The organism is Pseudomonas sp. FG86, from assembly GCF_057808775.1.
Window position 1 is genome coordinate 113,914 of record NZ_JBMDIS010000006.1, and the last position, 57,671, is coordinate 171,584.

Consider the following 57,671-nt stretch of genomic DNA (forward strand, 5'->3'; position numbering starts at 1 on the left):
CGCCCTTGAGCAAGCGTTCAAGCAGGTGCGCATCGTCCGCTGCCGCCATCGTCTACCTCGATTCCACCGTGGAAAACCCGATTCCTGTGTGAGCTGGCTTGCCTGCGATGCTGGCACCGCAGTGATGCAATCGCAGGCAAGCCAGCTCCCACATTGGATCGTGACCGACCGGTAGATCAGCGTTTGCGCAGGATCACGCTACCAATGGAGTACCCGGCGCCGAACGAGCTGAGCACCGCCACGGCGCCCTTGGGCAAGTCGTCCTGGTAGGTGTGGAACGCAATCACCGAACCTGCCGAACTGGTATTGGCGTAAGTGTCGAGGATCACCGGTGCTTCTTCCACCGTGGCTTCGCGGCCCAGCAGTTTCTTCACGATCAGGTGGTTCATGCTCAGGTTGGCCTGGTGCAGCCAGAAGCGCTTCACATCGGCCACATTCAGCTGGTTCTCTTCCAGGTGCACACCGATCAGCTCGGCGACCATCGGGCAGACATCGCGGAAGACTTTGCGGCCTTCCTGCACGAACAGCTTGTCGGGGGCCCCGATGCCCTCTTCCGCCGCACGGTTGAGGAAGCCGAAGTTGTTGCGGATGTTATTGGAGAACTTGGTCAACAGCTTGGTGCTCACCACGTCGAACTGGTGCTCGGAAGTTGCCAGGTCGGCGCGCTCCAGGATCACGGCCGTGGCGGCGTCACCGAAGATGAAATGGCTGTCGCGGTCACGGAAGTTCAAGTGGCCGGTGCAAACTTCGGGGTTGACCATCAGGATCGCCCGGGCCTGGCCCAGCTGGATGCTGTTGGCGGCATTCTGGATGCCGAAGGTGGCCGAGGAACACGCCACGTTCATATCGAAACCAAACCCCTCGATGCCCAGGGCTTCCTGGACTTCAATGGCGATGGCGGGGTACGCACGCTGCAGGTTGGAACAGGCAACGATCACGCCGTCGATATCGGCGGCGGTCTTGCCGGCGCGCTGCAGGGCTTGCTCGGCGGCACCAATAGCCATCTGGCACAGTACCGACCATTCATCGTTGCTGCGCTCGGGCAGGCGCGGGGCCATGCGTTGCGGGTCGAGAATGCCGTCCTTGTCCATGACAAAGCGGCTTTTGATACCGGAGGCCTTCTCGATAAAGGCTGCGCTGGACTCGGTCAGCGCCTGCACCTCGCCGCGCTCGATGGCAGCGGCGTTGTCGCTGTTGAACTGCTGCACGTAGGTATTGAAAGACTGCACCAGCTCTTCGTTGGAGATGCTGTTGGCCGGGGTGTACAAGCCAGTGCCGCTGATGACGACGTTATGCACGGTCGTTCCTCTAAATCTGTCAGGCAGAAGATATTGGTACCGTCGTACCAAACTGTAAGTAGTCCGATTCCCCACCGCGGGCACCAAACTGGCAACGCTTTATTCCATCGCGCCGCGGCTGCGCACCAGCCCATCACGACGATCCCGGCATTTATAACCGCGAAGTTTGCCACAAACCCAGGGATTTGGCGCCATATGCCACTGTTCAAAGCGCACCGATTTCTAATGTGGGAGGGGGCTTGCCCCCGATAGCGGTGTATCAGTCACAGAATCTTTGCCTGACACACCGCTATCGGGGGCAAGCCCCCTCCCACATTTGGACCTGCCCAGTCCTGGAGGCAGGGAGAGGCTTCAGGGTTCTACCTGGCTCCACTGCTTGCTCAGGCGCTTGTCGGAAATCGGTACCTTGGTGCCCAACTGCTGGGCAAACAACGACACGCGATACTCCTCCAACCACCAGCGATAGAGTTCCAACTGAGGGTCGCGCTTGCCTTCCTGGGCATGTTTGTTCAGGCGGTTCTGGTACTGCGCCCAAAGGCCGCCCAGCTCGGTGCTCCACACCCGGTCCTTTTGCACCTGGCTCGGCAGCTTCTCCAGGCGCAGCTCGATGGCCTTGAGGAAACGCGGCAGCTCCTTGAACCATTGCGCCGGGGTTTCCCGCACAAAACCGGGATAGACCAGGTTGCTCAACTGTTGCTTGATATCGTTCAAGGCCACCGCCTGGGCCAGGTCGATCTTGCCTTTGAAGCGCTTTTGCAGGCCGTGCCAGAGCTTCAGCACCTCCAGGGTCAAGCGCGCCAGGCGTTCGGCGTGCTCGGTCCAACTGCCACGCTTACGTTCGGCCAAGGCCGCCAGGCCGGCACCGTCGCGCGGCAGGCTGGCTTCGCCGTCCAGCACGCAACTGTCGAGGCTGGCCAGCAGGATGTCTTCCACCAAGGCATCGATACGCCCCAGTTCGCGGTACATCAGGCCCAATTCGGTCAGGCCGGGCAACTTGCCGCGCAGGAATTTCGCCGGTTCAGCCAGTTGCTGCATCAGCAAGCGTTGCAACGCGCGGCGGTGCTGGAATTCAGCCTCCGCGGCCGTTGAGAAACGCCCCTCCTTGACCGTGCCGCCCTCCTCCACCAGCGCCGGGTACACCGTCATCGACAGCCCGGCGATCTTCTGCTGGGTCTTCTCGGCCACCGCCGCGAACGCCTTGGCTTGCACCGGTTGCTGGCTTTTCGCGGTCTGCGGCACGGCCAATGCGGCCTGGCTGGCTTCGGCAAAGCGCGCGGTCAGCTCGGCCAGGTCGCGGCCTTCGCCGAGGAACTTGCCCTGGCCGTCGACCACTTCCAGGTTCATCCTCAAGTGGCTGTCGACTTGCTGCGCGGCCTCGGCCCAGGCTTCATCACTGACCCGCGCGCCGGTCATGCGCAGCAGTTCGCGGCCCAATGCCTGGGGCAGCGAGCCCTGGCCAAATTCGATGCGTTGCAGCGCGGCCTTGACGAAATCCGGCACCGGCACGAAGTTCTTGCGCAGTGCCTTGGGCAGGTTACGCACCAGCGCGATGCACTTGGCTTCGATCACCCCCGGCACCAGCCATTCGAGGCGCTCCAGCGGCAAGGCCGGCAGCAGCGGCGCCGGTACCCGCAGGGTCACGCCGTCGCGCGGATGGTTGGGCTCGAAGTGGTAACTCAGGGCCAGTTCCAGGTCGCCCAGGTGCAGGGTGTCGGGGTAATGTGCGGCAGTGACTTCGCTGGCTTCGCGGGCCAGCACGTCTTCTTCGCGCATGATCAGCAATTGCGGGTCTTTCTGGCTGTTGACCTTGTACCAGCTGTCGAAGGTGGCGGTCTGGTGGATCTCCGCCGGCAAGCGCGCATCGTAGAAGGCGTAGAGGGTTTCTTCGTCCGCCAGGATGTCGCGACGGCGCGCCTTGGCTTCCAGTTCATCGAGCTGCTCCAGCAGTTGCTGGTTGGCCGCCAGGCACTTGGCGCGGGACTGAATCTCGCCGCGCACCAGGCCCTCGCGGATAAACAGCTCGCGAGACACCACCGGGTCGATGGGCCCGTAATGCACCGGCCGCCGACCGACCACAATCAGCCCGAACAAGGTGATCTGCTCGAACGCCACGACTTGGCCGCGCTTCTTCTCCCAATGGGGCTCGAAGTGGTTTTTCTTGATCAGGTGCCCGGCCAATGGCTCGATCCAGTCGGCATCGATCTTGGCCACCATGCGCGCATACAACTTGGTGGTTTCCACCAGTTCGGCGGTCATCAACCATTGCGGGCGCTTCTTGCCGATGCCCGACGACGGATGAATCCAGAAGCGCCGCTGACGCGCGCCGAGGTAATCGCCGTCTTCGGTCTTCTGGCCGATCTGGCTGAGCAGGCCAGACAGCACCGCCTTGTGCAGTTTCGGGAAGTCCGCCGGTTCCTTATTGACCGTCAACTGCATGTCGCGACAGATCAAGCTCAACTGACGATGGGAGTCTCGCCACTCGCGCAGGCGCAAATAGTTGAGGAAGTTCTTGCGGCACCAGTTGCGCAGCGGGCTGGCGGTCAGTTCCTGGCGTTGTTCTTCAAAGCCGCGCCAGAGGTTGACCAACCCGGCGAAGTCCGAATCCGGGTCCTTCCATTGTGCGTGGGCCTGGTCGGCGGCCTGCTGGCGCTCCGGTGGGCGCTCGCGTGGGTCCTGGATCGACATGGCGCTGGCCACGATGAGTACTTCCTGCAAGCTGCCGAGCTTGGCGGCTTCCAGCAGCATGCGGCCCATGCGCGGGTCCACCGGCAGGCGCGCCAATTGGCGCCCCAGCGGCGTCAGCTGACTGTTGCGGTCGACGGCCGAGAGCTCCTGCAACAGGTTGAAACCGTCGCTGATCGCCTTGCCATCCGGCGGCTCGATAAACGGGAAGTCGGTGATTTCACCCAGGCGCAGGTGCAGCATCTGCAGGATCACGGCAGCCAGGTTGGTGCGCAGGATTTCCGGGTCGGTAAATTCCGGGCGCCCGATAAAGTCTTCTTCGCTGTACAAGCGAATGCAGATCCCCGGTTCAACCCGCCCGCAACGGCCTTTACGCTGGTTGGCGCTGGCTTGGGAAATCGCCTCGATCGGCAGGCGCTGCACCTTGGCGCGATAGCTGTAGCGGCTGATGCGTGCGGTGCCGCTGTCGATCACATAGCGGATGCCCGGCACGGTCAGCGAGGTTTCGGCGACGTTGGTCGCCAGCACCACACGTCGTCCGGGATGGGACTGGAAGATACGCTGCTGTTCGGCCGGCGACAGGCGCGCGTACAGCGGCAGAATTTCAGTGTGCTTGAGCTGCGCCTTGCGCAGCATGTCGGCGGCGTCACGAATCTCGCGCTCGCCGGGCAAAAACACCAGCACATCGCCGGGGCTGCGCCGCTCGCTGCGCTCATAGGCGGCGATTTCATCGAGGGTGGCGAGGATGGCCTGGTCGACGGTCAAGTCATCTTCGACACGATTGCCCTCTTCGTCCTGTTCCAGGGTCAGTGGACGGTACCAGGTGTCCACCGGAAAGGTGCGGCCCGAAACCTCGACAATCGGCGCATCGTCGAAGTGCTTGGAGAAACGCTCCAGGTCGATGGTTGCCGAGGTGATGATCACCTTCAGGTCCGGACGACGCGGCAGCAGGGTCTTCAGGTAGCCGAGCAGGAAGTCGATGTTCAGGCTGCGTTCGTGGGCTTCGTCGACGATGATCGTGTCGTAGCGTTCGAGGTAGCGATCGTTCTGGGTTTCGGCCAGCAGGATGCCATCGGTCATCAGCTTGATCAGGGTGTTGGAGTCGCTTTGGTCTTCAAAGCGCACCTGATAGCCGACCAGCGCGCCCAGCGGCGTGGCCAACTCGTCGGCGACGCGACTGGCGACGCTGCGCGCGGCAATCCGGCGCGGCTGGGTATGACCGATCAGGCCGTGTTGGCCGCGGCCGATTTCCAGGCAGATTTTCGGCAGTTGGGTGGTTTTACCCGAGCCAGTTTCGCCCGCAATGATCAGCACCTGATGCTTGAGCAATGCTTCCTTGATCTCATCGCGCTTGGCGGCAATCGGCAGGCTGTCGTCGTAGCGAATCACCGGCAGGCTGGCACGCCGCGCCGTGACCTGGGCACAGGACGCCTGCATGCGCGTGACCCACTGCGCCAGCTTCTCCTCATCGGGCTTCTTGCGCAGCTCGAGCAACTGCCGCCGCAAGCGGTGGCGGTCGGCGAGCATGGCGTGGTCGAGGTTTTTCAGCAGTTGGTCGATAGCAGGCGCTTGGTCAGTCATCAGGTGCGTTTGGGTCGTCTATTTATGCAGGGGGCGGATTGTCGCAGAAAACCGCCGCCGCGCGCGCCCCTCATTCGTTATCGCGGTCCTTGCGCCGGTAAGGGAACACATCGATGACCTTGCCGGCCCGAATCGCGTCTTGCAAGCTTTTCCAGTAGTCGGCGTTATACAGCTCGCCGTGCAGTTCATTGAACAGCTTGCGCTGGCCAGCGTCGGCAAACAGGAACGGCGGGAATTCTTCGGGGAACACATCCAGCGGGCCGATGGAGTACCAGGGCTCGGAGGCCATTTCATCCTCGGGGGTGCGGGGTGCGGGGATGTGGCGGAAATTGGCCTCGGTCAGGAAGCAGATTTCGTCATAGTCGTAGAACACCACACGGCCGTGGCGGGTGACGCCGAAGTTCTTCAGCAACATGTCACCGGGAAAGATATTCGCCGCCGCCAATTGCTTGATGGCCAGGCCGTAGTCTTCCAGGGCTTCGCGCACTTGAGCGTCGTTGGCGTTGTCGAGGTAGAGGTTGAGGGGGGTCATGCGCCGTTCGGTCCAGCAGTGGCGGATCAGCACGGTGTCGCCCTCCACTTCGACGGTGCCGGCGGCCACATCGAGCAATTCGGCCAGGCACTCGGGCTCGAACTTGCTCAAGGGGAAGCGAAAGTCGGCGAACTCCTGGGTATCGGCCATGCGCCCGACGCGGTCGACGCTTTTGACCAGGCGGTATTTCTCGATCACCGTGGCGCGGTTGACGTTTTTCGACGGCGAGAAGCGGTCCTTGATGATCTTGAACACGGTGTTGAAGCCCGGCAGCGTGAACACGCTCATGACCATGCCGCGCACGCCGGGGGCCATGATGAACTGGTCATCGGTGGTCGCCAGGTGGTTGATCAGCGCGCGGTAGAACTCCGACTTGCCGTGCTTGTAGAACCCGATGGAGGTGTACAGCTCGGCGATGTGCTTGCCCGGCAGGATGCGCTTGAGAAAGCCGATGAATTCCGCCGGTACCGGCACGTCGACCATGAAGTAAGAACGGGTGAACGAGAAGATGATCGACACATCGGCTTCATCGGTGATCAGCGCGTCGATCTGGATGCCGCGCCCTTCGCGGTGCAGCAGCGGGATGACCAGGGGCCACTGTTCTTCATGGGTGTAGATGCGTCCTACGAGGTAGGCGCCCTTGTTGCGGTAGAGCACCGAGGAAAACAGCTCGACCTTGAGCTCCGGGTCCTTGCAGACCCAATCCGGCAGGTTCTCGCGCAGTTGTGCTTCGAGGCGACGCAGGTCGGCCGGCAAATCGGCATAGGGTTCGCTGAAGCGGTAGTCGGCGAAGATCTGCGCGAGCATATCGGTGATTTTGCCGGCCGGCGTGTAGATGCGGGTCTGCGCCGCTCGCGCCCGACGCAGGCTCGGCCGGGTCGTGTGGATGAACATGCAGCCGTCGCTGATCAGGTCATGGCTGAACAGGCCGCAGAAAATCGAGTTGTACCAAGTCTCGGACAGCTCATCGTCAAAGCGCAGGTCAATCAGGCCTATATAGGCGCTTTTCACCAGCGGCCAAACGTCGATATCCAGCAGCGTGGCCTCGTCGAAGGCAGCCTGCAGGCGCTCGGTCACTTCACTGACCTTCTCTTCATACAGGTTGATACGCGCCGCCGAGGCTGCCTGCCCCAGTTGCCACTGGGCTTTTTCGAAACGTTCGCGGGCGCCGTCGGTGATCTGGCGAAAGTGCTCGCGGTAATCGTCGAAGCCTTCAAGGATCATCCGCGCAATAGCGAGGGCGGGCGTGGATTGCGACATGCGGGAAACCTCGAACGGGCATCTGGAAGCCCTGAGCTTAGCCAGTGAAGAGTGACAGGAGAAGGATGATTTTTTCCGACGGGTTGTACAACTTCGCGAAGATCGTACATTTATTTTCAGTTTTTTTAATTCGACCATACGGTCAATAAACACCCCCTAAAGTCGCGTTTCGCACGTTAAACGTTTCATCTGAAAGCCTGTAACCACGTGGCCTGGCCGCCGCAGCCCAGGCAAACCCGCACGGCGACTGGTTTTCAGCATGTGTAAGCATTTCGATACAGCCTAAGGGAAACCCTGATTACCGCAGTGATGGCACTTTGATATATACCGCGCCCTCTCCCACCCTAACAAGGTCAGAAGACCGATCCGGGAACTGGTTTTAATCGCCCGAGGAGCACTGAGATGTCATTGAGGAACATGAGGATCGGGCTGCGCGCCAGTCTGAGTTTTGGGGTGTTGGCCAGCCTGCTGGTGATTGTCGGCCTGTTTGGCCTGGGTCAGATGGCCAAGCTGCGTGAAAGCGCCCTGGTGATCGAGGGGTCGTGGATGCCGAGCATCGAGAATATCCATGACAGCGCGGCCTACGTGGCCAGCATCCGTCTGGAAGCGTTGCGCCTGGTAACCACCGACGAGTCGCGCGTGCGTGACAACAGCAAAGGCCTGATCAGCCGCCAGCGTACGGAATTGCAAACCCTGCTGGACCATCACGAAACCCTGCTCAGCAGCGACCAGGAGCGCGAACTGCTCAAGCAGGTCAAAGCCAACGTAAACACTTACCTCACCATCGTCGGGCAGATGATCGCCCTGGTGGATAAGGACCAGCAGCAGGACGCTATCGACCTGCTCAACAACCGCCTGGCGCCACAGGGTGGAATCCTCACCAAGAGCCTGGAGGACATGATCACCTTCAACCAGAACGGCGTGGAAGCCGCAACCGATGCAGCGGCACAGGTGTATACGCGCGCGCAGTGGATTGTCGGCCTGATCATCAGCGTTGCGCTGGTCGCCACCTTGCTGCTGGCCTGGCTGTTGACCCGCAGCATCACCGCGCCACTGGGCCAGGCCCTGAGCGTTGCGCGCACGATTGCCGCCGGAGACTTGAGCCAGCCCGTCGTGGTGCAGGGCCATGACGAACCGGCACAACTGCTGACAGCACTGGCAACCATGCAGGCGCAACTGCAAACCACCATCCGTGGCATCAGCGAATCGGCGCAGCAACTGGCATCGGCGGCTGAAGAAATGAGTTCGGTGATGGAACAGAGCACACGTGGCCTGCAAGCGCAGAACGACGAGATCGAACAGGCCGCGACCGCCGTGACCGAGATGAGCGCGGCGGTGGATGAAGTGGCGGGCAATGCGGTATCCAGCGCCGAAGCGTCCCAGGCGTCCGACGAAGACAGCAAGCACGGCCACTACCAGATCAGCGAAACCATCAGCTCGATCCAGAACCTGGTGGACGAAGTGCTCGGCGCTTCGAACAAAGCCGAGGGCCTGGCGATGCAGGCCCAGGACATCAGCAAGGTGCTGGAAGTGATCCGCGGCATTGCCGGGCAAACCAACCTGCTGGCGCTCAACGCCGCCATTGAAGCCGCCCGCGCGGGTGAGGCCGGGCGTGGCTTTGCGGTGGTCGCCGATGAAGTGCGCTCACTGGCCCAGCGTACCCAGGATTCCACCGAAGAAATCGAGCAGATGATCGCCGGCATTCAGCAAGGCACCCAGGACACCGTCAGTGCCTTGAACAGCAGCGCCGAGCACGCCGGCCAAACCTTGCAACGGGCCAACAACGCCGGCAACGCCCTGGAAAAAATCACCGCCGCCATCTCGCAGATCAGCCAGCGCAACCTGGTGATCGCCAGCGCCGCCGAGCAACAAGCGTTGGTGGCCCGCGAAGTGGACCGCAGCCTGGTGAATATCCGGGACCTGTCGACCCAGACCGCCGCTGGCGCCACCCAGACCTCGGCCGCCAGCCAGGAACTGTCGCGCCTGGCGGTGGACCTGAATGGGCTGGTGACGCGGTTTGTTCTGTAATCAATAGAAAGGTCATGTAACACTCGCCGGCTTATTGAGGTAGGAGCGTTACGTGAGACCTGTCGACACCTTGTACCTGCTGGGGCTCGCCGCCATCTGGGGCGCGAGTTTCCTGTTCATGCGCATCATCGCGCCAGAGATTGGCACGGTGCCGACCGCGTTTTTCCGCGTGTCGATTGCCGCCGCAGGGTTGTTGGTGATCCTGGCGATGATGCGCGTGCGCTGGGACTTCCAGGGCAAGTTCAAGACCGTCCTGCTGCTGGGGGTGATCAACTCCGGGATTCCCGCGACGATGTATTCGGTGGCCGCCCAGGTGCTGCCAGCGGGTTACTCGGCGATCTTCAATGCCACCACGCCGTTGATGGGGGTGTTGATCGGCGGGCTGTTCTTCAGCGAGCGGCTGACCCCGTCGAAAATCGCCGGGGTGTGCCTGGGGCTTTTCGGTGTAGGCGTGCTGACCCGCGCGGGCCCGGTGGCGTTTGACCTGGAATTATTGATGGGCGCGCTGGCCTGTTTGCTGGCGACTACGTGTTATGGCTTTGCCGGGTTCCTGGCGCGCCGCTGGCTGGACCAGCGGGGAGGATTGGACAGTCGTCTTTCAGCCCTGGGCAGCATGCTCGGCGCCACGTTGTTCCTGCTGCCGTTGTTTATCTACAGCGCCATCAGCCATCCGCCCGCGAGTTGGGGTGGGTGGCAGGTGTGGTTGTCGCTGCTGGGCCTGGGGCTGGTGTGTACGGCATTTGCCTATGTGTTGTACTTCCGCTTGCTCACTGCGATTGGCCCCGTGAGATCGATGACTACCACTTTCCTGATCCCGCCGTTCGGCGTGCTGTGGGGCGCGTTGCTGCTCGACGAGCCGTTATCAATGGCGCATCTGTATGGCGGGGTGTTGATTGCGGGGGCGTTGTGGTTGGTGTTGCGGCCACGCAGGTCGTAGGCGCCGGCGAACCGGCACCTACGGGGTAGACATCAGCCTTTACGGAACACAAACACCAACCCAACGATGATCAACCCCATCCCCAGCAGGCTCAACAACGCCAGCCGATTACCGAAGATCAGGTAATCCATCACCGCCGTCACCGCCGGCACCAGGTAGAACAGGCTGGTGACGTTGACCAGGTTGCCCCGCGCGATCAGGCGGTACAGCAGCAACGTCGCCAGCACCGACACCACCAGCCCCATCCACAATACCGGCAGGTAAAAGCCGGCATTCTGTTCGAAGTGGAACGGCTGGAACGGCACGAATACCGCGCACAACAGCAGCCCGGCCAGGTACTGCAGCGGCAGCGTGCCCAAAGGGTTGTCGGTAATGCGTTTTTGCATGATTGAGCCGAAGGTCATGCTCGCCAGGGCCAGCAGGCCGAAGAGCATCCCGGCCAGGGACATCCCCGCCAGCCCGATACCCTGGTACACCACCATGATCAACCCCGCCAACCCGAGGCCAAGGCCGAACAGGCGGCGCCCGGAACGCTGGCGCTCCGTCAGCGCCACGGTCAGGATCGGCTGCACGCCCATGAGGGTCGCCATCACGCCGGGGGTGACGTTGAGGTCCAGGGCCAGCAGATAGAAAATCTGGTAGGCCCCCAACAACACCAGGCCGGTCGCCGCTGCATACCACAGCGGTTTGCCGGGGCGCGGCAGTTGCAGCTTGAGCATCGGTACGAGGATCACCAGACCGAGCAGGGCGATGGCAAAACGGATCAATAAGAAGGCGAAGGGCGACGCATGGGCCAGGCCCAGCTTGGAGAAGATCGCCCCGCTGCTCCACAGCAGGACAAACAGGCTCGTCGAGGCCGCCGCGGCCACGGATTGTTTCGAAAGAACAGACATGGTTACCACCTGTAATCAGGCAAAAAAAGCCGACTCAGCAAAGGCTGAAGTTCTGGAGTTTTTTCAGGCGTGCAGACGGGGACAGCGAGTCGCTGATCAGCCCGAAATGCCAACACCCGGCGGTGATACGACTGCGTACACCGGCGCGCGACTGACAGGTGGGGGGTAGTGACTGATCTGCGCAGGCTGCTTGTTCCCGCACGGTACGACCACAGCGTTGACCGCTGAATCGACTACCGCTATGCGCTGGAGAGCTGGCATGGGCTGATCTTGTGTGGAGGGATGAAGAAGGCCTGACTATAACCAGCCGTTGATACGTTTTGCAATCACTTCACCAACGCCCTTGCGTGGCACAGTTTTCATGTGGCCCACAGGGGACGATCGCTATAATGCCGTCCAGTTTTTTCCAAGGACTCCCCATGCTCGCATTGCCCTGGCTGTACCTGGCGCTTCTTTCCATCGGCTATGTGCTGGCCTTGGCCTACGGGCAACTGGGCGTGCTGGCGCTGGTGTCCGTCGCCCTGCTGCTGATTGCCGGTTATGCCGTGCGCCAGCAGCGCACGCCTTGGGCACGCTACATCGGCCATGGTTTGTTCATTGTGCTGGCCCTGAGCCTGGCGATGCACTGGCTACCGGGCTTCTACAACGGGCGCGCCATCGAGCCGCAACGCTTTACCCCCGACGCGGTGCCCTTTTCGATGTACCTGAACCAGGACAAACCGCTGATCGGCTTCTGGCTGTTACTGGCCTGCCCGTGGGTGGTGGCGCGACGCTCCTTGCGCCTGTCGATCTGCGTCACGGCCCTGGCCTTGGCCCTGACCGCGATTGCCGCCCTCGGCGGCGCAGCCTTGTTGGGCGTCATCAGTTGGGCGCCGAAATGGCCGGTGCAGGCGTGGTTGTGGGTATTGAATAACCTGTTGTTGGTGACCTTGGTGGAAGAGGCGTTGTTTCGCGGCTACATTCAGGGCGGCCTGCAACAGCGCTTCAAGCACCTGCCCTACGGCGAGAACCTGGCACTGCTGCTGGCCTCGCTGCTGTTCGGGCTGGTGCACCTTGGCGCGGGCTGGCAATGGGTGTTGCTGGCAAGCATTGCCGGTGTGGGTTACGGCCTGGCTTATCGCTTTGGTGGGCTGGGTGCGGCGATTGCCACGCACTTTGGGCTGAACCTGCTTCACTTCGGGTTGTTTACTTATCCGATGCTGGCTGGCTGATGTCTACCGGAGGCAAGGCGTTCCTGCGGATTGTTGCAAAAATAAGTTAAATAAGCGCCCGCTCCTGCCGATACCCCTTGAAAGCCTTGCGGATTGAACAATCATGCGTAATAACCAACCCGTTACCCAGCGCGAACGTACCTTCCCCGCTCAGCAACGGTTGATCTCCACCACAGATGCCAAGGGCGTGATCACCTACTGCAACGACGCTTTCGTCGAAATCAGTGGGTTCTCCCGCGATGAACTGGTGCGTGCCCCGCACAATCTGGTTCGTCACCCGGACGTTCCGGCGGCCGTATTCGGGCACATGTGGTCAACGCTCAAACAAGGCTTGCCATGGATGGGCATCGTCAAGAATCGCTGCAAGACCGGTGATCACTACTGGGTTAACGCCTATGTGACACCGGTTTTCGACGGCAACCAGGTGGTCGGCTACGAGTCGGTGCGCATCAAGCCCACCGCCGAGCAGATCCGCCGGGCCGAAGCGCTCTATCAACGCATCAACCAGGGCAAGTCTGCCGTTCCCCAGCGGGACAAATGGCTGCCGGTGTTGCAGGACTGGCTGCCGTTTATCCTGATCAGCCAGTTGAGCTTCATGATCGGTGCGTCGCTGAATTCCCACTGGGGCTTTGCCCTGGCGGCGGGGCTGTCGGTGCCCTTGGGCCTGCTGGGCCTGAGTTGGCAACAGCGTGGCCTCAAGCGCCTGCTGCGCCTGGCCGAGCAGACCACCTCAGACCCGCTGATCGCACAGATGTACACCGACAGCCGTGGCGCCCAGGCGCGACTGGAAATGTCGATCCTCAGCCAGGAAGCCCGCCTGAAAACCTGCCTCACGCGTCTGCAGGACACGGCTGAACACCTCAACGACCAGGCGGCGCAGTCCAACACCCTGGCGCATAACAGCTCCAGCGGCCTGGAACGCCAGCGCGTGGAAACCGAACAGGTGGCCACCGCGGTCAACCAGATGGCGGCGACCACCCAGGAAGTTGCCAGCCATGTGCAGCGCACGGCGGATGCGACCCAGGAAGCCAATCGCCTGACCGGTCGTGGCCGCGATATCGCCGGGGAAACCCGCGAGGCCATTCAGCGTCTGTCGCTGGCCGTGGGCGAAACCGGGGTGACCGTTACCCAACTGGCCAAGGACAGCGATGAAATCGGCGGTGTCGTCGATGTGATCAAAGGCATCGCCGATCAAACCAACTTGCTGGCGCTGAACGCGGCAATCGAAGCCGCGCGTGCCGGGGAGATGGGCCGTGGCTTCGCAGTCGTGGCCGATGAAGTCCGTCAACTGGCCCAGCGCACCGCCGAGTCGACCGGGCAGATCCATACCTTGATCGCCAAGCTGCAACAAACTGCCGCTGCCGCCGTGCAAACCATGGACGCCGGGCATCGCCAGGCCGAAGAAGGGGTGGCGCGGGTAATGGAAGCGGATCAGGCGTTGGTCGGCATCAGCGAAGCAGTGGCCAACATCACCGACATGACCACCCAGATTGCGGCAGCCACCGAAGAGCAAAGCTCGGTAGCCGAAGAGATCAGCCGCAACATCAGCACGATTGCGCTGTTGGCGGACCAGACTTCGGAACAGGCGTTGAACTCGGCGCAGTTGAGTGAGGAATTGACGCATACCGCCAATACCCAGTACTCGCTGGTCGAGCGGTTTAACCGCTAGACCGCTATCGGGGGCAAGCCCCCTCCCACATTCGACCGCGTTCCAAGGGGTGTACGCGGTAAATGTAGGAGGGGGCTTGCCCCCGATAGGGCCCTAGAGGGCTCCGAGAAACCGGGCAACCTGCACCGCCGCAGCCTCCAGATGCTGCTCATGACTGAACCCCGAAGCCTTCAACGGCTTCAAGTCATGGTCCCCCGCCACCAGCCACATTACCTCGATGCTCGGCGACAAATCATAGCCTTCTACCGCCACTCGATTACCCAAGGCATCGCGCTCGCCCTGCAAGATCAACGTCGGCGTCTGCAGCCCGGCCAGATGCTCGACCCGGGGCTTCTCCGGCTTGCCCACCGCATAGAACGGATACCCCAGGCATACCAACCCATCGACGCCCAGTTCATCGGCCACCAGACTGGCCATACGCCCGCCCATGGACTTGCCACCGATGGCCAGTGTTCCAGCGACATGGCGTCGCACCTCGGCATGCACCTCACGCCATGCCTGCAACAGTTTGGCGGCCGGGTTCGGCGGGCGTTTGCCGCCCTCTACGCGCCGCTGGGCCATATAGGGAAACTCGAAGCGCAACACGTTCACCCCATGCAGGGCAAGGCGTGCAGCCATGTCGGTCATGAACGTCGAGTCCATCGGTGCGCCGGCGCCGTGGGCCAGAATCAGGGTGACAGGCTCACGCCGATCTCCCTTTGCCGCGGCGTCCCACAACCAGCCGTGTTCCCGCACACACTGCGCCCATTGATCCCCGTCAATACTGGCCTTGTGCTCTTTGCTCATGCTTGCCTCGCTATTCAGTCTGCCTATAACTCCAGCCCAAGTGCCGCATTCGCTTGGGTTGAACCGTGGATGGGGAACCATGAACACTACATTAAGTACCGCCTATAACTACAAGGTGGTCCGCCAATTCGCCATTATGACGGTGGTGTGGGGCATCGTCGGCATGGGGCTCGGGGTTTTTCTCGCCGCCCAATTGGTATGGCCTGCGCTCAACTTCGACTTACCCTGGACCAGCTTCGGCCGCTTGCGCCCGTTGCACACCAACGCGGTGATCTTTGCCTTCGGTGGCTGCGCGTTGTTCGCCAGTTCCTTCTACTCCGTGCAGCGCACCTGCCAGACCCAGCTGTTCGCGCCGAAAATCGCCGCGTTCTGCTTCTGGGGCTGGCAACTGGTGATCCTGCTCGCCGCGATCTCCTTGCCGCTGGGCTACACCAGCTCCAAGGAATACGCTGAGCTGGAATGGCCGATCGACATCCTGATCACCATTGTCTGGGTGGCCTACGCCATTGTGTTCTTCGGCACCGTGGCCAAGCGCAACACCAAGCACATCTACGTCGGCAACTGGTTCTTCGGTGCGTTCATCATCACCGTCGCGATCCTGCATATCGTCAACAACCTGGAAATCCCGGTCAGCCTGACCAAGTCCTACTCGCTGTACGGCGGTGCGACGGATGCCATGGTGCAGTGGTGGTATGGGCATAACGCGGTAGGCTTCTTCCTGACCGCTGGCTTCCTGGGAATGATGTATTACTTCGTACCCAAGCAAGCCGAGCGTCCGGTGTATTCCTATCGCCTGTCGATCGTGCACTTCTGGGCACTGATCACCCTGTACATCTGGGCCGGTCCTCACCACCTGCACTACACCGCACTGCCCGACTGGGCACAGTCGTTGGGCATGGTGATGTCGCTGGTCCTGCTGGCGCCAAGCTGGGGCGGCATGATCAACGGCATGATGACCCTGTCGGGCGCCTGGCATAAGCTGCGCAGCGACCCGATCCTGCGCTTTCTCGTGGTTTCGCTGGCGTTCTACGGCATGTCGACCTTCGAAGGTCCGATGATGGCGATCAAGACGGTCAACGCCCTCTCCCACTACACCGACTGGACCATTGGCCACGTACACGCCGGCGCCCTCGGCTGGGTAGCGATGATCTCCATCGGCGCGCTGTACCACATGATCCCGAAAATCTTCGGTCGCGAGCAGATGTACAGCCTCGGCCTGATCAACGCGCACTTCTGGCTGGCCACCATCGGCACCGTGCTCTACATCGCCTCGATGTGGGTCAACGGCATCGCCCAGGGCCTGATGTGGCGTGCGGTCAACGAAGACGGCACCTTGACCTACTCCTTCGTCGAAACCCTGGTGGCCAGCCACCCAGGCTTCATCGTGCGGTTGGTCGGCGGCGCCATCTTCCTCAGCGGCATGTTCCTGATGGCTTACAACACTTGGCGCACCGTGCGTTCGGCACAACCTGCCGAAGTCGCCGCTGCGGCGCAGATGGCCTGAGGAGTCGATGATGAAACACGAAACGATTGAAAAGAACGTCGGCCTGCTGATGCTGCTCATGGTACTGGCCGTGAGTATCGGCGGCCTGACCCAGATCGTCCCGCTGTTCTTCCAGGACGTCACCAACAAACCGGTGGAAGGCATGAAGCCCTATACCGCGCTGCAACTGGAAGGTCGCGACATCTACATCCGCGAAGGCTGCGTACAGTGCCACTCGCAAATGATCCGCCCATTCCGCGCCGAGACCGAACGCTACGGCCACTACTCGGTCGCCGGTGAAAGTGTGTGGGACCACCCGTTCCTGTGGGGCTCCAAGCGCACCGGGCCGGACCTGGCCCGCGTCGGCGCGCGCTACTCGGACGACTGGCACCGCGCGCATCTGTACAACCCGCGCAACGTCGTGCCCGAGTCGAAAATGCCGGCCTACCCATGGCTGGTGACCGCCGCTGTCGACAGCAGCCACACCGAGACCAAGTTGAAAGTGATGCGCACCCTCGGCGTGCCCTACACCGACGACGACATCAGTGGCGCCGTGGCCAGCCTCAAGGGCAAGACCGAGATGGATGCACTGGTTTCGTACCTGCAAGTGCTCGGCACTGCCATCAAGAGCAAGAGGTGAGCCATGGGATTTGAATTCGATGCGGGCACCATCCGCGGCCTCGGCACGCTGGTCGTCGCTATCGCGTTTATCGGCTTGTCGCTGTGGGTGTTCAACAACCGGCGCAATGAGGAATTCGAGCAGGCGCGCCTGCTGCCGTTTGCCGACGAACCCTCTCCATCCGACGCTCAAGAAGAGCCTGTAACAAGGAGCAACCGGCCATGACTACCTTTTGGAGTACATGGATCTGCGTACTGACCCTCGGCAGCCTGATCGGCCTGACTTGGCTGTTGTTCGGCACCCGCAAGGGCGAGACCAAGGGCAGTGTCGACCAGACCATGGGCCACGCCTTCGACGGCATTGAGGAATACGACAACCCGCTGCCCCAGTGGTGGTTCATGCTGTTCGCCGGCACCTTGGTATTTGCCGTCGGCTACCTGATCCTCTACCCGGGCCTGGGCAACTGGAAAGGCGTGCTGCCAGGCTATGAAGGCGGCTGGACATCGGCCAAGGAGTGGGACAAGGAAATGGCTAAGGCCGACACCAAGTTCGGGCCGATCTTCGCCAAATTCTCGGCCATGCCGGTGGAAGCCGTCGCAAAAGATCCACAAGCGCTGAAAATGGGCGGACGCCTGTTCGCGTCCAACTGCGCGGTGTGCCACGGCTCGGATGCCAAGGGCGCGTTTGGCTTCCCGAACCTGGCGGACAACATCTGGCGCTGGGGCGGTTCGGCCGAAGCAATCAAGACCACCATCATGAACGGTCGCCATGCGGCGATGCCGGCCTGGGGTGACATGCTGGGTGACGAGGGGGTGAAAAACGTCGCTGCCTATGTACGCCATGAACTGGCCAAGCTGCCCCTGCCGGCCGACAGCGCTGCCGACCTGGCCGCCGGCCAAGCCACGTTCAGCACCACCTGTGTTGCCTGCCACGGTCCGCAAGGCCAGGGCATGGAAGCCATGGGCGCGCCCAACCTGACCCTGCCAAGTGGCTATATCTACGGCACCAGCCTGGCGCAGTTGCAGCAAACTATTCGCCACGGCCGCCAAGGCCAGATGCCGGCCCAGGAAGTGCTGCAAGGTAATGACAAGGTGCACCTGCTCGCCGCCTACGTTTACAGCCTGTCCCATAACGCTGATGGCGCCAAGCCAGAAAGCCAAGCTCAATAACCGTTAACTGCCGCCCCGCCCTGGGGCGGCAGCCCTACCCCGTTACGCGACCAAGTGTCGCACCCTTCCAAAGCACAACTTTCCCCTCCTGCCATTCGGGTCTACGCTTGTCCCCACAGTGGATCGGTATTGACCGGTCGACGGCTGACTTGCACTCATTGGGTTGAACATTTCTACAGGGCGACAGGCGCAAAGGCTGGCAGCGACCGGCTGTCGTGCCACTGACCACTCGTCAGCCGGGCAGCGTGTTCATACACACCCAGTAACAAGTCTCCACGACCTGATAAAATTCCTGTCCATTTGCTCAGCTTTCCATTTCGGATTTTGTCCTTACATCAAACATGGAAAGGGCGCAGAATCTGGCGTGGAACGCATTGACACAGGTCACCCTTGCGTTGCAATGGCACCTCGGTTTCTCCATACTTGCGACCGATTTTTACCTATAAAAAAACCTAAACCGTGGAACCTTAGAATGAGCACAGCAATCAGTCCGACTGCTTATAACTATAAGGTAGTCCGCCAGTTCGCCATCATGACGGTGGTCTGGGGGATCCTTGGCATGGGGCTCGGGGTGTTCATCGCCTCGCAACTGGTCTGGCCGGAATTGAACTTCGGCTTGCCCTGGACGACCTTTGGCCGCCTGCGCCCGCTGCACACCAACCTGGTGATTTTCGCCTTCGGCGGATGTGCCCTGTTTGCCACCTCCTACTATGTCGTGCAGCGAACCTGCCAGACGCGACTGATTTCCGATGGCCTCGCCGCATTCACCTTCTGGGGATGGCAAGCGGTGATCGTCGGGGCCGGCATCACGTTGCCGCTGGGCTACACCACCACCAAGGAATACGCCGAGCTGGAATGGCCCATCGCCATTTTGCTCGCGATCGTGTGGGTGACCTACGCGGTGGTGTTCTTCGGCACCATCACCAAGCGCAAGACCAAGCACATCTATGTGGGTAACTGGTTCTACGGTGCCTTCATCCTGGTGACGGCGATGCTGCACATCGTCAACCACGCGTCGCTGCCGGTCAGCCTGTTCAAGTCCTACTCGGCCTACGCCGGGGCGACGGATGCGATGATCCAGTGGTGGTACGGCCACAACGCCGTGGGTTTCTTCCTCACCACCGGTTTCCTGGGGATGATGTACTACTTCGTGCCGAAACAGGCCGAACGTCCTATTTACTCGTATCGCCTGTCCATCGTGCACTTCTGGGCGCTGATCACCCTGTACATCTGGGCCGGCCCGCACCACTTGCACTACACCGCGTTGCCGGATTGGGCGCAGTCCCTGGGCATGGCGATGTCGATCATCCTGCTGGCACCGAGCTGGGGCGGCATGATCAACGGCATGATGACCCTGTCGGGCGCCTGGCATAAGCTGCGCACCGACCCGATCCTGCGCTTCCTGGTGGTTTCGCTGGCGTTCTACGGCATGTCGACCTTCGAAGGTCCGATGATGGCGATCAAGACCGTCAACTCGCTCTCCCACTACACCGACTGGACCATCGGCCACGTACACGCCGGCGCCCTGGGTTGGGTGGCGATGATCTCCATCGGCGCGCTGTACCACATGATCCCGAAAATCTTCGGCCGTGCGCAGATGCACAGCGTCGGGCTGATCAACACGCACTTCTGGCTGGCCACCATCGGCACCGTGCTCTACATCGCCTCGATGTGGGTCAACGGCATCACCCAGGGCCTGATGTGGCGTGCGATCAACGATGACGGCACCCTCACCTACTCCTTCGTCGAAGCGCTGCAAGCCAGCCACCCGGGCTACATCGTCCGTGCCCTGGGCGGCGCGTTCTTTGCCACCGGCATGCTGTTCATGGCCTACAACGTCTGGCGCACCGTGCGTGCTTCCGACCCTGCAGAAGCCGAAGCCGCCGCCAAGATCGTCGTTGTGGGAGCCCACTGATGAAGCATGAAGTAGTCGAGAAGAATATCGGCCTGCTGGCCTTCTTCATGGTCATCGCCGTGAGTATCGGCGGCCTGACCCAGATCGTTCCGCTGTTTTTCCAGGACGTGACCAACAAGCCGGTCGAAGGCATGAAGCCCCGCACCGCCCTTGAACTGGAAGGCCGCGACGTCTACATCGCCAACGGTTGTGTCGGCTGCCACTCGCAGATGATCCGACCGTTCCGCGCCGAAACCGAACGCTACGGCCACTACTCGGTCGCCGGTGAAAGTGTCTGGGACCATCCGTTCCTGTGGGGTTCCAAGCGCACCGGCCCGGACCTGGCCCGTGTCGGCGGGCGTTACTCCGACGACTGGCAGCGTGCGCACTTGTACAACCCGCGCAACGTGGTGCCTGAGTCGAAAATGCCGGCGTACCCGTTCCTCGTGGAAAACAAGCTCGACGGCAAGGACACCGCGAAGAAGATGGAAGTCTTGCGCACCCTGGGCGTGCCCTACACCGACGAAGACATCGCCGGTGCAGCCGCAGCCGTGAAGGGCAAGACCGAAATGGACGCATTGGTGGCCTACCTGCAAGGCCTTGGCACCATCATCAAAAGCAAACGGTGATTCTTCATGGATATCGGGATGATTCGTGGCCTGGGCACCGTGGTGGTGATGGTGGCCTTTATCGGCCTGGCGTTGTGGGTGTTCAGCCCGCGGCGCAAGTCGGAGTTTGACGACGCGACCATGCTGCCTTTTGCGGATGATCCCGAAGCCATCAAGCACGTCGAGCAAGCTTCTAGGAGTAACAAAGAATGACTACGTTCTGGAGTCTGTACGTCACAGTCCTCAGTCTGGGTACCATCTTCGCCCTGACCTGGCTGCTGCTGTCGACCCGCAAGGGCCAGCGCGCCGAGCAAACGGACGAAACCGTTGGCCACTCGTTCGACGGCATCGAGGAGTACGACAACCCGCTGCCGAAGTGGTGGTTCATGCTGTTCGTCGGCACCATCGTCTTCGCCCTTGGCTACCTGGTGCTGTACCCCGGCCTGGGCAATTGGAAAGGCCTGCTGCCGGGCTACAACTACCTCGACAACGACAAGCAAACCCCGTTCGCCAACGGCCAGACCGGCTGGACCGGCGTGCATGAATGGGAAAAGGAAATGGCCAAGTCGGACGCCAAGTTCGGGCCGATCTTTGCCAAATTCGCCTCGATGCCGATTGAAGAAGTGGCCAAGGACCCGCAAGCCTTGAAGATGGGCGGCCGCCTGTTCGCCTCGAACTGCTCGGTGTGCCACGGTTCCGACGCCAAGGGCGCCTACGGTTTCCCCAACCTGACCGACGCCGATTGGCGCTGGGGTGGCGAACCGGCGACCATCAAGGAAACCATCATGAAAGGTCGCCATGCCGTCATGCCGGCCTGGCTGGATATCCTCAAGGAACAAGGCGTCAGCGATGTGGCCGCGTTCGTCATCACCAACCTCGACGGCCGCAAGCTGCCGGAAGGCGTGAAAGCCGACGCGGCCAACGGCGAGAAACTCTTCGCCGCCAACTGCGTGGCCTGCCACGGCCCGGCAGGTAAAGGCACCCCAGCCATGGGCGCACCCGACCTGACCCACCCGGGTGCATTCATCTACGGTTCGAGCTTCGCCCAACTGCAGCAGACCATCCGTTGGGGCCGTCAGGGCCAGATGCCTGCGCAGGAGCAACTGCAGGGCAACGACAAGGTGCACTTGCTCGCGGCGTATGTTTACAGCTTGTCCCATGGGGATAAAAAGGCTGAAGGGCAGTAAGACCGGCCGCTATTTAGAAACACAGAAAAACCAATGTGGGAGGGGGCTTGCCCCCGATAGCGGTGGATCAGTCAGACCTTTATTGACTGACACTCCGCTATCGGGGGCAAGTCGAATCGTCGCACCGCCCCTCCCACATTGGATCGTCGGTGTTTTGAAGGCTGGCCCCGCAAAAACCGTCCATACTTCCCAAGTCAATTGATCCAGGTCACGTACACCATCAATTGATTTCCCCCAACGCGACCAAAGGTCGCACCCTTGGAGTACCATCGGGGGCGTATCATTACGCCACTGCAACACCCTTCATTTGACCCCGGTTGGCACGTACTGGCCGAGGCAAATCTCCACCGCCGTGGGATGCAATGATGAGCAACCAAATACCGGTACATGACGTTACCCCGCCTGCCAAAAACTCGAATCAACCTGTCGATCTCTACGCATCGCGAGAGAAAATCTACACCCGTGCCTTCACCGGCCTGTTTCGCAACTTGCGTATGCTCGGTGGCGCCGGTTTGTTCCTCCTCTACTTCGGCACCGTGTGGCTGAATTGGGGGGGTCACCAGGCCGTGTGGTGGAACCTTCCGGAGCGTAAATTCTTCATTTTTGGTGCGACCTTCTGGCCCCAGGATTTCATCCTGCTCTCGGGCATTCTCATCGTTGCGGCGTTCGGCCTGTTCTTTATCACGGTGTACGCCGGGCGCATATGGTGCGGGTATACCTGCCCGCAAAGCGTGTGGACGTGGATCTTCATGTGGTGCGAAAAGGTCACCGAAGGCGACCGTAACCAGCGCATCAAGCTGGACAAGGCGCCGATGGGGGCCAACAAGTTCCTGCGCAAATTCAGCAAGCACACCCTGTGGCTGCTGATCGGCTTTGTCACCGGCATGACCTTCGTCGGTTACTTCTCGCCGATTCGCGAACTGGTGTTCGACTTCTTCACCGGCCAGGCCGATGGCTGGTCGTATTTCTGGGTGGGTTTCTTCACCCTCGCCACCTATGGCAACGCCGGCTGGCTGCGCGAACAGGTGTGCATCTATATGTGCCCGTACGCGCGGTTCCAGAGCGTGATGTTCGACAAAGACACCCTGATCGTCTCCTACGACCCACGCCGTGGCGAAGTGCGTGGCCCGCGTAAAAAGGGTGCCGACTACAAGGCCCAGGGCCTGGGCGATTGCATCGACTGCACGATGTGCGTGCAAGTCTGCCCCACCGGTATCGACATCCGCGATGGCCTGCAAATCGAATGCATCGGCTGTGCTGCGTGCATCGACGCCTGCGACAACATCATGGACAAGATGGACTACCCGCGCGGCCTGATCAGCTACACCACCGAGCACAACCTGTCCGGGCAGAAGACCCACAAACTGCGCCCGCGCCTGATCGGCTATGCGCTGGTCCTGCTGGCGATGATGAGCCTGTTGGCCACGGCATTCTTCATGCGTTCGCTGGTAGGTTTCGACGTCAGCAAGGACCGCGTGCTCTACCGCGAAAACGCCGAAGGCCGGATCGAAAACGTCTACAGCCTGAAGATCATGAACAAGGACCAGCGCGACCACACCTACGTGCTCGACGCCGCCGGTCTGCCGGACCTCAAGCTGCAAGGCCGACGCGAAATCAAGGTGGCCGCCGGCGATATCGTCAGCATGCCGGTCGAACTGTCGAGCGCACCGGAGCAGTTACCGTCGAGCACCAATGAGGTGACCTTCATCCTCAAGGATGCCGATGACGCCAACGTGCATATTGAAGCCAAGAGCCGGTTCATCGGCCCTCAGGTTCGTTAACCACACTACTTCGTTAACCAGAGAGCAGAACAATGCCCGCAGCTACTGCCACAAGCCCTTGGTACAAGCACCTCTGGCCCTGGATCATCATTGGGATCCTGGCCTGCTCGGTGACCTTGACCTTGTCCATGGTGACCATCGCAGTCAAGAACCCGGACAACCTGGTCAACGACAACTACTACGAGGCCGGCAAAGGCATCAACCGCTCCCTGGACCGCGAACTGCTGGCCCAGACCCTGCAACTGCGCGCCAAGGTGCACCTGGACGAACTGACCGGCGAAGTCGAGGTATATCTGACCGGCAACAGCGGCCCGGCGACCCTGGAACTGAACCTGATCTCCCCGACCCAGCCGGAGAAGGATCGCAAGATCAACCTGACCCGCAGCGCCAGCGAACCCGGACGCTATATCGGCCAGGTCACCGACAAGGTCGAAGGCCGCCGTTTCGTGGAACTGCTCGGTGTGGAAGGTGACCGGACCTGGCGCCTGTTCGAAGAAGAACAGGTCAGCCACGACAAGGACTTGCTGTTGGGTGATGAGCCGTTGCAAGGTGCTGAAGACCTGAAGAAGTAAACGCCCGCGCTTTGCGCATCGCGAGCAAGCCCGCTCACACCTCAGGAACGAGCGCCCCTGTGGGCGCGGGCCTGCCCGCGATGAGGCCCTCCCTGCCACCCAAGATCTAACGCCATGACCAGCCCCACTCCCTGCTACCACTGCGCCCTGCCCGTGCCACCCGGCAGCCGGTTCACCGCCGAGATCCTCGGCGAGCGCCGCGAGCTGTGCTGCCCGGGTTGCCAGGCGGTGGCCGAGGCAATCGTGGCCGGCGGGCTGGAAAGCTATTACCAGCACCGCAGCGAAGCCTCGGCCAACCCCGAGGCCCTGCCGGTGCAACTGGTGGACGAACTGGCACTGTACGACCGCGCCGACGTGCAAAAACCCTTCGTACGCCACGAAGGCGACCTTGCCGAAGCCACCCTGTTGATGGAAGGCATCAGTTGCGCCGCGTGTGGCTGGCTGATCGAAAAACACCTGCGCAGCCTGCCCGCCGTGGCCGAGGCGCGTCTCAACCTGTCCAACCATCGCCTGCATGTACGTTGGGCCGACGGGCAATTGCCGTTGAGCCAACTGCTCAGTGAGTTGCGCCATATCGGCTACGCCGCCCACCCTTACCAGGCGGACCGCGCCGCCGAACAACTGGCCGGCGAAAACCGGCGGGCCCTGCGCCAACTGGGGGTCGCCGGACTGCTGTGGTTCCAGGCGATGATGGCAACCATGGCCACCTGGCCGGAATTCAATATCGACCTGAGCGCGGAGTTACACGTGATCCTGCGCTGGGTCGCGATGTTTCTCACGACCCCCATCGTGTTCTACAGCTGCGCACCGTTTTTCAAGGGCGCCATGCGCGACTTGCGCACCCGCCACCTGACCATGGATGTGTCGGTGTCCCTGGCGATTGGCGGCGCGTACCTGGCCGGCATCTGGACCGCGATCACCGGGGTCGGCGAATTGTATTTCGACGCGGTGGGCATGTTCGCCCTGTTCCTGCTGGCCGGGCGTTACCTGGAGCGGCGCGCCCGGGAACGCACGGCGGCGGCGACCGCGCAATTGGTCAACCTGCTGCCCGCCTCATGCCTGCGCATGAAAAGTGATGGGCAGAGCGAACGTATCCTGCTCAGCGAACTGGCGTTGGGCGACCGCGTGTTGGTGCACCCCGGCGCGGTATTGCCGGCAGATGGGGTGATCCTCGACGGCCAGTCCAGCATCGACGAATCCCTGCTGACCGGCGAGTACCTGCCGCAGCCGCGCCAGGTCGGCGACGCTGTGACGGCGGGCACCCTCAACGTCGAAGGCGCACTGACGGTCGAGGTCCGCGCCCTGGGGCATGACACGCGCTTGTCGGCCATCGTGCGCCTGCTGGAACGGGCCCAGGCCGACAAACCGCGCCTGGCCCAGATTGCCGACCGCGCCGCACAATGGTTCCTGCTCTGCTCACTGCTCGCTGCCGTGCTGATCGGCCTGCTCTGGTGGGAGCTGGATTCGTCGCGGGCGTTCTGGATCGTATTGGCGATGCTGGTGGCGACCTGCCCGTGCGCCCTCTCGCTGGCCACGCCAACCGCCCTGACTGCCGCCACCGGCACCCTGCACAAACTCGGCTTGTTGCTCACCCGAGGCCATGTACTGGAAGGCTTGAACCAGATCGACACGGTGATTTTCGACAAGACCGGCACCCTCACCGAAGGGCGCCTGGCGCTGCGCGCGATCCGGCCGCTGGGCGCCCTGGACAGCGACCAGTGCCTGGGCCTCGCCGCCGCCCTCGAAAATCGCTCTGAACATCCGATCGCACGGGCCTTCGGCCGTGCCCCCCTGGCCGCTGACGAAGTGCTCAGCACCCCCGGCCTGGGCCTGGAAGGTCGCGTCGGCGAACGCCTGCTGCGGATCGGCCAGCCGGGGTTCGTGTGCGCACTGAGCGGTTGCCCGATCCCCGCCTCACCGGACGAAGCCGGACAATGGCTGCTGCTGGGCGACCGCGACGGCGCCCTCGCCTGGTTCGTACTGGATGACCGCCTGCGCAGCGACGCGCCGGCCCTGCTGGCTGCGTGCAAGGCACGGGGCTGGCGCACGCTGCTGCTGTCGGGGGACAGTTCACCGATGGTCGCCAGCGTGGCCGCCGAACTGGGCATCGACGAAGCCCACGGCGGCCTGCGCCCCGACGACAAGCTGCAGGTGCTGCAACAGTTGCATCAGCAAGGCCGTAAGGTGTTGATGCTGGGTGACGGTGTCAATGATGTCCCCGTACTCGCCGCCGCCGATATCAGCGTGGCCATGGGTTCGGCCACAGACCTGGCGAAAACCAGCGCGGACGCGGTATTGCTGTCCAACCGCCTGGATGCCTTGGTGCAAGCCTTCACCTTGGCGCGACGCACCCGTCGGGTCATCATTGAAAACCTGCTTTGGGCCGGGCTGTACAATGGCCTGATGCTGCCGTTTGCCGCCCTCGGCTGGATCACGCCGATCTGGGCGGCGATCGGCATGTCCCTCAGTTCGTTGACCGTGGTGCTCAACGCCCTGCGCCTGACTCGCCTGCCGAGTGCGCAGGCCAAAAGTGCCCCCTTGGTAAATCGCCCGCTGCCGGCTTGAGCCGCGCGGGCATGGAGTGCAGATGCCAGCTCTATACGTGATGATTCCAGCGGCGCTGCTGTTAGTGGGCGTCGCCATCTACATCTTCTTCTGGGCCGTGGACAGTGGTCAGTACGACGACCTCGACGGCCCGGCCCACAGCGTGCTGTTCGACGACCAGGACCCGAACCACCTGGCCGCCGTTGACAAGGCCAACGGCCCCGAACAGCCGGCCCAACCCAAAGACCCTCCCCATGCTTGAACTCCTGCCGCTGCTGGTCTCCGCCTTGATCCTCGGGCTTTTGGGCGGCGGCCATTGCCTGGGCATGTGCGGCGGGCTGATGGGCGCGCTGACCCTGGCGATCCCCAAGGAACAACGCAGCCGCAGGTTTCGCCTGCTGCTGGCGTATAACCTCGGCCGCATCCTCAGCTATGCCACGGCGGGCCTGTTGATCGGCCTGGCCGGTTGGGCCGTGGCCAACAGCCCGGCGGCGATGTTCATGCGCGTGCTCGCCGGGTTGCTGCTGATCTGCATGGGCCTGTACCTGGCCGGCTGGTGGAGCGGGCTGACCCGTATCGAAAGCCTTGGGCGCGGCCTGTGGCGCTACATCCAGCCGGTCGCGAACCGTTTGCTGCCAGTGTCCAGCCTGCCCCGCGCCCTGCTGCTGGGCGCGCTGTGGGGCTGGTTGCCGTGCGGCCTGGTCTACAGCACCCTGCTGTGGGCTGCCAGCCAGGGCAATGCGCTGGACAGTGCGCTGCTGATGCTGGCGTTCGGCCTCGGCACCTGGCCGGTGCTGCTGGCGACGGGGCTGGCCGCCGAACGCGTCACGGCGTTATTGCGCAAACGCAGCGTGCGTGTGGCGGGGGGCGTGCTGGTGATGCTGTTCGGTATCTGGACCTTGCCAGGGCCCCATCAGCACTGGCTAATGGGCCACTAAAAGGCCATGTGGCATAGCGCCGCTCCCCGTTGACGCAAATCAAGATGCCTTTTCAGCCACGCCCCTAGACTCGGCCCACTAGCCTATCCGGGGGAACGCCCGCATGCTCGACGCCATTCGTTGGGACAGCAATCTGATTCACCGCTACGACTTGGCGGGGCCGCGCTACACGTCCTACCCCACCGCCGTACAATTCGACAGTCAGGTCGGTACCTTCGACCTGCTCCACGCCCTGCGCGACAGCCGTAAGGCCGTCCGACCGTTATCGCTGTATGTGCATGTGCCATTCTGCGCGAACATTTGCTACTACTGCGCCTGTAACAAGGTGATCACCAAGGACCGGGGCCGCGCCCAGGCTTACCTGCAGCGCCTGGAGCAGGAAATCCAATTGGTCGCCTGCCATCTCGACCCCAAGCAATCGGTGGAACAACTGCACTTCGGCGGCGGCACCCCAACGTTTCTCAGCCATGACGAACTGCGCCAGGTGATGGCCTGCCTGCGCAAACACTTCAATCTGCTCGACGATGATTCCGGCGACTACGGCATCGAGATCGACCCGCGTGAAGCCGATTGGGCGACCATGGGCCTGTTGCGCGAACTGGGCTTCAACCGTGTCAGCATCGGCGTGCAAGACCTCGACCCGGACGTGCAGCGGGCGGTCAATCGCCTGCAAAGCCTGGAAGAAACCCGCGCGGTGATCGACGCGGCGCGCACCCTGCAGTTTCGCTCGATCAATATCGACCTGATCTACGGCCTGCCCAAGCAAACCCCCATCAACTTCGCACGCACCGTGGAAGAAGTGATCAAGCTGCAACCGGACCGCTTGTCGGTGTTCAACTACGCACACCTGCCGGAGCGTTTCATGCCCCAGCGGCGGATCAACAGCGACGACCTGCCCGCACCGGCGCAAAAGCTGCTGATGCTGCAAACCACTATTGAACAACTGACCGAGGCCGGCTACCGCTACATCGGCATGGACCACTTCGCCCTGCCGGACGACGAACTGGCCATCGCCCAGGAAGAAGGCACGCTGCAACGCAACTTCCAGGGCTATACCACCCATGGCCATTGCGACTTGATCGGGCTCGGGGTATCGGCAATCAGCCAGATTGGCGACCTGTATTGCCAGAACACCAGCGACCTCAGCGGCTATCAGAACGCACTGGCCGGCGCACAATTGGCCACCAGCCGTGGCTTGTTGTGTACCACGGACGATCGATTACGGCGGGAAGTGATTCAGCAGTTGATCTGCAATTTCAGCCTGGACTTCGAACAGATCGAACAGGCATTCAACATTGATTTTCGCGGGTACTTCGACGAAATCTGGCCGCAACTGGAGGCGATGGCAGAAGACGGCCTGATCGAGCTCGACGCCCAGGGTATTCGGGTGCTGCCGGCCGGACGCCTGCTGGTGCGCTCGGTGTGCATGGTGTTCGATGCCTATCTGGACCACCAGAACCGGCATCGATTTTCACGGGTGATCTGAGACCGTCCTACGCCATTGCCAGGGAACCGGCCTTGAGTGCATCTGGGCCACTCAAGCCTTTCATCGACTTGGCCAGGGACGTTTGCGCGGTCACCAGGCTAGCTTGCAGGGTGCTCAGCGCCCCTTGCAAATTGCTGATCTTGATCCGCGCCTCTTCCGGGCTAAGGCTCTTGTCCGCCATCACCGCTTGCAGTTCCTGCTGTTTCTCGGCGATCTGCTCCTTGATCTTGCGGATCATCTTGAGGGCCTGCTGAATGTTATCCGGCAGGCCGCTCTCCTCGATATCACTGTTGGACTTCTTCGCGGCACTGGCAGCAAGCAAGGCGGCACCGGAAATGGTCACCTTCACGCCTTCAGGTTCCTTGGTTTGCCGCAGCGGCGTGGCCGTTGCGTCCTTGAGAGCCTTGGCGGCGGCGGCAGCCTTGGTCTCCGCCACCAGGTCTTTCGACGGCGGCGAATCCATCAAGGCCGTATTGACCGGGATATTCGCACTAATGGAGATCATGATTCGAGCCTCCGAGCTCAAGCATTCGTCCCTTTGTATCGGCCTGGACACATAAAGCTTTATGCCGATGCTGGTTTTTTGTACACGCTGGCCTCAACGCCTCCCAGTGCGGTACCCTTACGTCTTATGTGTGTTCTCCCACAAGGATTTAAGAAATGTCCGAGCCAGTCAAACTGCGCGCTCACAGCCAGGCTCACTGCAAGGATTGCAGCCTGGCGCCCCTCTGCCTGCCACTTTCGTTGAATCTGGAAGACATGGATGCGCTGGACGATATCGTTAAACGCGGTCGCCCGCTGAAAAAAGGCGAGTTTCTGTTTCGCCAGGGCGACAAGTTCGATTCCGTCTATGCAGTACGGTCGGGCGCGTTGAAGACATTCAGCCTGAGCGACAGCGGCGAAGAACAGATCACCGGCTTCCACCTGCCGAGCGAGCTGGTCGGGCTGTCGGGCATGGACACCGAGATTCACCCTGTGTCGGCCCAGGCCCTGGAGACCACATCGGTGTGCGAAATTCCTTTCGAACGCCTGGACGAATTGGCCCTGCAACTGCCGCAACTGCGCCGTCAGCTGATGCGCGTGATGAGTCGCGAGATTCGTGATGACCAGCAAATGATGCTGCTGTTGTCGAAAAAAACCGCCGACGAGCGCATTGCGACGTTCCTGGTCAACTTGTCGGCGCGGTTCCGTGCCCGTGGTTTCTCGGCCAACCAGTTCCGCCTGAGCATGTCGCGCAACGAAATTGGTAACTACCTTGGCCTGGCCGTGGAAACCGTGTCGCGGGTGTTCACCCGTTTCCAACAGAACGAGCTGATCGCCGCCGAAGGCAAGGAAGTGCATATCCTCGACCCGATCCAGCTGTGTGCATTGGCCGGCGGTTCGCTGGAAGGTTGATGTTCAAAGGTTGATCCAGACACCTGGGGCCGCGCCAACCCGCGAGGCCGCGGGTATACTTCGAGTCCGCTTCCCTGCCCCAGGACTCTTCGACGATGATCTTCGATTCGTTCGACATCAAATCCCTGATTCGCCCTGTCATCGACTTCCCCAAGCCTGGGGTGATCTTTCGCGATATCACGCCACTGTTCCAATCGCCCCGCGCCCTGCGCCTGGTGGCCGATAGCTTTGCCCACCGCTACGTCGAAGCCGACTTCACCCATATCGGCGCGATGGACGCCCGAGGCTTCCTGATCGGCTCGATCCTCGCCTACCAATTGAACAAACCGCTGATCCTGTTCCGCAAGCAAGGCAAGCTACCGGCCGATGTGCTGACCGAGGGTTACCAGACCGAATACGGCGAAGCCTTCCTCGAAGTGCACGCCGACAGCCTGTGCGAAGGTGACTCGGTGCTGATGTTCGATGACCTGATCGCCACCGGCGGCACCCTGATCGCCGCGGCGAACCTGGTACGGCGCATGGGCGCGAGGCTTTTTGAAGCGGCGGCGATCATCGACCTGCCGGAGCTGGGTGGCTCGCAGCGCTTGGAAGACATGGGGATTCCGACCTTTTGCCTGACGCAGTTTGCCCTGACTGAACGGTAACGGTGACCTGGGCTCCCGATGAAGCCATTAAGGACAACACACCTCACAACCCCATCTGCTTGCTGATGATTTCATTCATCACTTCGCGGGTGCCCCCGCCGATGGACAGGATGCGGTTGTCGCGATACAGCCGCTCCACCAGGCTGCCGCGCATATACCCCTGGCCGCCGAGTATCTGCACGGCGTCATAAGTGACGCGGTCAGCGGTGTCGGTGGCCAGGTTTTTAGCCATGGAAATTTCCTTGATCACACTGACGCCAGCGGCCATTTTCGCGGCCTGGCGGTAGGTGAACGCCCTTGAGACTTCCACGGCGGTGGCCATTTCTGCCAGGCGATGCTTGAGCACCTGGAACTTGCCAATGGGTTTGCCGAACGCTTCACGCTGGGCGGCCCATTTGAGGCTTTCCCCCAGCGCAAGCTGTGCAGTCATATTGGCCATGAGGGCCAAGGCCAGGCGTTCGCTCTGGAAGTTGCCCATGATGCAGGCAAATCCCAGGTTCTCGGCGCCGATCAGGTTAGCGACAGGCACCCGGCAATCATCGAAGAACAATTCAGCGGTGTCGGACGCCCACCAGCCCATCTTCTTGAGTGGCTGGCCCACGGTAAAACCGGCAGTGCCCTTTTCAATCAGCAACAGGCTGATGCCGCCAAAGCCAGGCCCACCGGTACGCACCGCCACGGTGTAGAAGTCGGCACGAATACCGCTGGTGATAAAGGTCTTGCTGCCGCTGACCCGGTAATGATCGCCGTCGCGAATGGCGCGGGTTTGCAGGTTGGCCACATCGGAACCGCCACCGGGCTCGGTGACGGCCAGGGCGATGATCTTCTCGCCCGACAACACCTGCGGTGCCACACGCTCGCGCAACTCGGGCCGCGCCCATTTGACCACCGGCGGCAAACCGATATCCAGCGAGCCCAAGCCCGCCACCACACCACCGGAACCACAGCGCATCAACTCCTCGCTGGCGGCGACCTTGGCGAACAGATCACCTTCATGGCTACCGCCCAGGGCTTCGGGATAACCGATGCCGAGGATCCCCGCCGCGCCTGCCTTGCGGTACAACTCCCGGGGAAAGCTTTCCGCCTCCTCCCACTGCTCGATGTCCGGCAGCATTTCGCGCTCGACGAAACGGCGCACGCTGTCACGAACCAATTGGTGGCTGGGGTCGAAGTAGTCCTGGAAGGCAGGCATCGGCAAGCTCCACGGTAAGGTGGAGCGAAATTACCAAGCGCTTGCTTGGTTATCAAGCCGTATGCACATCCTAAATGAGAGGGGGCCTGCTCCCGACGGCAGTGTGTCAGTCAACGATTCATTGGCTGATGCACCGCTATCGGGGGCAAGCCCCCTCCCACATTTGATCCTGCGGTGATCGTTAGAGCGCGATCGGTTTTCGACCGGCAAACGAATGCGCCAACGTGCCGCCGTCCACCAACTCCAACTCGCCCCCCAACGGCACGCCATGGGCGATGCGCGAAGTGACCAGGCCTTTGTTGCTCAGCAGTTGGGCGATGTAATGCGCGGTGGCTTCACCTTCCACGGTCGGGTTGGTGGCCAGGATCACTTCGGTAAACGTGCCCTGCGCTTCTATACGCGCCACCAGCTGTGGAATACCGATCGCTTCCGGCCCCAGGCCGTCCAGGGGCGACAGGTGGCCCTTGAGCACGAAGTAGCGCCCGCGATAACCGGTCTGCTCCACCGCATACACATCCATCGGCCCCTCCACCACACACAGCAGCGTGTCATCGCGGCGTGGGTCGGCGCATTGCGGGCAGAGCTCTTCTTCGGTGAGGGTGCGGCACTGCCGGCAGTGGCCAACCCCTTCCATGGCCTGGCTCAGGGCCTGGGCCAGCCGGGTGCCGCCGCTGCGATCACGCTCCAGCAGTTGCAGCGCCATACGCTGGGCGGTTTTCTGACCCACACCGGGCAAGGTGCGCAAGGCGTCGATCAGTTGGCGAATCAGGGGGCTGAAGCTCATGGGGGGAATGGTCCGACAAAACAACGAGACGCGGTTTATACCCGCGCCTCGGATTAGCGTCAAATGCTCAATCCTGCGCGACACGCACCACCAACTTGCCGAAGTTGCGCCCTTCGAGCAAACCGATAAAGGCCTCGGGTGCCTGCTCCAAGCCGTCGACCACGTCTTCGCGGAACTTGATCTTGCCGTCGCGCACCCACGGCGCCATGGCGCTGAGGAACTCCGGCTGGCGATCACCGTAGTCATCAAACACGATAAAACCCTGGATACGCACGCGCTTGGTCAGCAAGGTACGTTGCAGCGCCGGCAAACGATCAGGCCCGCTGGGCGCTTCATGGGCGTTATAGCCAGCAATCAGGCCACACAGGGGAATCCGTGCCTTGGGGTTGAGCAGCGGCATGACGGCATCGAAAACCTTGCCACCGACGTTCTCAAAGTAGATATCCACGCCCTTGAAGCAGGCCTGGGCCAGCTCATCGACGAAGTGCTCGCTCTTGTGGTCGATACAGGCATCAAAGCCCAGCTCGTCCACAACGTAGCGGCACTTGTCGGGGCCGCCCGCGATACCGACCACTCGCAAGCCCTTGAGCTTGGCCACTTGCCCCACCACCGAGCCCACGGCGCCGGACGCTGCCGCCACCACCAGGGTTTCCCCGGCCTTGGGCTGGCCGATATCCATCAAGCCCATGTAGGCGGTCATCCCCGGCATGCCCAACACGCCCAGGGCCATGGATGGACTGGCCAAGCCCTTGGGCACCGGGATCAGGTTGCGACCGTCGGAAATGCTGTGGCTCTGCCAGCCGGTAGCCCCGACCACCAGCTCGCCCACTTCGAATTTCGGATGGCGCGACTGCTCGACACGGCTGACAGCGCCACCGGTCATCACTTCGTCGATTTCCACCGGCGCCGCGTAGGACGGGGCGTCGCTCATGCGCCCGCGCATGTATGGGTCGAGCGACAGGTACAGCGTCTTCAGCAGTACCTGGCCGTCCGCCAGTTCCGGCAGGGTTACCCGCTCAAGGCGGAAGTTCTCTGGCGTGGGGGCGCCGTGAGGGCGCGAAACCAGGACAATGCGCTGGTTAAGAGTCGGTTCTTGAGGCATCAGGGGGCTCCTTATCGAATCCATCGGTATAGGGTGCAGACCATGAGTGCCGGGCCAGGGTTCGATCGGATCGGCACAAACAAAAATGCCAGGCGCAATGCCTGGCATTTCAGTCTAGCCAAGGCTGGCCGATCAGAACGGCAGCTTCATACCCGGCGGCAGTTGCATGCCAGCGGTCACGCCGGACATTTTGTCCTGGCTGTTGGCTTCGATCTTGCGCACGGCGTCGTTGACGGCGGCGGCGAACAGATCTTCGAGCACTTCACGGTCGTCATCGCTGACGCCTTCGAGCAGGCTCGGGTCGATGCTCACGCGCTTGATGTCGTGACGGCCAGTCATCACCACGCTGACCATATCGCCACCGGCTTTACCGGTGACTTCGGCGTTGGCCAGCTCTTCCTGCATCTTGGCCATCTTTTCCTGCATCTGCTGCGCCTGCTTCATCAGGCCGGCCATGCCACCTTTCATCATGGGAATCACCTCAAAAGTACGTGGATCAATAAGTAGCCCGGTGTCATGACGCCTGGGGCACCGGGGCTTCGACAGGTTCAATAGTATCGTGACGGACGACCGCACCGAACTGTTCCATCATTTGCTGGATGAGCGGATCAGCGTGGATCGACTCTTCGGCTTCGCGCTGGCGGTTCAGGCGCCGGCGAGTCGCGGCCTGGGCCGGGGTTTCCTGCTCAGGCTTGATCAACTCGATGGCAATGGTCAGCGTGCGCTCATGGTACTGGTTAAGGGCATCGTTGAGTCGGCGCTGCTGGGTCGCGTTGAACAAGGCGCTGTGGGCCGGGTCCAGGTGCAACAGCCAGTGGTCGCCCTCGATCGCGATCAGGGTGCAGTTGGCGGCGATGCTGCCGGTCATGCCGGAAATCGGCAGTTTCGGGAACAGCTCCAGCCATTGCAGGGCCAGGCCGGTAGCAGGTGCTGCGGCGGGTTCGGCCTCGGGCTCGGGGGCCGGCTCGGCCGCATGTTCGCTGGCCAGTTCGTCCAGGTAGCTGTAGGCCGAATCGATGTCCGGTTCGATGTAGTCTTCGTCCAGCGGCGGTTCGTCGTCGAGGTCGATACCTGGGACTGCGGCATCCACCTGGGCCACAGTGGGCTCAGGCACGGGCGCGCTGACCCATTCCGGCGCGTCCGGCACCACGCTGTCCGGGGTCGGCGTAGGCATCGGCGTCAGCTCGGGCTGCTCGCCAGCGGTTTCCAGCACCGGCTCCACGGCGGGCTGCAACTCGACTTCAGCGTCAGCCTCCAGCGGGTCATTCCAGGGCAGGTCGACCACTGGGGCCGGCTCGGGCTCGATCAGCGGCTCCGGCGCGACTTCCGGCGCAACAACTACAGGCTCTGGCGCCGGGGCAACCGGCGCAGGCGCAGCAACCACTGGCGCGACAACCGCCGCGCCAGCCACTGGTTTGGCGGAATCAACTGTGGCTTGGCTGATCCCCACTGGCTTTAGCGGCTGTCTCGGGGCGTCCGTGGAGTCGGCAGGCCGGAAGGCCAACATTCGTAACAGGACCATTTCGAAACCACCGCGCGGATCCGGCGCCAACGGCAGGTCCCGACGGCCGATCAGGCCCATCTGGTAGTAGAACTGCACATCTTCGGCTGGCAACGCCTGGGCCAGGGCCAGCACGCGGTCGCGGTCGCCATGGCCATTGTCGACACCTTCAGGCAGCGCCTGGGCAATGGCGACGCGGTGCAGCACGTTGAGGATTTCCGAAAGCACGCCGTTCCAGTCCGGGCCTTGCTCCGACAAGTGGCGCACGGCTTCGAGCAACTTCTTGGCGTCGCCCTCGATCAATGCGTGCAGCACATCGAACACCTGGCCGTGATCCAGGGTGCCGAGCATGGCACGCACATCGGCGGCCATGACCTTGCCTTCACCAAAGGCAATGGCCTGGTCAGTGAGGCTCATGGCATCGCGCATCGAGCCATCGGCAGCGCGGCCAAGCAGCCACAGGGCGTCGTCTTCGAACGGTACGTTCTCGACACCCAGCACATGGGTCAAGTGCTCGACCACGCGCTCAGGGGTCATGTTTTTCAGAGAAAACTGCAGGCACCGCGACAAAATAGTTGCAGGAAGCTTCTGCGGGTCGGTGGTGGCCAGAATGAATTTGACGTAGGGCGGTGGCTCTTCCAGGGTCTTCAACAATGCGTTGAACGAGTGACTGGACAGCATGTGTACTTCGTCGATCAGGTAGACCTTGAAGCGGCCGCGACTCGGCGCGTACTGCACGTTATCCAGCAGTTCCCGCGTGTCTTCGACCTTGGTGCGGCTGGCGGCGTCGATCTCGATCAGGTCGACAAAACGCCCTTCGTCGATCTCGCGGCACACCGAACAGGTGCCACAGGGCGTCGATGTGATCCCCGTCTCACAGTTCAGGCATTTGGCAATAATTCGGGCAATGGTGGTCTTGCCGACACCCCGGGTACCGGTAAACAGGTAGGCGTGGTGCAGCCGTTGGCTGTCCAAGGCATTGATCAGAGCCTTGAGCACATGGGTCTGGCCGACCATTTCGCGGAACGAGCGCGGACGCCATTTACGTGCAAGAACCTGATAACTCATCGAAAACCGTCGCAACTGGGAAGCGGAAGCCGGTAATGCTAGCGGAGCAAGGGGGAAATTGCATCCGGCACGCTCGCCTAATCTGACCAAGCTCGCCTGACTGGCGTTTTAATGGCCTGAACCGGAGAGTGTCTGCGCGTAGTTCTGGGCGCTTTATGGATGATTGCTGCGACCAGCCTGCGCACTCCTGACAAGAACTGACAGGGCTACCTTATAGACTGGGCTCACATAACCGCCCGTGCTCAAGGAGCCTGCATGAACACCCTCGCCCATTACTTCCTGCTGTATGTCGACAGCCCGGCCACCAGCGCCAATTTCTACAGCCGCCTGCTGGACAAGCCACCGGTCGAATTGAACCCGACCTTTGCCCTGTTCATTCTCGACCATGGCGTGAGGCTCGGCCTGTGGTCACGCCACACCGTGGAACCTGCGGCCCAGGCCACGGGCGGCGGCGGTGAAGTCTGTTTTTCGCTGGCCGATACCGCCGCCGTCGATGCCCTGCACGAACAATGGCTAGAACGGGGCGCCACGATCCTCCAGTCACCGACCACGCTGGACTTTGGCTACACCTTCGTCGCCCAGGACCTCGACGGCCACCGCTTGCGTGCGTTCAGCCTGAGCGCCTGACCGCCAACGCCCTTCCAGGCTGATGGCCGCCACACTCGCCAGCACGATCACCCCGCCGAGCACCACCTGCAAGGCTACGTGCTCGCCCAGCAGCGTGGCCGCCATCCCCATGGCCACTGGCGGGATCAGGTACATCGCCACCGACGCGCGGCTGACGTCGACGTGCTTTAACACGAACCCCCACGCCAGGTAGGCCAACGCACTGGGGAAAACCCCCAGCACCAACACTGCCAGGTTCTCCACCAACGGCGCTCGCGCCACGGCGGTGGGCAGGCCAGGCAGGTTCACGCAGAGCATCAGGGTGCCCGACCACACCATGTAGCACGCCAAGGTCAGTAGGCTGTAGCGATGCGCACAGTGCTTCTGAATGACGAAGTACACACTCCATGAGGCCGCCGCCAGCAGGATCAACAGGCCGCGCGGGTCCATCTCGCCGAGGCCCTGGTCGCCCCAGATCACCACCAGCACGCCCAGCAACCCCAACAGCACGCAGCCCCACCGCCAAAGGCTGACTCGCTCCTTCAAACAGAACGCCGCGATCAGCACACTGAACAACGGCGCTGATTGCGCCAGTACGCTGGACGCCGCCGCTGTCACCCATTGCTGCCCATAATTGAGGCTGGTGTGGTGCAGGAACACCCCGAAAAAACCCAGCACGAGCAACCACGGCATGTCCCGCAGACGTGGCCGACCAATCCCCAGCACCAGCGCCACCGCGCCCATCAATACCGAAGCGATCAGAAATCGCAGCAACGCCAGCTGGCCCGGACTGTAGCTGTGCAGGCCGATGTGCACGCCAATCGGCGAATAGGCCCAACAGAGAATCACGCTGGCGATGACTAGCGTAAGCTTTACGGGTGACGGGGCATTCATCAACGGCATCCAGAAACAGGGAAGGAATGCCGTCAGTCTTGGCCTGGGCACATCGCAGGACAATTAACCGTTTCTGACTTCTGAAATCAGTGGAACTGAGCAATGGAACTGGCCCAACTGAAGATGGTGAGAGCCGTGGCGCAAACCGGCAGCGTGGCCCAGGCCGCACTGCAATTGCATTGCGTGCCGTCGAACATCACCACGCGCATCAAGCAGCTGGAAAGCGAGCTGGGCACACCGTTATTCATCCGTGCCGGGCGTGGGCTGGCCATCAGTGCCGCCGGGGAAATTTTCCTGGACTACTGCGAGCGCATCCTCGCGCTGGTGGATGAATCCAAACGCGCCGTAGACGCCAACGCCATTCCCCGTGGCACCTTGCGCATCGGCGCGGTGGAGTCCAGCGCCAGCGGCCGCCTGCCGCCGTTGCTGGCGGAATACCATCGACGCTACCCCGACGTCAGCCTGGAGCTGGTGACCGGTGCCTGGGGGCAACTGCTGGACGATCTGCAACACCATCGCCTCGACGTGGCGCTGGTGGCCGCCGGCAACCAACGCACCAAGCTCGAACACAGCGTGGTCTACAGCGAACGGCTGGTGCTGATCGCCAGTGTGTCCAGCGCACCGATCAACAGTGCGGCCGACCTGGCCGGCCGAACCCTGCTGGTCTGGCCACCCGGCTGCCCCTACCGCGCGGCGCTGGAGAACTGGGTCAAGCCCCACGACTTCAAGCCGGCCATCGCCAGCTATGCCAGTTGGGGCACGATTATCGGCTGTGTGAGTGCCGGCATTGGCGTAGCGCTGGCGCCGGAAGGCATCCTGGCGCGCTATGAGCAGGCCAATCAGCTGGCGTCGTATCGATTTGAAGAACTGGCGGCCGTGGATAACCTGCTGTTCTGGCACAAGGACACCCAACGCCACCTGGCACGGGACGCATTCGCCGGGCTGTTGCGGGAAACTTTCGGCTAACTCGCAACATGTTGTTTCGGTTATCCTTTCGCAGAATTAATTCAAAATGTAAGGGACTACCATGAATTACTTCCGCCTGTTGTTGGCGGCGGCCGCGCTGAGCCTGCCTGCCGCACCTGCCGTTGCTGTTACCTCGCCTGCCCCCGTTGAAGCCAGTGCCCCGGCCGAAACAGCCGAGCACTTTCTGGCCTCACTCAAGCAAAAGACCGGCACGGTCACCCTGCCCAGCGGCATCGCCACCCTCAAGCTCACCGACGAGTTCTACTACCTCGACCCCGCCGATACCGAGCGCTTGCTGACCGATGGCTGGGGCAACCCGCCGGGCTTCAAGACCCTTGGCATGATCGTGCCCAAAGCCGTCAGCCCATTGTCGCAACGCGGCTGGGGCGTGATTGTCAGCTACAAGGCCGACGGGCACATCTCCGACGAAGATGCGGCAAAAATCGACTACGCCGACCTGCTCAAGCAAATGCAGGAAGAAGATGAAGCAGAGAACCAGGAACGCCAGAAACAAGGCTACGCGGGCCTGCACCTGCTGGGCTGGGCGGAGCCGCCGCACTACGACGACACCACCCACAAGATGTACTGGGCCCGCGAACTGAAGGCCGACGACGCCGACCAGACGACCCTCAACTACAGCATTCGCGTGCTGGGCCGTGAAGGCGTGCTGGAACTCAACGCCGTCGCCGCCATGGCCGACCTGGCCACCATCCAGCAAGAATTGCCCAAGGTGCTGGCCTTTACCAACTTCACCGACGGCAACCTCTATACCGACTTCAACCCGAACACCGACAAGCTCGCCACTTACGGCCTCGCCGCGTTGGTTGCCGGCGGGATTGCCGCCAAGGCCGGGCTCTTTGCCAAGATCGGTATCTTTCTGCTGGCCGCGAAGAAGTTCCTGGTAATCGGCGTAGTGGCGCTGCTCGCAGTGATTCGCAAGCTGTTCAACCGCAACAAGGCCTGAACCCCGGACGCAAAAACGCCGCAGTATGCCTGGCACACTGCGGCGTTTTGGGGATGTCTTAGTGAGGCGCCGCTAGACGAGTGTATTGATCCTGGCTGATCCAGCCGCTGAACGAGCGGTCGTCGGCATTGATGAACTCGACCTGGGCCCAGCCGTCCTTGAAGGCCAGCACACCGACCACATCGCGCTTGACGATATACGGACGCTTGGCGGTCTTGGCGCCTGGGGTCTTCAGCAGGTAAGCCTTGTCGGCGGATACCGTCACCAGGCCGATCCATTTTTTATTGGCGGTCTGGGTCAGGTCCAGGCCGGTGGCAATCTCCGGCATCAGCACGTTCATGCACCCAGGGTGCTGGCGGCCCTCTTCCACCGTCAGGGTCACGCCATCGGACGAAGGCGCCAGGCTGCCGGGATGAGCCTCATCGAGCCAAGTGGTGAGCGCCTCAGGTTTGCCTTGCAGGTAAAACGCGCAACTGCGGGTAACGCCCTCGCCCATTGCTTCCGAATAGAACCCTTCGACCTGATGCTCCGGCGTCACTGCCAGCATCAGCCCTTCGTACTTGCCCGAATGCAACGCAGCCGAACCGGCCAAAGCAGGGCCCACGGCGCACAACGACAACACACCTATCGCAAGAAAACGGATCATCCTATTTTTTCCCTTCAAGTTTTTCGTAGGCTTTTTGCATAAGGACGTCGTAGTTGCCGTAGTCCTCGCCGTTATAGTTACGCGCCATGCCGGTAAAATCCTTGGCTTTCATGGCCTTCATCAATGCCGGGCTCTTGCTGCAAAAACCGAGGAACGCTTTTAGTTGGTTGCCGGCATTCACCTTTAATGCTGCCGAAAACTCAAACACCGTCTTGTAACCGCACGAGGCAAAGTTGAAGCCCATGATCTGGAACATGCCCCACGAAGCCGACATGAGTGCCGCTTCCTGATCCAGGGCAAACGCGGTGGCCATGGTTTCCCAAGCCTTGGCCTGGTCCTTGTTATTGGCCTGCCACTGCGGCCCGGCTTTTTTCTTGTAGGGGTAGGACAGCAGCGGGTGCGCCTGGTCGTAGATGTGCTTGGTGTACTTGCGAAACAAGTGCCCTTCAAACGCGATCACCGGCAACTTGGCCGGGCCGAACCCCGAACGCCCACCTGATTCCACAGTGGCGAAGGCCTTGATGATATTTACCGAAATACCGCTACCCAACTGTGTGGCGGCGTTCTGGAAGTCCGTTTCGCTGAGGGTCATGCCCCCGTCGCACGTGGCCTGGAGCATCAATTGGCGGTTACGTCGCTCGGCCTCGATCGTCGCGCGCACGCGGTCCAGGTACACGTTGACCGTGGCCTGCACCGCATCGCCATTGTTGTTGCCAAACACATTGAGAAAGCTGGGGATACGCATCGTCGGGAAGGCTTTGACGGGCACCTTCACCGCCTCTTCGATCAGGCTGTTGAACGTGCGACCGGTAGGGTCGATCACGCCATCGGGGTGGGCGTATTTGAGATGGCGAAACTGATACTGGCTGATGCACTGCACCAACTGGCCATCACACTTGCCATTCTCGGCCAGCGGAAAACCCATCTTGGGAATGATCAAATTGAATAAATACTGGATGCACTGCACATCGGCGGGCAAGTTTCGGGCTTTGCCGGGAGCGCCTACTGAAGCACTGATAAGACGAGGCAACCCTTGCAGGCTTTTCATGACAGACATCCTTGTTAGTTAAAGAAGTGATAGCACTTCAATATCAATTACAAACACTTGTCATACTCTGAAACAAGTGGCTGGCGGAAACTAACAAGGTGGTTTGAGGTTGTCCAGAGTGAGCATTAAAAGCTGTGAAAGAGCCCTCACGAATAAACCCTTAAAACGCTGGTGCTTCATAATCGGGGCGCTTGCCTATTCATTGCGCTACTGTCACCGGCGCATAACGCCAGTATCTGAAAACCTTCAAGGATTGAAATGAAAGCCCCTCTGCTGATCTTGTCGATCATGGCCCTGCTGTCAGGCTGTGCCTCGACGCCCGCTCCAGACCTCTCACGCCCCTCCATTGCCGAAACGAAGTCGGTGGTGTTCGCGGGTAAGACGTTTGTCCTGAAATTCCAGAAAAACGGCTTGTGGGAATATTTTCCGGAAAACCAAAGCGTCGATGCCTGGACTGAAATGGTGGACTTTACGGTTGTGCCTCCCGATGACCGCTTCGAGCCGCTGGACCTGGGAAGGCGCACGGTGCAGTTGCACCAACAGGAAAACCCGGACATGCCAGCGGTCCTGGCAACAGACAACCGAACCGGGATCCTCTACCTGATGCTGTTTTATCCCTCGGCGCTGCGCAAAGACGGGCATTTCTCTGAATTCAGCTTCTTCAAGTACTACCGCGACGCCGGCACGGGCGCGATCGTCATCTTTCACTTCGCCAGGAACGTCCCGGCCAAGTCCCAGACCAGGGACGAGCGATGGGAAAGCGCCAAGACCCTGGGCGACGAAATAGTGCCAGTGATAAAGGCATTCCCCCTGTACCGCCCGTAAGCCTGTGGAGCGCACAGCAGAAATCGATTCGCAGGCAGTAATGGCCAGCAAAGCGTTTTAGAAATAAGGATTTTTGAAGATTCAGGAAGAGCGTTATGGAGGCAACCCCACCAGCCACACCCCGGCACACAATGTTCCCGCTGTGGCTGCTTCCTTCCGGATCTGACCAGGTTCACGGGTAATCGTTGCGGGGGGACCGATGGGGTCACCATAACGACGCTGGCCTCTCGGCAAGCCGCGCCATTGTACCGATCTCATCGGAAGTTACAACCGTTGGTGCCGGATTAAAATATGAAGGGGTTCAAGTACTTGCCATGGCCGTCAGCATCCCCGCTATCCCCTGTGGGAGGGGGCTTGCTCCCGATAGCGGTCTGCCAGCCAATAAATCAGTGACTGACACACTGCTTTCGGGAGCAAGCGCCCTCCCACATTAATTCATCATGGTGTCTGCAACACCTCGTCCGCCCGGCCGCCCTCTTCCTGGATGACCAGGTGAATGAAGTGCAGCTTGGCGATCACCGCCGGTGGCAGTACGAAGGGGTAGAAATCCGGCTGCCCCATGGCACGGGACAGTTCGTTGAGCATGCCGGCCAGTTCGATCCAGGCGTTGACGAAAGACAGGAACGCCGCACCGCCAGGGTGCTCGGGGTCGTAGAGGGTGCTCAGGGGAAATGGCTGGTAATCCAGGTCCAGTTCCCGCGCACTCATGCCAAACCCCAGGGCGGTGTCGACCGCGTCCATCATGTGCAGGTAGTGGGCCCAGGTTTCGGCCCAGTCTTCCCACGGGTGCATGGTGGCGTAGGCACTGACGCAGGTATGTTGCCAATCCGGGCGCGGGCCATTCTGGTAGTACTGGTCGAGGGCATCGGCGTAACTGGCGCTTTCGTCGCCGAACAGGTCGCGAAAAGGCGTCTGCCAATGGCTGTTGGCGATCAGGCGGTCCCAGTAATAGTGACCGACCTCGTGGCGAAAATGCCCGAGCAGCGTGCGATAGGGTTCGCGCATCTGCACCCGGACTTTTTCGCGGTGGGCGTCGTCGGCCTCCTTGATGTCGAGGGTAACCAGGCCGTTGGCATGCCCGGTGGTCGGCGCATTGCCTTCCAGGTCGATGCCGACGAAGTCGAAGGCCAGGCCGTTGTCTTCGTCGATGCTCTTGGGCACGACGCGCAGGCCCAGACTGATCAGTTGTGCCACCAGTCGGCGCTTGGCGGTTTCCACCTTGCGCCAGCGCTCGTGGTTCTCGGTGATCGACAGGTCGGGAATGGTGCGGTTCAGGCTGCAGGCCACGCACAGCGGTGCGGTGCTGTGGGCGGGAATCAGCCAGTTGCAGGCGGCGGGCGTGTCGAGGTTGGCACAGCGGCGAAAGGCGCCTGCATCGAGGTTGTCGTCTTGCAGCCAGGTGTCCACGACAGGCCCCGGCTGCAGGGAGGACAATCGGCTTTGTTGGGGTTGATAGCCCAGCACCGCCGAGCAGGCCAGGCATTGGCTGTTGCGAAAGAACAGCGGCTGACCGCACCGGCATTGCCAGACCTTGCTGTTGCGCGAGGATTCGGCCATGAACGGTGCGGCAATGCGCGAACTGAGTTGCTCGAAATAGCGAAACATGGCGATCTCTCCCTGGGTGACAGAGACTAGATCATTTCTCGCTCGGGATCGTTCCACTTTGCTGCCCGACGCGGGGCGAGTCCTAATGCCTGTCGGTTAAGAATGGAACGAGCAAACAGTAACCTGTGGCGAGCCGGCTCGCCACCAGAAGCGCACGCTATCAGACGGTGATGTGATGCCCGGCGAGGAAGGCCACGAAAGCGTCTTCGTCCAGCACCTTCAGGCCCAGTTCGCTGGCCTTGGCCAACTTCGAACCAGCACCCGGCCCGGCCACCACGCAGTGGGTTTTCGCCGACACCGAACCAGCCACCTTGGCGCCGAGGCTTTCGAGCTTGTCCTTGGCGACATCGCGGCTCATCCGCTCCAGGGAGCCGGTCAGCACCCAGGTATGCCCTGCTTCCGGCAAGCCTTCGATCACTTTCTTCTCGCTCTGCCAGTGCATGCCGAATTCCTCGAGCTGCCGCTCGATGGCCAGGGCATGGTTAGCATGGTCGGGGTTATCGAAGAACTCGCGCACAGCCTTGGCCTGCTTCTCGGGCAGCGCCTGGCGCATATCGAGCCAGTCAGCCTTGATCACGCCTTCGAGGGAGCCGAACTTGTCCGCCAGTTTCTGCGCGGCGCCGGGACCGACGCTGGGCACATTGAGTTTGTCGAGCAAACCGCCGAGGGTGGTGCTGGCGGCGAATTCGGCGGCCAGGGCGCCTTCGTCTTGCAATTGCAGGCCGCATTTGTCCGGCGCCAACAGTGCGCCGATCACGTCCTGGTTGTGGCGGTCATCAAAGAAGCTGCGGATCTCGTGCGCGACTTCCAGGCCCACGTCCGGCAGGTACGTCAGCACCTCCGGCAACGCGCGCTGCACGCGCTCCAAGGCCCCCAGGGAACGCGCCAGCACCTTGGCGGTCTCCTCGCCCACGTCGGGAATGCCTAAGGCGTAGATGAAGCGCGCCAGGGTCGGGCTCTTGCTGTTCTCGATGGCGGCGATCAGCTTCTTGCTGGAGATATCGGCGAAGCCTTCCAGGTCGATGATCTGTTCGTACTTGAGCGTGTAGAGGTCAGCCGGCGAACCAATGAGTTTTTCATCCACCAACTGCTCGATGGTCTTGTCGCCCAGGCCATCGATGTCCATCGCCCGGCGCGAGACGAAATGGATGATCGCCTGCTTGAGCTGCGCGCCACAGGCCAGGCGACCGACACAGCGGTACACCGCGCCTTCGCTGACGGTTTCCTTGCCCTTGCTGCGCTTGACCAGTTGCGTGCGCTCGACGTGGGAGCCGCACACCGGGCAACTCTCGGGGATCTGCACGGCGCGGGCATTTTCCGGACGGCGCTCGGTGACCACCGACACCACCTGCGGGATCACGTCTCCGGCACGGCGGATGATCACGGTGTCGCCGATCATGAGGCCCAGGCGCGCCACTTCGTCCATGTTGTGCAAGGTGGCATTGGACACGGTCACACCCGCGACCTTGACCGGTTTCAGTCGTGCCACCGGCGTGACGGCACCGGTGCGGCCAACCTGGAATTCCACGTCGAGCAGCTCGGTCAGTTCTTCCATGGCCGGGAATTTGTGCGCGATCGCCCAACGCGGCTCACGGGCACGGAAACCCAGTTCGCGCTGGGAGGCAATGCTGTTGACCTTGAACACCACGCCGTCGATTTCATAGGGCAGGCTGTTACGTCGCTCGCCGATATCGCGGTAGTAGTCCAGGCATGCCTGGATGCCCTTGGCCAACTTCAGCTCATGGCTGATCGGCAGGCCCCACTTCTGCAACTGCTTCAAATTGCCGATGTGGGTGTCACTGATGTCTGCGGTGACCTGGCCAATGCCGTAGCAGCAGAACTCCAGCGGGCGGCTGGCGGTGATCTTCGAGTCCAGCTGGCGCAGGCTGCCGGCGGCGGCGTTACGCGGGTTGGCGAAGGTCTTGCCACCGACTTCCAGTTGCGAGGCGTTCAGTCGCTCGAAACCGGCCTTGGACATGAACACTTCGCCGCGCACTTCCAGGGTGGCCGGCCAGCCGGTGCCGTGCAGTTTCAACGGGATATTGCGCACGGTGCGCACATTGACACTGATGTCTTCGCCCGTAGTGCCGTCGCCGCGGGTGGCGCCGCGCACCAGTTCGCCGTCCTGGTACAAAAGGCTGACCGCCAGGCCATCCAGCTTTGGTTCACAGCTGTACTCCACCGCGGCACCACCGCCAAACAGATCGCCCACCGGCAGGTCGAGCCCCTCGGTGACGCGGCGATCGAACTCGAGCATGGTGGTTTCATCGAACGCGTTGCCCAGGCTGAGCATCGGGATCTCATGACGCACCTGGGTAAAGGCCGACAACGCCGCACTGCCGACCCGCTGCGTCGGCGAATCACGCGTCACCAGTTCCGGGTGCTCGGCTTCCAGGGCCTTGAGCTCATTGAACAAGCGGTCGTACTCGGCGTCCGGAATGCTCGGCTCGTCGAGCACGTGGTAACGGTAATTGTGCTGATCCAGTTCAGCGCGCAGTTCAAGGATGCGGGTGTGGGCGGCGGTCATGGGTGTTCTCTCATAAAGCAAAAGAGCAGCCGAAGCTGCTCAAATGTTGGTGCGCTTATTCTATCGACAACGCTTGAGGCCAATCCTCAGCGTTTCTGTGTCAGGGCGCGACGCTCGAATTCGACGATGCGCTGACGGTAGTGTTCGATGGTCTGGGCGGTGAGGACGCTGCGCTGATCGTCCTTCAATTCGCCATTCAGTTCCTGGGACAGCTTGCGCGCTGCCGCCACCATCACGTCGAACGCTTGTTTCGGGTGACGCGGGCCTGGCAAGCCAAGGAAGAAGCTGACGGCCGGCGTGCTGAACAGGTCAATATCGTCCAGGTCGAAGGTGCCCGGCTTGACCGCGTTGGCCATGGAGAACAGCACTTCGCCATTACCGGCCATGCTTTCGTGGCGGTGGAAGATGTCCATTTCGCCAAAACGCAGGCCGCTTTCGAGGATGTTCTGCAACAGCGCCGGGCCTTTGAAGCCCGCGGCGTCGCGGCAAATCACGCTGATCACCAACACTTCTTCGGCAGCCGGCTGATCGCTGACCGATTGGCGCGGCGGGCTCTTGGTCGCATTCTCATCAGGGAAGTCGTCATCGCGGCTGCTGAAACTCGGGCCTTCGTCGACGTCAAGGTTCAGGTCGCCCTGGTGCGGCTCGGCAACTGCAGCACTGCCGCGCTTGCCACGTTTGGAAGACGGCTCGCGGGCTTCACGCACAGGCGCACTCATGGACGGCAGGTCATGCTCATCCAGCTGCGGTTCCTTATGGGTATCCAACACACGGGGCGGCCCCAGCAGCTCGGCGCTGCCGTCGTCGTCGGGCAAGTTGGACAGGTTACGGTCCAGACGGAATTTGAGCTTGCCCTTGCCACCGCGCATGCGGCGCCAGCCATCAAAAAGAATACCGGCAATGACAATAATGCCGATGACGATCAGCCACTCGCGCAGACCGATTTCCATGTAATCCCGTGCCTCTAATAAAAAATGCTGAAAAATAAGGGGTTTAGCACCGTGCAAACCGCTTTAAAACGTGGCGCCAACTCTATGTTCTGACTGACGTTTTGCCCACGCATACGAAAAATTGACATTAAACTAGCACGACCAAAGATAACTTTACACCGTCTGTCAAAATGCCTTGAACAAATATGTCCATTTGCCACTTTCGCCAGGGCGGTAAACCGTCTTACATCGCGCTACAAATCTTCTCTCCTGGCGTGGCTCAGGATTCCACCATCGCCATCGCTTCTTCGACATCCACCGCGACCAATCGCGAACAGCCCGGCTCGTGCATCGTCACCCCCATCAACTGATCAGCCATTTCCATGGCGATCTTGTTGTGGGTGATATAGATGAACTGCACAGTCTGGGACATCTCCTTGACCAGGCGTGCGTACCGTCCCACGTTAGCGTCATCCAGCGGTGCGTCAACTTCGTCGAGCATGCAGAACGGTGCCGGGTTCAACTTGAAGATGGCAAACACCAGGGCCAATGCGGTCAGGGCTTTTTCGCCGCCGGACAACAAATGGATGGTGCTGTTCTTCTTGCCCGGAGGCCGCGCCATGATCGTTACCCCTGTATCGAGTAGATCTTCGCCCGTCAGTTCCAAGTAAGCGCTGCCACCACCGAAAACTTTTGGGAATAACGCCTGTAAACCGCCATTAATCTGATCAAAGGTATCCTTGAAGCGGTTGCGGGTTTCCTTGTCGATCTTGCGGATCACGTTTTCCAGGGTATCCAGGGCTTCGACCAGGTCGGCGTCCTGGGCGTCCAGGTAGCGTTTGCGCTCGGACTGCTGCTGGTACTCATCGATGGCGGCCAGGTTGATTGCCCCCAGGCGCTGAATCCGCGCGGCTATGCGTTCGAGTTCTTCTTCGGCGTCTTTTTCGTTCGCCTCGGCGGTCAAGGTGTCAAGCACGCCGTGCAGGTCGTAGCCATCCTCGAGCAACTGGTCCTGGAGGGTTTTGCGGCGCACGGTCAGGGCTTGCCACTCCATGCGCTGTTGTTCGAGTTGGCCGCGGATCAGTTGGGATTGCTGCTCGGCCTGGGTCCGGCGCTTTTCTGCGTCACGCAGTTCGCGGTCGGCATCTTCGAGGGCGATTTGCGCGGTCTTGAGTTCTTCGTCGACGGTCATGCGCTTGTCGAGCAGCTCTTCAAGCTTGAGCCGCAGCTCTTCCAGGGGCGCTTCGCCCTCCTCCAGGTTGAGGCTCAGTTGCTCGCGCTTTTCGGTCAGGCGTTCGGACTGCATCTCCAGGCGCTCAAGGGCCTGGCGCGTGGAGTCGTGCTGCGCACGCAGCGAGCCGAGGCGCACCGCCAACTGGTGAGCGTGGTCCTTGTGCTGGCGAGCTTCCTGGCGCACACGGTCGAGGCGTTCACGCAGGCTGTCACGCTGGGCCAGCAGCAGTTCGCGTTGCTCGGTGTCCTGGGCCATGCTGTCGAGGGCTTCCTGCAGTTGCAGGCGTGCTTCGCCGATTTGTTCGTGCTCGAGCGCGCGTTGCTCGCCCATCTCGGCTACTTCTTCATCGAGACGGGTACGGCGCAGGGTCAGTTGCTCGACCTTGGCTTTGCTCGCGGAAAGCTGGGCTTTCAATTCGCCTTGCTGACGCGCCTCATCCTGCAACAGGCGACGCAGGTGTTCGCGGCCGGTCTCTTGCTGGCGCTGGGTGGCGCGCAGGGTTTGCAGCTCGGTTTCCAGGCTTTCCAGGGTCGCTTCGCGCTCTTCACGCTCGGCGATAAGATTGACGATTTCCTGGCCACGGGCCAAAACCCCGCTTTCTGCTTCACTGGCGCGGCGTACCCGCAGGAAGTGGCGGCCGACCCAGTAGCCATCACGGCTGATCAGGCTTTCGCCGGCAGCCAACTGACCGCGCTGGGCCAGCGCCTGCTCAAGTGATTCAACCGGTTTGACCTGGCCCAGCCACGGCGACAAGTCAATCGCCGCCTCGACCTTGTCCAGCAAACTGCCCGGCACGCGGGTGCCGTCGGCGGCCGGGCTGAGCAGGCGCAAATCGCCCTGGGCAAAACCGGCCAGGTCGAAGCCCCCAAAATCGTCCACCAGTACCGCTTGCAGGTCGGCACCCAATACGGTTTCCACCGCCAACTCCCAACCGGCTTCGACTTTCAAGCCTTCGGCCAGGCGCGGACGCTCGGCCAGATGCTGGTCGCGCAGCCATTCGGCGGTACCGGTGCCAGGGTCCAGAGCGGCTTGCTGCAGGGCTTCCAGGGAGGCCAAACGACCGTTGAGCCGCTGCAGATCGCCCTGGGCCTGCTGCTGGGCCTGGGTCGCCTGTTGCAGTTGCTGGCGCAATTGCTCCAGGCGCTCGACTTGCTGTTCTTCGCTGGCCTCCAGCTCTTCGAGGGTCATCTCGCTTTCGGCCAGTTGCTCGCTGAGCTCCATGATCGCCGCGTCTTCCGGGTCGGCAGCGAGCAACACGCGTTCTTCCTGCAAGCGACGCTGGCGTTCGGCCAGACGCTCCATGCTGGTTTCCAGCTGCTGGATGCGTGACTGTTGCACTTCGGCCTGGCGCCGAGGCTCGGCGGATTTCAGGTTGAAGGTGTCCCACTGCTCCTGCCAGCCGTGCATGGTGGTTTCGGATTCTTCCAGGGCGGCAGCGGCTTCTTCGGCCGCCGCGCTGGTGATCTCCTGCTCGGGAGTGAGCAGGTCCAGCTCTTCGCCAAGGGTCAGCAGCAAGGTGCGGTCATGGCCCAGGTGAGATTCGGTCTCCAGGCGCGCGCGCTCGGCTTCCTTCAAATCCTCCTGCAACTGACGCAAGCGCTGCTGACCGTGCTGGATGCTCTGCTCGACCCGGGCGATGTCTCCCCCCACCGAGTAGAAACGGCCCTGCACCAGATTGAAGCGCTCGGACAGGTCATGGTGACCGTCGCGCAGGCGCTCGATGCTGGCGTCGGCATTGCGTTGCTCGGCTACCAGGGCTTCGAAGCTGATTTCCTGGGTGCCGATGATCGCTTCACGCTGGCCCACCTGGTCATTCAGCGCCTGCCAGCGCAGGGCCGACAGTTGCGCCTTGAGCTGGCGCTCCTCGCCCTTGTATTCCTGGTACTTTTCGGCGGCCTGGGCCTGGCGGTGCAGGCGTTCCAACTGGCGTTCCAGCTCTTCACGCAGATCGGTGAGGCGGGCAAGGTTTTCGTGGGTGCGGCGGATACGGTTTTCAGTTTCGCGGCGGCGCTCCTTGTACTTGGAGATGCCGGCCGCTTCTTCGATAAAATTGCGCAGGTCTTCCGGCTTGGCTTCGATCAGCTTGGAGATCATGCCTTGCTCGATGATCGAGTAGCTGCGCGGGCCCAGGCCGGTACCGAGGAAGATATCGGTGATATCCCGGCGCCGGCACTTGGTGCCGTTGAGGAAGTAGCTGTTCTGGCTGTCGCGGGTCACTTTACGGCGGATGGAGATTTCCGCGTAGGCCGCATATTCGCCAACCAGGGTGCCGTCGGAGTTATCGAACACCAGTTCGATGCTGGCCTGGCTGACGGGTTTGCGGCTGGTGGAGCCGTTGAAGATGACGTCGGTCATCGACTCGCCGCGCAGGTTTTTTGCCGAGCTCTCGCCCATCACCCAGCGTACGGCGTCGATGATGTTCGACTTGCCGCAGCCATTGGGCCCCACCACTGCCGCCATGTTACTGGGGAAGTTCACCGTGGTCGGGTCGACGAAGGATTTGAACCCCGCCAGTTTGATGCACTTGAGCCGCACGCTTAGGCGTCCGCCAACGCAGCGATGACCAGCGAGCAACTACGCTGGCCATAGGCCGACAACACCTGGCGAATCTGCGGCAGGTCGCGGGCAAGCACGGCGGCGAGCAATTGCTCGAACAACGCCAGGTACTCGCTCATGGAGGCCTTGCGCTGATCGAGGGCCAGGTAATAGGCACGGTTCATCGCCGGCTGCAGGTTTTCGACGGTTTCCTGCAAATACGGGTTGTTGGCGAAGGGGTACGCGGCGCGCATCACGCTGAAGCATTCTTCGACAAAGGCGCGGATGTCCTGGCGCTCGAAACTGCCGACCAGGCGCTGCTGGATCTGCAGGAACGGCGCCATGTCAGCCTGGGTCTGCCAGCCCTGGGCCACCGCATTGCCGAGCAGGATATACAGCTCACTCATCAACGTGCACAGGCTCTGCACCTTGTGTGCGGTGAGCTCGGTGACGTGGGCGCCACGGCGCGGCAGGATCGCGATCAGGTGGCGACGTTCGAGGATCAATAAGGCTTCACGCACGGAACCACGGCTGACATTGAGCGCCAGCGTGACTTTCTGTTCCTGGATCCGCTCCCCAGGCTTGAGATCGCCGCGAATGATACGTTCGGCGAGGTGGTGAGCAATTTGCTCGGCGAGACTGTCCGGCGCCTTGAACGTCATGTTTTCCCTTCAAAATCTTCTATCGATACAAGCGCGGCAGTGTAGCGCAAATGCCTGGCTGATGGCGCTAGGCCCACCTTGCTGAATTTGGCACGGAATAAGCAGCGCTGAAACCCAGAAGCCCCCCAAAAACAGCGGTTCCAGAAGACTGGACCATAATTGAAAGTGTTGTGATCGCAATTTCTTGACCTCACAGTCAGAAAATCATTGACCGAAAAGTCAGACATGACTAGATTCGGCGCAAAGCGGTTAACAACAATAATGAGTCTGCGAGGCCTTCCGTGATCCAGTTTCTACTTAACCAGGAGCTCCGTAGCGAGCACGCCCTGGACCCCAACCTGACCGTGCTCAACTATTTGCGTGAGCACCTGGGCAAATCCGGTACCAAGGAAGGCTGCGCCAGCGGCGATTGCGGTGCATGCACCGTGGTGGTCGGCGAGCTGCACAGCGACGAGCCAGGCGCTGAGCGGATTCGCTACCGCAGCCTCAATGCCTGCCTGACGTTTGTCTCATCGTTGCATGGCAAACAATTGATCAGCGTCGAAGACCTGAAACACCAAGGTCAACTGCACAGCGTGCAACAGGCCATGGTCGAATGCCACGGGTCGCAATGCGGCTTTTGCACCCCCGGTTTTGTGATGTCACTGTTTGCCCTGCAAAAGAACAGCGACGCGCCAGATAGCCAGAAAGCCCATGAAGCCCTGGCCGGCAACTTGTGCCGTTGCACCGGCTACCGCCCGATCCTGGCCGCCGCCGAGCAGGCCTGCTGTAACAAACCCCAGGACCAGTTCGACAGCCGGCAAGTCGAAACCATCGCACTCCTCAAGGCCATCGCGCCGACGCAAACCGGTGAACTCAACAGCGGCGACAAACGCTGCCTGGTCCCCCTGACCGTCGCCGACCTCGCCGACCTCTACGATGCCTACCCGCAAGCCCGGCTGCTGGCTGGCGGCACTGACCTGGCGCTGGAAGTCACCCAGTTCCACCGCACGCTGCCGGTGATGATCTACGTCGGCAACATCGACGAAATGAAGCGCATTGAATCCTTCGACGATCGCCTGGAAATCGGCGCCGCCGCCCCTCTTTCCGACTGCTACACCGCGCTGCACCAGGCCTACCCGGACTTCGGTGAGCTGCTGCACCGTTTCGCGTCCCTGCAAATCCGCAACCAAGGCACCCTGGGCGGCAATATCGGCAACGCCTCGCCGATTGGCGATTCGCCACCACTGCTGATCGCCCTCGGCGCGCAGATCGTGCTGTGCAAGGGCAACACCCGTCGTACGTTGGCGCTGGAAGATTACTTCATCGACTACCGCGTCACCGCACGCCAGGACAGCGAATTCATCGAGAAAATCATCGTGCCCAAGGGCCACGCGCTATTCCGGGCGTACAAAGTGTCCAAGCGCCTGGACGACGATATTTCCGCCGTATGCGCGGCTTTCAACCTCAAGATCGACAACGGTGTGATCAGCGATGCGCGTGTTGCCTTCGGGGGCATGGCCGCCACCCCGAAACGCGCGAAACATTGCGAGAGCGTGCTGATCGGCGCCACCTGGAATGCCGCCACCGTCGAGAAAGCCTGCACTGCCCTGGCCGAGGATTTCACCCCGTTGTCGGACTTCCGCGCCAGCAAGGAATACCGCCTGCTCAGCGCGCAGAACCTGCTGCGCAAATACTTTATCGAGCTGCAAACGCCGCACATCGAGACTCGGGTGACCGCTTATGTCTAACCATCACGCCGTGGTAAAAACCCAGGCCGAACTGGCCGAGCTGTTTGCCCAGGACCTGACCTCCGGGGTCGGCCGCAGCGTCAAGCATGACAGCGCCGCCAAGCACGTCAGCGGTGAAGCGCAGTACATCGATGACCGCCTGGAATTCCCCAACCAGTTGCACCTGTATGCGCGCATGTCCGACCGCGCCCACGCGAAGATCCTCAGCATCGACACCGCGCCCTGCTACGCCTTCGACGGTGTGCGTATCGTCATCACCCATGAAGACGTGCCAGGCCTGAAAGACATCGGCCCGCTGATGCCCGGCGACCCGCTGCTGGCCATCGACACCGTGCAGTTTGTCGGCCAAGTGGTATTGGCCGTGGCTGCCCGCGATCTGGAAACCGCACGCAAGGCCGCGATGGCGGCCGTGATCGAATACGAAGACCTCGAACCCGTATTGGATGTGGTCGAGGCCTTTCGCAATAAGCATTTCGTGCTCGACAGCCACACCCACCAGCGCGGTGATTCGGCCGGCGCACTGGCGACCGCAAAAAACCGCCTCCAGGGCACCCTGCATATCGGCGGCCAGGAACACTTCTACCTGGAAACCCAGATCTCGTCAGTGATGCCCACCGAAGACGGCGGCATGATCGTCTACTGCTCCACCCAGAACCCCACCGAAATACAGAAGCTGGTGGCCGAAGTACTTGACGTGTCGATGAACAAGATCGTCGTCGATATGCGTCGCATGGGCGGTGGTTTCGGCGGCAAGGAAACCCAGGCGGCCAGCCCGGCGTGCCTGTGCGCGGTGGTCGCGCGCCTGACCGGGCAGCCGACCAAGATGCGCCTGCCCCGGGTCGAAGACATGCTGATGACCGGCAAGCGCCACCCCTTCTATATCGAATACGACGTGGGCTTCGACGACAGCGGTCGCCTGCAGGGTATCAATCTGGAACTGGCGGGTAACTGCGGTTGCTCGCCGGACCTGTCGAACTCGATTGTCGACCGCGCAATGTTCCACGCCGACAACGCGTATTACCTGGGCGACGCCACGGTCAATGGCCACCGCTGCAAGACCAACACCGCGTCCAACACCGCCTACCGGGGCTTTGGCGGCCCCCAAGGCATGGTCGCCATCGAGGAAGTGATGGACGCCATCGCCCGCCACTTAGGCCAGGATCCGCTGGCCGTGCGCAAGGCCAACTACTACGGCAAGACCGAGCGCAACGTCACTCACTACTACCAGACCGTCGAGCACAACATGCTCGAGGAAATGACCGCTGAGCTTGAAGCCAGCAGCCAATACGCCGAGCGCCGTGAAGCGATCCGCCTGTACAACGCCCACAGCCCGATCCTGAAAAAAGGCCTGGCGCTGACCCCGGTGAAATTCGGTATTTCCTTTACCGCCAGTTTCCTGAACCAGGCCGGTGCGTTGATCCATATCTACACCGACGGCAGCATCCACCTGAACCACGGTGGTACCGAAATGGGCCAGGGGTTGAACACCAAGGTCGCACAGGTGGTGGCCGAAGTGTTCCAGGTGGAAATCGACCGCGTGCAGATCACCGCCACCAATACCGACAAGGTGCCCAACACCTCGCCGACCGCCGCCTCCAGCGGTGCCGACCTGAACGGCAAGGCCGCGCAGAACGCCGCCGAAACCATCAAGCAACGCCTGGTGGAATTCGCCGCGCGCAAGTACGACGTGAGTGAGGCCGACGTGGCATTCCACAACGGCCATGTGCGCGTGCGCGATCATATCCTGACCTTTGAAGCGCTGATCCAGCAGGCGTACTTCGCCCAGGTGTCGCTGTCGAGCACTGGCTTCTACAAGACCCCGAAAATCTTCTACGACCGCAGCCAGGCGCGGGGGCGGCCGTTCTACTACTACGCCTTTGGCGCGGCCTGTTGCGAGGTGATCGTCGACACCCTGACCGGCGAATACAAGATGCTGCGCACCGACATCCTCCACGACGTGGGCGCCTCGTTGAACCCGGCGATCGACATCGGCCAAGTAGAAGGCGGCTTCATCCAGGGCATGGGCTGGCTGACCATGGAAGAGCTGGTGTGGAACAACAAGGGCAAGCTGATGACCAACGGCCCGGCCAGCTACAAGATCCCGGCGGTGGCCGACATGCCGCTGGACCTGCGCGTGAAGCTGGTGGAGAACCGCAAGAACCCGGAAGACACGGTGTTTCATTCCAAGGCCGTGGGCGAGCCACCGTTCATGCTCGGCATTGCCTCGTGGTGTGCGATCAAGGATGCGGTGGCGAGCCTGGGTGACTATCGCCATCAGCCGAAGATCGATGCACCGGCGACACCGGAGCGGGTGTTGTGGGGGTGCGAGCAGATGCGCAAGTTGCAGGCGGCTGTGCCTGTTGAAACCGAAACCGAGATGGCTTCGCTCTAGACCGAGGCGCTGCCATCGGGGGCAAGCCCCCTCCCACACTTTGATCTGTGCCTTCAAATGTGGGAGGGGGCTTGCCCCCGATGACGGCCTGACAGACACCACAAGAGGTGACTATGAACAACTGGATCAGCGCCCTCGCCGACCTGCAGAACCAAGGCGAACCCTGCGTACTGGTGACCATCATCGAAGAGCTCGGCTCCACGCCGCGCAATGCCGGTTCGAAGATGGTGATCAGCGCCACGCAAACCTTCGACACCATCGGTGGCGGACACCTGGAATACAAGGCGATGCAGATCGCCCGTGACATGCTCGCGCGCGGCCAGCAGAACACCCACCTGGAGCGCTTCAGCCTCGGCGCGAGCCTGGGCCAGTGCTGCGGTGGCGTAACCGTATTGCTGTTCGAACCCATGGGCCAGGTGCAGGCGCAGATCGCGGTGTTCGGCGCCGGTCATGTCGGCCGCGCGTTGGTGCCGTTGCTGGCGAGCCTGCCGTGCCGGGTGCGCTGGATCGATTCGCGCGAGCAGGAATTCCCGGAACATATCCCCCAGGGCGTGCGTAAAATCGTCAGCGAAGAGCCGGTGGACGAAATTGCCGACCTGCCCGCGGGTAGTTATTGCATCGTCATGACCCACAATCACGCGCTGGACCTGGAACTGACCGCCGCCCTGCTCAAGCGTAATGACTTTGCCTACTTCGGCCTGATCGGCTCGAAGACCAAACGCGTCAAGTTCGAACACCGCCTGCGTGATCGCGGCTTTGACGCCGCGCAGTTGCAACGCATGCGCTGCCCCATGGGCCTCACCGAGGTAAAGGGCAAATTGCCGGTAGAGATCGCCATCTCCATCGCCGGCGAAATCATCGCCACCTATAACGCCCATTTCGGCCAGCACACCGCGAGCGCCGAACCTATTGCCAAACTGCTGCCGGTGTCACGCCGCAGCCAAGCTATCAATTGAGACGACCATGCCTTTGACTCGCAAAGCCTACCGTGCCGCCCTCCTGCACAGCATCGCCGACCCCGCTGAAGTGGGCATCGAAGCCTCCTATGAGTATTTCGAAGACGGCCTGCTGGTGATCGAAAACGGCAAAATCAGTGCCCTGGGCCACGCCAGTGACCTGCTGCCGAAGCTGCCCGCCGATATCGACATCACCCACTACCAGGATGCGCTGATTACCCCAGGCCTGATCGACACCCATATCCACCTGCCACAAACCGGCATGGTCGGCGCCTATGGCGAGCAGTTACTGGACTGGCTCAACACTT

Annotated in this window: 48 protein-coding genes and 1 other RNA gene (2 of these 49 only partly in view); 28 read left to right on the forward strand and 21 right to left on the reverse strand. The window is 61.6% G+C overall.

The window, feature by feature from the left end:
• From ACODSV_RS06130 to aceK, 4 genes are all read right to left on the reverse strand, one after another.
• Nucleotides 1-49, reverse strand: partial view of an RNA polymerase sigma factor gene (locus ACODSV_RS06130; protein WP_024076814.1) — the start only. The gene continues 566 nt to the left of window position 1, outside the view; 49 of the gene's 615 nt are visible here — the first part of the coding sequence; the start codon lies at nt 47-49; its stop codon lies beyond the left edge, outside the window.
• A gap of 127 nt (nt 50-176) precedes the next feature.
• Entirely contained in the window at nt 177-1,298 is a 1,122-nt protein-coding gene (locus tag ACODSV_RS06135) for a beta-ketoacyl-ACP synthase III (RefSeq protein WP_150054406.1), read from the reverse strand.
• Nucleotides 1,299-1,649: 351 nt separating this feature from the next.
• A complete protein-coding gene (hrpA, locus tag ACODSV_RS06140; RefSeq protein WP_150056364.1) occupies nt 1,650-5,561 on the reverse strand; it encodes an ATP-dependent RNA helicase HrpA in 3,912 nt (1,303 codons plus the stop codon).
• Nucleotides 5,562-5,631: 70 nt separating this feature from the next.
• Nucleotides 5,632-7,353, reverse strand: a complete 1,722-nt coding sequence (gene aceK, locus ACODSV_RS06145) for a bifunctional isocitrate dehydrogenase kinase/phosphatase (RefSeq protein ID WP_150056363.1) — start codon at nt 7,351-7,353, stop codon at nt 5,632-5,634.
• Between the two features lie 417 nt (nt 7,354-7,770).
• Here aceK and ACODSV_RS06150 point away from each other — a divergent pair, with 417 nt between their 5' ends.
• Entirely contained in the window at nt 7,771-9,381 is a 1,611-nt protein-coding gene (locus ACODSV_RS06150; protein WP_489078226.1) for a methyl-accepting chemotaxis protein, read from the forward strand.
• A gap of 52 nt (nt 9,382-9,433) precedes the next feature.
• Nucleotides 9,434-10,318, forward strand: coding sequence for a DMT family transporter (locus tag ACODSV_RS06155; RefSeq protein WP_024076819.1), 885 nt, complete (start codon nt 9,434-9,436; stop codon nt 10,316-10,318).
• 32 nt (nt 10,319-10,350) lie between these two features.
• Here ACODSV_RS06155 and ACODSV_RS06160 read toward each other — a convergent pair whose 3' ends face one another.
• Nucleotides 10,351-11,211: a DMT family transporter gene (locus tag ACODSV_RS06160; protein ID WP_024076820.1), complete on the reverse strand. Its 861-nt coding sequence runs from the start codon at nt 11,209-11,211 to the stop codon at nt 10,351-10,353.
• Between the two features lie 419 nt (nt 11,212-11,630).
• Between ACODSV_RS06160 and ACODSV_RS06165 the strand changes: the two genes are divergently transcribed.
• Together ACODSV_RS06165 and ACODSV_RS06170 are read left to right on the forward strand one after the other, a co-directional pair.
• Nucleotides 11,631-12,422, forward strand: a complete 792-nt coding sequence (locus ACODSV_RS06165; RefSeq protein ID WP_069076784.1) for a CPBP family intramembrane glutamic endopeptidase — start codon at nt 11,631-11,633, stop codon at nt 12,420-12,422.
• A 103-nt stretch (nt 12,423-12,525) separates the two neighbouring features.
• Nucleotides 12,526-14,091, forward strand: a complete 1,566-nt coding sequence (locus tag ACODSV_RS06170; protein WP_150095322.1) for a methyl-accepting chemotaxis protein — start codon at nt 12,526-12,528, stop codon at nt 14,089-14,091.
• 93 nt (nt 14,092-14,184) lie between these two features.
• Here ACODSV_RS06170 and ACODSV_RS06175 read toward each other — a convergent pair whose 3' ends face one another.
• Nucleotides 14,185-14,877, reverse strand: a complete 693-nt coding sequence (locus tag ACODSV_RS06175; protein WP_150056576.1) for an alpha/beta family hydrolase — start codon at nt 14,875-14,877, stop codon at nt 14,185-14,187.
• 79 nt (nt 14,878-14,956) lie between these two features.
• Here ACODSV_RS06175 and ccoN (ACODSV_RS06180) point away from each other — a divergent pair, with 79 nt between their 5' ends.
• The 14 genes from ccoN (ACODSV_RS06180) (at nt 14,957) to hemN (ending at nt 29,158) form a co-directional block, all read left to right on the forward strand.
• Complete coding sequence (gene ccoN / locus ACODSV_RS06180; protein WP_024076824.1) at nt 14,957-16,381, forward strand: cytochrome-c oxidase, cbb3-type subunit I; 1,425 nt, start codon at nt 14,957-14,959, stop codon at nt 16,379-16,381.
• A gap of 10 nt (nt 16,382-16,391) precedes the next feature.
• The gene (ccoO, locus tag ACODSV_RS06185) at nt 16,392-17,000 is read left to right on the forward strand and encodes a cytochrome-c oxidase, cbb3-type subunit II (protein WP_017735321.1); all 609 of its coding nucleotides are present in this window, start codon (nt 16,392-16,394) and stop codon (nt 16,998-17,000) included.
• A 3-nt stretch (nt 17,001-17,003) separates the two neighbouring features.
• Nucleotides 17,004-17,204, forward strand: coding sequence for a cbb3-type cytochrome oxidase subunit 3 (locus ACODSV_RS06190; protein WP_024076825.1), 201 nt, complete (start codon nt 17,004-17,006; stop codon nt 17,202-17,204).
• Nucleotides 17,201-18,148 carry a cytochrome-c oxidase, cbb3-type subunit III gene (gene ccoP / locus ACODSV_RS06195; protein ID WP_024076826.1) on the forward strand — a complete coding sequence of 316 codons (948 nt, stop codon included), beginning with the start codon at nt 17,201-17,203 and terminating at the stop codon, nt 18,146-18,148. Before ACODSV_RS06190 ends, ccoP (ACODSV_RS06195) begins: the two co-directional genes overlap by 4 nt.
• Nucleotides 18,149-18,620: 472 nt before the next feature.
• A complete protein-coding gene (gene ccoN / locus ACODSV_RS06200) occupies nt 18,621-20,063 on the forward strand; it encodes a cytochrome-c oxidase, cbb3-type subunit I (protein ID WP_024076827.1) in 1,443 nt (480 codons plus the stop codon).
• Entirely contained in the window at nt 20,063-20,671 is a 609-nt protein-coding gene (gene ccoO, locus ACODSV_RS06205; RefSeq protein WP_003193167.1) for a cytochrome-c oxidase, cbb3-type subunit II, read from the forward strand. The genes ccoN (ACODSV_RS06200) and ccoO (ACODSV_RS06205) overlap by 1 nt, the downstream gene beginning before the upstream one ends.
• A gap of 6 nt (nt 20,672-20,677) precedes the next feature.
• Nucleotides 20,678-20,863 (forward strand): CcoQ/FixQ family Cbb3-type cytochrome c oxidase assembly chaperone, encoded by a 186-nt coding sequence (locus ACODSV_RS06210; protein ID WP_003193169.1) that lies wholly within the window; start codon nt 20,678-20,680, stop codon nt 20,861-20,863.
• Complete coding sequence (ccoP, locus tag ACODSV_RS06215; protein ID WP_024076828.1) at nt 20,860-21,837, forward strand: cytochrome-c oxidase, cbb3-type subunit III; 978 nt, start codon at nt 20,860-20,862, stop codon at nt 21,835-21,837. Before ACODSV_RS06210 ends, ccoP (ACODSV_RS06215) begins: the two co-directional genes overlap by 4 nt.
• A 365-nt stretch (nt 21,838-22,202) precedes the next feature.
• Nucleotides 22,203-23,618: a cytochrome c oxidase accessory protein CcoG gene (gene ccoG, locus ACODSV_RS06220; protein ID WP_024076829.1), complete on the forward strand. Its 1,416-nt coding sequence runs from the start codon at nt 22,203-22,205 to the stop codon at nt 23,616-23,618.
• A 32-nt stretch (nt 23,619-23,650) separates the two neighbouring features.
• Nucleotides 23,651-24,190, forward strand: coding sequence for a FixH family protein (locus tag ACODSV_RS06225; protein ID WP_102623524.1), 540 nt, complete (start codon nt 23,651-23,653; stop codon nt 24,188-24,190).
• A gap of 114 nt (nt 24,191-24,304) precedes the next feature.
• A complete protein-coding gene (locus ACODSV_RS06230) occupies nt 24,305-26,755 on the forward strand; it encodes a heavy metal translocating P-type ATPase (protein ID WP_150055707.1) in 2,451 nt (816 codons plus the stop codon).
• A gap of 22 nt (nt 26,756-26,777) precedes the next feature.
• Nucleotides 26,778-26,996 (forward strand): cbb3-type cytochrome oxidase assembly protein CcoS, encoded by a 219-nt coding sequence (gene ccoS, locus ACODSV_RS06235; protein WP_024076832.1) that lies wholly within the window; start codon nt 26,778-26,780, stop codon nt 26,994-26,996.
• The gene (locus tag ACODSV_RS06240; protein WP_024076833.1) at nt 26,989-27,672 is read left to right on the forward strand and encodes a sulfite exporter TauE/SafE family protein; all 684 of its coding nucleotides are present in this window, start codon (nt 26,989-26,991) and stop codon (nt 27,670-27,672) included. Before ccoS ends, ACODSV_RS06240 begins: the two co-directional genes overlap by 8 nt.
• A gap of 103 nt (nt 27,673-27,775) precedes the next feature.
• A complete protein-coding gene (hemN, locus tag ACODSV_RS06245) occupies nt 27,776-29,158 on the forward strand; it encodes an oxygen-independent coproporphyrinogen III oxidase (RefSeq protein WP_150055708.1) in 1,383 nt (460 codons plus the stop codon).
• 7 nt (nt 29,159-29,165) lie between these two features.
• Here hemN and ACODSV_RS06250 read toward each other — a convergent pair whose 3' ends face one another.
• On the reverse strand, nt 29,166-29,663 hold the full coding sequence (locus tag ACODSV_RS06250; RefSeq protein ID WP_024076835.1) for a hypothetical protein: 498 nt from the start codon (nt 29,661-29,663) through the stop codon (nt 29,166-29,168).
• A 155-nt stretch (nt 29,664-29,818) separates the two neighbouring features.
• On the opposite strand from ACODSV_RS06250, the gene fnr reads away from it, so the two are divergent.
• A complete protein-coding gene (gene fnr / locus ACODSV_RS06255; protein ID WP_016979302.1) occupies nt 29,819-30,553 on the forward strand; it encodes a fumarate/nitrate reduction transcriptional regulator Fnr in 735 nt (244 codons plus the stop codon).
• A gap of 95 nt (nt 30,554-30,648) precedes the next feature.
• Nucleotides 30,649-31,197 (forward strand): adenine phosphoribosyltransferase, encoded by a 549-nt coding sequence (locus ACODSV_RS06260; protein ID WP_024076836.1) that lies wholly within the window; start codon nt 30,649-30,651, stop codon nt 31,195-31,197.
• Nucleotides 31,198-31,240: 43 nt separating this feature from the next.
• On the opposite strand, the gene ACODSV_RS06265 is transcribed toward ACODSV_RS06260, so the two are convergent.
• From ACODSV_RS06265 to dnaX, 5 genes are all read right to left on the reverse strand, one after another.
• Nucleotides 31,241-32,389, reverse strand: coding sequence for an acyl-CoA dehydrogenase family protein (locus ACODSV_RS06265; protein ID WP_150055709.1), 1,149 nt, complete (start codon nt 32,387-32,389; stop codon nt 31,241-31,243).
• Between the two features lie 181 nt (nt 32,390-32,570).
• A complete protein-coding gene (gene recR / locus ACODSV_RS06270; RefSeq protein WP_017845247.1) occupies nt 32,571-33,173 on the reverse strand; it encodes a recombination mediator RecR in 603 nt (200 codons plus the stop codon).
• Between the two features lie 67 nt (nt 33,174-33,240).
• Nucleotides 33,241-34,275, reverse strand: coding sequence for an NADP-dependent oxidoreductase (locus ACODSV_RS06275; protein ID WP_024076838.1), 1,035 nt, complete (start codon nt 34,273-34,275; stop codon nt 33,241-33,243).
• A gap of 132 nt (nt 34,276-34,407) precedes the next feature.
• Nucleotides 34,408-34,746 carry a YbaB/EbfC family nucleoid-associated protein gene (locus ACODSV_RS06280; RefSeq protein WP_017527493.1) on the reverse strand — a complete coding sequence of 113 codons (339 nt, stop codon included), beginning with the start codon at nt 34,744-34,746 and terminating at the stop codon, nt 34,408-34,410.
• Between the two features lie 43 nt (nt 34,747-34,789).
• Nucleotides 34,790-36,844 carry a DNA polymerase III subunit gamma/tau gene (gene dnaX, locus ACODSV_RS06285; protein WP_024076839.1) on the reverse strand — a complete coding sequence of 685 codons (2,055 nt, stop codon included), beginning with the start codon at nt 36,842-36,844 and terminating at the stop codon, nt 34,790-34,792.
• Between the two features lie 255 nt (nt 36,845-37,099).
• Here dnaX and ACODSV_RS06290 point away from each other — a divergent pair, with 255 nt between their 5' ends.
• Nucleotides 37,100-37,471, forward strand: coding sequence for a VOC family protein (locus ACODSV_RS06290; RefSeq protein WP_150056314.1), 372 nt, complete (start codon nt 37,100-37,102; stop codon nt 37,469-37,471).
• Here ACODSV_RS06290 and ACODSV_RS06295 read toward each other — a convergent pair.
• Complete coding sequence (locus tag ACODSV_RS06295) at nt 37,385-38,344, reverse strand: DMT family transporter (protein WP_102623528.1); 960 nt, start codon at nt 38,342-38,344, stop codon at nt 37,385-37,387. The two genes, ACODSV_RS06290 and ACODSV_RS06295, sit on opposite strands and share 87 nt — an antisense overlap.
• 102 nt (nt 38,345-38,446) lie before the next feature.
• Here ACODSV_RS06295 and ACODSV_RS06300 point away from each other — a divergent pair, with 102 nt between their 5' ends.
• Together ACODSV_RS06300 and ACODSV_RS06305 are read left to right on the forward strand one after the other, a co-directional pair.
• Nucleotides 38,447-39,310 (forward strand): LysR family transcriptional regulator, encoded by an 864-nt coding sequence (locus ACODSV_RS06300; RefSeq protein ID WP_102623529.1) that lies wholly within the window; start codon nt 38,447-38,449, stop codon nt 39,308-39,310.
• Nucleotides 39,311-39,371: 61 nt separating this feature from the next.
• Entirely contained in the window at nt 39,372-40,274 is a 903-nt protein-coding gene (locus ACODSV_RS06305) for a DUF2167 domain-containing protein (RefSeq protein ID WP_150056313.1), read from the forward strand.
• 58 nt (nt 40,275-40,332) lie between these two features.
• Here the strand turns inward: ACODSV_RS06305 and ACODSV_RS06310 are convergent, their stop codons facing one another.
• A complete protein-coding gene (locus tag ACODSV_RS06310) occupies nt 40,333-40,920 on the reverse strand; it encodes a hypothetical protein (protein WP_150056312.1) in 588 nt (195 codons plus the stop codon).
• A 1-nt stretch (nt 40,921) separates the two neighbouring features.
• Nucleotides 40,922-41,968, reverse strand: coding sequence for an N-acetylmuramidase family protein (locus tag ACODSV_RS06315; protein ID WP_024076845.1), 1,047 nt, complete (start codon nt 41,966-41,968; stop codon nt 40,922-40,924).
• 258 nt (nt 41,969-42,226) lie between these two features.
• On the opposite strand from ACODSV_RS06315, the gene ACODSV_RS06320 reads away from it, so the two are divergent.
• Complete coding sequence (locus ACODSV_RS06320; RefSeq protein ID WP_150095250.1) at nt 42,227-42,793, forward strand: putative periplasmic lipoprotein; 567 nt, start codon at nt 42,227-42,229, stop codon at nt 42,791-42,793.
• A 105-nt stretch (nt 42,794-42,898) separates the two neighbouring features.
• On the opposite strand, the gene ffs is transcribed toward ACODSV_RS06320, so the two are convergent.
• The 6 genes from ffs to ACODSV_RS06350 form a co-directional block, all read right to left on the reverse strand.
• An RNA gene (ffs, locus tag ACODSV_RS06325) (signal recognition particle sRNA small type) lies at nt 42,899-42,995 on the reverse strand.
• A gap of 236 nt (nt 42,996-43,231) precedes the next feature.
• Complete coding sequence (locus tag ACODSV_RS06330; protein WP_024076847.1) at nt 43,232-44,398, reverse strand: zinc-binding metallopeptidase family protein; 1,167 nt, start codon at nt 44,396-44,398, stop codon at nt 43,232-43,234.
• A gap of 160 nt (nt 44,399-44,558) precedes the next feature.
• Nucleotides 44,559-46,925: an NAD-dependent DNA ligase LigA gene (gene ligA / locus ACODSV_RS06335; protein WP_024076848.1), complete on the reverse strand. Its 2,367-nt coding sequence runs from the start codon at nt 46,923-46,925 to the stop codon at nt 44,559-44,561.
• A gap of 86 nt (nt 46,926-47,011) precedes the next feature.
• The gene (gene zipA, locus ACODSV_RS06340; protein WP_024076849.1) at nt 47,012-47,875 is read right to left on the reverse strand and encodes a cell division protein ZipA; all 864 of its coding nucleotides are present in this window, start codon (nt 47,873-47,875) and stop codon (nt 47,012-47,014) included.
• A 259-nt stretch (nt 47,876-48,134) separates the two neighbouring features.
• Complete coding sequence (smc, locus tag ACODSV_RS06345) at nt 48,135-51,623, reverse strand: chromosome segregation protein SMC (protein WP_069076771.1); 3,489 nt, start codon at nt 51,621-51,623, stop codon at nt 48,135-48,137.
• A 2-nt stretch (nt 51,624-51,625) separates the two neighbouring features.
• A complete protein-coding gene (locus ACODSV_RS06350; RefSeq protein ID WP_024076851.1) occupies nt 51,626-52,285 on the reverse strand; it encodes a GntR family transcriptional regulator in 660 nt (219 codons plus the stop codon).
• Between the two features lie 281 nt (nt 52,286-52,566).
• Between ACODSV_RS06350 and xdhA the strand changes: the two genes are divergently transcribed.
• From xdhA to guaD, 4 genes are all read left to right on the forward strand, one after another.
• On the forward strand, nt 52,567-54,015 hold the full coding sequence (xdhA, locus tag ACODSV_RS06355; protein WP_150053687.1) for a xanthine dehydrogenase small subunit: 1,449 nt from the start codon (nt 52,567-52,569) through the stop codon (nt 54,013-54,015).
• Nucleotides 54,008-56,407 (forward strand): xanthine dehydrogenase molybdopterin binding subunit, encoded by a 2,400-nt coding sequence (gene xdhB / locus ACODSV_RS06360; RefSeq protein WP_024076853.1) that lies wholly within the window; start codon nt 54,008-54,010, stop codon nt 56,405-56,407. Before xdhA ends, xdhB begins: the two co-directional genes overlap by 8 nt.
• 113 nt (nt 56,408-56,520) lie before the next feature.
• Nucleotides 56,521-57,363 (forward strand): xanthine dehydrogenase accessory protein XdhC, encoded by an 843-nt coding sequence (xdhC, locus tag ACODSV_RS06365; protein WP_069076769.1) that lies wholly within the window; start codon nt 56,521-56,523, stop codon nt 57,361-57,363.
• Nucleotides 57,364-57,370: 7 nt separating this feature from the next.
• A protein-coding gene (guaD, locus tag ACODSV_RS06370) for a guanine deaminase (protein ID WP_489046638.1) crosses the window boundary here: on the forward strand, nt 57,371-57,671 show its 5' end (the start). It continues 1,004 nt past the right edge of the window; the window shows 301 of its 1,305 coding nt (coding positions 1-301); its start codon is at nt 57,371-57,373; its stop codon lies beyond the right edge, outside the window.

Bases quoted from the DNA above. Each gene is read 5' to 3' on its own strand.
- ACODSV_RS06260 (WP_024076836.1), top strand. From the start codon at position 30,649: ATGATCTTCGATTCGTTCGACATCAAATCCCTGATTCGCCCTGTCATC.
- ACODSV_RS06290 (WP_150056314.1), top strand. From the start codon at position 37,100: ATGAACACCCTCGCCCATTACTTCCTGCTGTATGTCGACAGCCCGGCC.
- ACODSV_RS06170 (WP_150095322.1), top strand. From the start codon at position 12,526: ATGCGTAATAACCAACCCGTTACCCAGCGCGAACGTACCTTCCCCGCT.
- ACODSV_RS06305 (WP_150056313.1), top strand. From the start codon at position 39,372: ATGAATTACTTCCGCCTGTTGTTGGCGGCGGCCGCGCTGAGCCTGCCT.
- ACODSV_RS06330 (WP_024076847.1), bottom strand. From the start codon at position 44,398: ATGTTTCGCTATTTCGAGCAACTCAGTTCGCGCATTGCCGCACCGTTC.
- ACODSV_RS06230 (WP_150055707.1), top strand. From the start codon at position 24,305: ATGACCAGCCCCACTCCCTGCTACCACTGCGCCCTGCCCGTGCCACCC.
- ACODSV_RS06350 (WP_024076851.1), bottom strand. From the start codon at position 52,285: ATGACGTTCAAGGCGCCGGACAGTCTCGCCGAGCAAATTGCTCACCAC.
- ccoP (WP_024076828.1), top strand. From the start codon at position 20,860: ATGACTACGTTCTGGAGTCTGTACGTCACAGTCCTCAGTCTGGGTACC.
- ACODSV_RS06150 (WP_489078226.1), top strand. From the start codon at position 7,771: ATGAGGATCGGGCTGCGCGCCAGTCTGAGTTTTGGGGTGTTGGCCAGC.
- zipA (WP_024076849.1), bottom strand. From the start codon at position 47,875: ATGGAAATCGGTCTGCGCGAGTGGCTGATCGTCATCGGCATTATTGTC.
- hemN (WP_150055708.1), top strand. From the start codon at position 27,776: ATGCTCGACGCCATTCGTTGGGACAGCAATCTGATTCACCGCTACGAC.
- ligA (WP_024076848.1), bottom strand. From the start codon at position 46,925: ATGACCGCCGCCCACACCCGCATCCTTGAACTGCGCGCTGAACTGGAT.
- ACODSV_RS06265 (WP_150055709.1), bottom strand. From the start codon at position 32,389: ATGCCTGCCTTCCAGGACTACTTCGACCCCAGCCACCAATTGGTTCGT.
- ccoO (WP_017735321.1), top strand. From the start codon at position 16,392: ATGAAACACGAAACGATTGAAAAGAACGTCGGCCTGCTGATGCTGCTC.
- ccoO (WP_003193167.1), top strand. From the start codon at position 20,063: ATGAAGCATGAAGTAGTCGAGAAGAATATCGGCCTGCTGGCCTTCTTC.
- ACODSV_RS06295 (WP_102623528.1), bottom strand. From the start codon at position 38,344: ATGAATGCCCCGTCACCCGTAAAGCTTACGCTAGTCATCGCCAGCGTG.
- ACODSV_RS06310 (WP_150056312.1), bottom strand. From the start codon at position 40,920: ATGATCCGTTTTCTTGCGATAGGTGTGTTGTCGTTGTGCGCCGTGGGC.
- xdhB (WP_024076853.1), top strand. From the start codon at position 54,008: ATGTCTAACCATCACGCCGTGGTAAAAACCCAGGCCGAACTGGCCGAG.
- ccoN (WP_024076827.1), top strand. From the start codon at position 18,621: ATGAGCACAGCAATCAGTCCGACTGCTTATAACTATAAGGTAGTCCGC.
- ACODSV_RS06165 (WP_069076784.1), top strand. From the start codon at position 11,631: ATGCTCGCATTGCCCTGGCTGTACCTGGCGCTTCTTTCCATCGGCTAT.
- ACODSV_RS06250 (WP_024076835.1), bottom strand. From the start codon at position 29,663: ATGATCTCCATTAGTGCGAATATCCCGGTCAATACGGCCTTGATGGAT.
- recR (WP_017845247.1), bottom strand. From the start codon at position 33,173: ATGAGCTTCAGCCCCCTGATTCGCCAACTGATCGACGCCTTGCGCACC.
- ccoG (WP_024076829.1), top strand. From the start codon at position 22,203: ATGAGCAACCAAATACCGGTACATGACGTTACCCCGCCTGCCAAAAAC.
- ACODSV_RS06160 (WP_024076820.1), bottom strand. From the start codon at position 11,211: ATGTCTGTTCTTTCGAAACAATCCGTGGCCGCGGCGGCCTCGACGAGC.
- ccoS (WP_024076832.1), top strand. From the start codon at position 26,778: ATGCCAGCTCTATACGTGATGATTCCAGCGGCGCTGCTGTTAGTGGGC.
- fnr (WP_016979302.1), top strand. From the start codon at position 29,819: ATGTCCGAGCCAGTCAAACTGCGCGCTCACAGCCAGGCTCACTGCAAG.
- ACODSV_RS06280 (WP_017527493.1), bottom strand. From the start codon at position 34,746: ATGATGAAAGGTGGCATGGCCGGCCTGATGAAGCAGGCGCAGCAGATG.
- ACODSV_RS06190 (WP_024076825.1), top strand. From the start codon at position 17,004: ATGGGATTTGAATTCGATGCGGGCACCATCCGCGGCCTCGGCACGCTG.
- dnaX (WP_024076839.1), bottom strand. From the start codon at position 36,844: ATGAGTTATCAGGTTCTTGCACGTAAATGGCGTCCGCGCTCGTTCCGC.
- ACODSV_RS06315 (WP_024076845.1), bottom strand. From the start codon at position 41,968: ATGAAAAGCCTGCAAGGGTTGCCTCGTCTTATCAGTGCTTCAGTAGGC.
- ccoN (WP_024076824.1), top strand. From the start codon at position 14,957: ATGAACACTACATTAAGTACCGCCTATAACTACAAGGTGGTCCGCCAA.
- ACODSV_RS06300 (WP_102623529.1), top strand. From the start codon at position 38,447: ATGGAACTGGCCCAACTGAAGATGGTGAGAGCCGTGGCGCAAACCGGC.
- xdhC (WP_069076769.1), top strand. From the start codon at position 56,521: ATGAACAACTGGATCAGCGCCCTCGCCGACCTGCAGAACCAAGGCGAA.
- ACODSV_RS06175 (WP_150056576.1), bottom strand. From the start codon at position 14,877: ATGAGCAAAGAGCACAAGGCCAGTATTGACGGGGATCAATGGGCGCAG.
- ACODSV_RS06320 (WP_150095250.1), top strand. From the start codon at position 42,227: ATGAAAGCCCCTCTGCTGATCTTGTCGATCATGGCCCTGCTGTCAGGC.
- aceK (WP_150056363.1), bottom strand. From the start codon at position 7,353: ATGTCGCAATCCACGCCCGCCCTCGCTATTGCGCGGATGATCCTTGAA.
- ccoP (WP_024076826.1), top strand. From the start codon at position 17,201: ATGACTACCTTTTGGAGTACATGGATCTGCGTACTGACCCTCGGCAGC.
- hrpA (WP_150056364.1), bottom strand. From the start codon at position 5,561: ATGACTGACCAAGCGCCTGCTATCGACCAACTGCTGAAAAACCTCGAC.
- ACODSV_RS06275 (WP_024076838.1), bottom strand. From the start codon at position 34,275: ATGCCTCAAGAACCGACTCTTAACCAGCGCATTGTCCTGGTTTCGCGC.
- ACODSV_RS06210 (WP_003193169.1), top strand. From the start codon at position 20,678: ATGGATATCGGGATGATTCGTGGCCTGGGCACCGTGGTGGTGATGGTG.
- ACODSV_RS06240 (WP_024076833.1), top strand. From the start codon at position 26,989: ATGCTTGAACTCCTGCCGCTGCTGGTCTCCGCCTTGATCCTCGGGCTT.
- ACODSV_RS06225 (WP_102623524.1), top strand. From the start codon at position 23,651: ATGCCCGCAGCTACTGCCACAAGCCCTTGGTACAAGCACCTCTGGCCC.